Origin of the sequence: Pseudomonas sp. PKS (assembly GCF_051913525.1) — a bacterium.
Taxonomy (GTDB): Bacteria; Pseudomonadota; Gammaproteobacteria; order Pseudomonadales; family Pseudomonadaceae; genus Aquipseudomonas; species Aquipseudomonas guariconensis_D.
Map to the genome: position 1 here is coordinate 1 of NZ_JBEGDO010000023.1, position 55,690 is coordinate 55,690.

Sequence of the window (55,690 nt, forward strand, 5' to 3'; positions counted from 1 at the left end):
CCGCGACCCCCGGCGTGACAGGCCGGTATTCTAACCGACTGAACTACCGCTGCGCTAAACATCGAGAAGTGGTGGGTGATGACGGGATCGAACCGCCGACCCTCTGCTTGTAAGGCAGATGCTCTCCCGGCTGAGCTAATCACCCAACGTCTCGGTGTGGCGCGCATTCTACGGAGGACCTGCCACCCTGGCAAGCACTTTTTAAAAAAAAATTTTCAGATCTTTCAAAGACCTAGCACAACCACGCTTTTCCTTATGAATAAGTGTCTGGTGGCCCTCTGACAGGGTTGGCCTGTGGCCGCCCCTCGGAGAATAATGCCCGCCTTATGCATTAAGGAGAGACTCCCCCTCATGTGGTTCAAGAACCTGCTGAGCTACCGCCTGACCCAGGACATCCCGTTCGAGCCCGAGGCACTGGAAGCCGCCTTGGCCAGCAAGCCGGCCCGCCCCTGCGCCAGCCAGGAGCTGACCACCTACGGCTTCGTCGCCCCATTCGGTAAGGGCGAGGATGCTCCTCTGGTGCACGTCAGCGGTGACTTCCTGCTGATCGCCGCGCGTAAGGAAGAGCGCATCCTGCCAAGCAGCGTGGTCAACGATGCGGTCAAGGAAAAGATCGAGGAGATCGAGACCGAGCAGATGCGCAAGGTCTACAAGAAGGAGCGCGACCAGATCAAGGACGACATCATCCAGTCGTTCCTGCCCCGCGCCTTCATCCGCCGCTCGATGATCTTCGCCGCCATCGCCCCGCGCCTGGGCCTGATCCTGGTCAATTCAGCCAGCGCCAAGCGCGCCGAAGACTTGCTGTCGACCCTGCGTGAAGTCATGGGTTCGCTGCCGGTGCGTCCGGTCACCGTGAAGATCGCCCCGAGCGCGACCATGACCGACTGGGTCAAGTCTCAGGCACCTGCACCAGACTTCTTCGTCCTGGACGAGTGCGAGCTGCGCGATACCCACGAGGACGGCGGCATCGTTCGTTGCAAGCGTCAGGATCTGGCCAGCGAAGAGATCCAGCTGCACCTGGGCACCGGCAAGGTAGTCACCCAATTGGCCTTGGCCTGGCAGGACAAGCTCTCGTTTGTGCTGGACGACAAGACCGTGATCAAGCGCCTGAAGTTCGAGGAGTTGCTGCAGGAACAAGCCGAGCAGGATGGCGGTGAAGAAGCCCAGCAGCAGTTCGATGCCAGCTTCACCCTGATGATGATGACCTTCACCGAGTTCCTGCCGGCGCTGTTCGAAGCCCTGGGTGGCGAGGAGATCCCGCAGGGGGTCTAAGAGCGGTCAGAAGCTGCAAGAAGAAAGTCAGAAGCGACGGTGCGGTGCGGCCAGCACCGTGCTGCTTCACTTAAGGCTTGAAGCTTGGAGCTTGAAGCTGCGACACCGTGAATCCGTCGGACTTGCCCTGTTTTCTAGAAATGGGCAGTATAGTGCGCACTGTGAGGACGACCTCACGACGCTCTGCGTGATCATTCAGGGGGACGGCCCCATCCTTAACAACGATGGAGACCCACCATGTCCTGGATCATCCTGTTCTTCGCTGGCCTGTTCGAAGTTGGCTGGGCCGTAGGCCTGAAGTACACCGACGGTTTCACCCGTCCGCTCCCTACCGCACTGACCGTCGCCGCCATGGCCGTGAGCTTGGGCCTGCTGGGCCTGGCCATGAAGGAACTGCCGCTGGGCACGGCGTATGCCGTATGGACCGGCGTCGGCGCCGTCGGCACGGTGATCGCCGGCATCATCCTGTTCGGCGAATCCATGGCGATCATGCGCCTGATCAGCGTTGCACTGATCATCGCCGGCCTGATCGGCCTGAAGGTCAGCACCAGCTGACCTTCCGCCCCTCATCACTCAACGCACGTCGCCGCGCAGGGCACTGACCTTCTCGCGTAGCGCATTCGGCTGCGCCGCCTCCACCGGGATGGCGGCGCCAGCCACCAGCGTCACCCTCGACCACAGACGCTTGAAAAAGCCCTTGTTCGGATCGCGGCTGAAGAAACTGCCCCAGAGGCCTTGCAAGGCCAGCGGTATCACCGGCACGGGTGTTTCCTGCAGAATGCGGCTTACCCCTCCCTTGAAAACATCGATCTCGCCATCGGCGCTCAGCTTTCCTTCGGGGAAGATGCAGACCAGCTCGCCATCCGCCAGGTACTCGGCAATTCGCGCAAAAGCGCGCTCGTAAGTGGCCTCGTCTTCGCTGCGTCCGGCGATGGGGATGGCCCCGGCGGTGCGGAACACGAAATTGAGCACCGGCAGGTTGTAGATCTTGTAGTACATGACGAAGCGTATCGGCCTGCGAATCGCGCCGCCGATGAGCAACGCATCGACGAAAGACACATGGTTGCACACCAGCAACGCCGGGCCCTCATCGGGGATGCACTGCAGGTCCCGGTGTTCGACGCGGTACATGGAGTGGCTGAGCAGCCAGATCAGGAAGCGCATGGTGAATTCGGGCACGATGCGGAAGATATAGGCGTTGACCGCAACGTTGAGCAGCGACACCACCAGGAACAGCTGCGGGATGCTCAGTTTTGCCACGCTCAACAGCACGATGGTGATGATCGCCGAGACCACCATGAACAGTGCATTGAGGATGTTGTTGGCAGCGATCACCCGGGCCCGCTGGTCTTCGGGCGTACGCGCCTGGATCAAGGCGTACAGCGGCACGATATAGAAGCCACCGAATACCCCCAGGCCCACGATCGAAAGCAGGATCCACCAAGCTTGGCCCATGCCCAACAGCGCCAGCCAGTCATGGGGCACCTCCCCCACCGGCACATCGCCCGAATGCCACCACCACAGCAGGCCGAACAGGGTCAGGCCGAATGAGCCGAACGGCACCAGGCCGATCTCCACCTTGCGCCCACTCAGACGCTCGCAGAGCAGCGACCCCAGGGCGATACCCACCGAGAACAACGTCAGCACCAGCGTCACCACGGTCTCGTCGCCGTGCAGCCAGTCCTTGGCATAGGCCGGGATCTGGGTCAGGTAGATGGCGCCGACGAACCAGAACCAGGAGTTGCCGACGATCGAACGCGATACCGCCGGCGTTTGCCCCAGCCCCAGGCGCAAGGTGGCCCAGGATTGCTTGAAGATGTTCCAGTCCAGCTTCATCTGCGGGGCAGCGGCGGCCGCCCGCGGGATCCAGCGGCTGGCCAGGTAGCCGAGCACCGCGGTGCCGACCACGCCCCCTGCGACGACCGTGGCATAGCTGCCAGAGGACATCATCACCCCAGCACCGATGGTTCCGGCCAGGATCGCCAGGAAAGTGCCCATTTCCACCAGGCCATTGCCGCCGACCAGCTCCTCCTCACGCAAGGCCTGGGGCAGGATCGAGTATTTCACCGGGCCGAACAGCGCCGAATGGGTGCCCATCGCGAACAACGCCAGCAGCATCAGGTGCAAGTGGCCAGTGACAAATCCGGTCGCACCAATGGCCATGATGACGATCTCTGCCAACTTGATCGCACGGATCAACGCATCCTTGGCGAACTTCTCGCCGAACTGCCCGGCCAGTGCCGAGAACAGGAAGAATGGCAGGATGAACAGCAGCGCGCAGAGGTTTACCCAGATCGAACGATCGCCTTCCAGGCTGAGCTTGTACAGGATCGCCAGGATCAGCGACTGCTTGAACAGGTTGTCGTTGAAGGCACCCAGCGACTGGGTAATGAAGAACGGCAGAAAACGCCGCTTGCCGAGCAGGGTGAATTGCGAGGGGTGACTCATCGTCCGTGTACCTGGTTGGGCTTTTTCATTGGAGGCACGCACAGCGCGAGAAGCCACAAATCTGCATGGGAATGGGGCTTGCTGGCAACCGGAAGAATGCGTGCAGTTTTTGCCACCGTCACATCCCCCGCCACCAGACCCACGACAAACCTTGTGTCTGTCCTTATGCTTGGCCACTGGCACCACTCGACAACAAGGATGTCCGATGCTCGCCGCCCTCCATCGCTACCCTACCGCCGTGCGGCTGCTGCTGGCGATCACCTTCGCACTGACCTTGGCCCGGGCGATCACCCTGCCCTACCTGGTGGTTTACCTGGCGGACAACTTCCAGTTGCCGGTCAGCCACATCGGCCTGCTGATCGGCGGCGCGCTGATCCTGGCGTCATTACTGAGCCTGTATGGCGGCCATCTGGTCGACACCCTGAGCAACTATGCCCTGCTGATCGGCGCCATGCTGACGTTCGCCCTGGCCTTCGTCGGCGCCATCGCCAGCCGCTGGGCCACATTGTTCTTCCTGTGCCTGGTGCTGATCAACCTGGCCCTGGCGGTGGTCGACATCGCCGCCAAGGCAGGCTTCTGTACCTTACTGCCAGTGTCCGAGCGCGCCGAGGTATTCGCCATCAAGTACACCTTGAGCAACATTGCCTATGCAGCAGGCCCTCTGCTCGGGGTGGCCCTGCTCGAGTTGAACGACCACCTGCCTTTTGTGGTGTCTGCGGGGATCGGCCTAGGCATGGCCCTTCTGTACCAGCGCCTGGGCGAGCGACAACTGAAGACCAGTGAGCCACGCCAAACCGGCGCCGGCTTTATCCAGGTCGGTCTGCAACTGGCCCGGGACCGCCGGCTGGTGTGTTTCACCCTGGGCGGCGTGCTCAGTGCCGTGGTGTTCGGCCAGTTCACCGCTTACCTGTCCCAGTACCTGGTGGTCACCGCCAGCGCCAGCGAGGCGGCGCGATTGGTGGGCTACCTGGTGACCACCAACGCCACCACGGTGATCGCCCTGCAGTACCTGGTGGGCCGACGCATCGACCGCCAGCGCCTGATGCCTTGGCTCATGGCGGGCATGGCACTGTTCGTTCTCGGCCTGCTGGGCTTTTCACTGGCAGGCTCGGTCATGGCCTGGTGCCTGGCGATGCTGGTATTCACCTTGGGCGAGATCATCGTGATCCCAGCCGAATACATGTTCATCGACCTGATCGCGCCGGAGCACCTGCGCGGGGTCTACTACGGCGCGCAGAATCTCTCCAACCTCGGCGCGGCACTGGGACCTGTGCTCGTCGGCTTCGCGCTGGGACTGATGGTGCCGGTGGCGATCTTCTACCTGCTGGTGTTGTCGGTGATACTGGCGGCAGGGTTCTATTACCTGGGGACAAGGGGCACGATGGAGCGGCCATGACCCGTGGGTCCGTCCCGGCAGCGCCAAGCCGGCGCCTACAGGGTCGAAAGCCCAGGCCTGCGGCGTCCTGCCACTGCGACCATCGTCTGCGCTGACGAACCCCAGACTGCGTGCCAGACTGATTGATCGGGACCGCGTTTCCTTTTTTGCTCCGGAGTTTGCATGTCGTTGTCCAGTGGGCTGATCGCCGTGGTCGCCCTGGCCTATATGGCCATCATGTTCGCCATCGCCTTCTACGGCGACCGCCGCAGCACGCCATTGCCGCCACGCCTGCGCGCCTGGGTGTACAGCCTGTCGCTGGCGGTGTACTGCACAAGCTGGACCTTCTTCGGCGCGGTCGGCCAGGCTGCCGAACAGCTCTGGGCGTTCCTGCCGATCTATCTGGGGCCTGTGCTGCTGCTGATCTTCGCGCCCTGGGTGGTGCAGAAGATGGTGCTGATCAGCAAGCAAGAGAACATCACCTCGATTGCCGACTTCATCGCTGCACGTTACGGCAAGTCGCAGTCGCTGGCGGTGGTGGTGGCGCTGATCTGCCTGGTCGGCGTGCTGCCTTACATCGCCTTGCAGCTCAAGGGCATCGTGCTCGGTGTCAACCTGCTGATCGGTGCCAACGCCGATGCCACAGGCCCCCGGGTGCAGGACACGGCACTGGTGATCTCGCTGGTGCTGGCATTGTTCGCCATCGTCTTCGGCACGCGCAGCCTTGATGTCACCGAACACCACCGGGGCATGGTCCTGGCGATTGCCTTCGAATCCCTGGTCAAGCTGCTGGCATTCCTCGCCGTTGGCGCGTTCGTCGTGTTCAATCTGTACGACGGCTTCGACGATCTGTTCACTCAGGCGCGCCAGTCGGTGCACCTGGAAACCTACTGGCAGGAGACCGTCAACTGGCCCTCGATGGTGGTGCAGACTGCCGTGGCGATGATGGCCATCATCTGCCTACCCCGCCAGTTCCATGTCACCGTGGTGGAAAACATCGAGCCTCAAGACATGCGCATGGCCCGCTGGGTGTTCCCCCTGTACCTGGCCTTGGCCGCGCTGTTCGTGGTGCCGATCGCCCTGGCCGGGCAAATGCTGCTACCAGGCACGGTGATCTCCGACTCCTTCGTCATCAGCCTGCCCCTGGCCGAGGCGCACCCGAGCCTGGCATTGCTGGCATTCATCGGTGGTGCCTCAGCCGCCACCGGCATGGTCATCGTCGAGGCGGTGGCCTTGTCGACCATGGTATCCAACGACATGCTGCTACCGTGGCTGCTGCGTCGCAAGAACGCCGAGCGGCCGTTCGAGGCGTTCCGCCACTGGATGCTCTCGGTGCGCCGAGTGACCATCGTCGCCATTCTCCTGCTGGCCTATGTCAGCTACCGACTGCTGGGCTCCACCGCGAGCCTGGCGACCATCGGCCAGATCGCCTTCGCCGCCGTGACGCAATTGACGCCGGCGATGCTGGGGGCGCTGTATTGGAAGCAGGCCAATCGCCGTGGCGTATTCGCAGGCCTCGCGGCCGGGATATTCCTGTGGTTCTACACCCTAGTGCTGCCGATCGCCGCCCACAGCCTGGGATGGTCACTGCAGTTGTTCCCCGGCCTTGCCTGGCTGCACAGCAACCCGCTGGACCTGCCGATCACCCCACTGACCCAGGGCGTGGTGCTGTCCCTGGCGGGTAATTTCATCCTGTTCGCCTGGGTCTCGATCCTGTCGCGCACACGCGTCTCGGAGCACTGGCAGGCAGGCCGCTTCATCGGCCAACAGAGCAGCGCCCGCCCCAGCAACCGATCGCTGCTGGCGGTACAGATCGACGATCTGCTAAAGCTGGCTGCACGCTTTGTGGGCGAAGAGCGGGCGCGGCAGAGCTTCATCCGCTTCGCCTATCGCCAGGGCAAGGGCTTCAACCCCAACCAGAACGCCGACGGCGACTGGATCGAGCACACCGAGCGGCTGTTGGCGGGTGTACTTGGCACCTCTTCGACCCGGGCAGTGGTCAAGGCGGCCATCGAAGGCCGCGAGATGCAGCTTGAAGACGTCGTGCGCATCGCCGATGAAGCCAGCGAGGTGCTGCAGTTCAACCGCGCCCTGCTGCAAGGCGCCATCGAGAACATCAACCAGGGCATCAGCGTGGTGGACCAGAACCTGCACTTAGTGGCCTGGAACCGCCGTTACCTGGAGTTGTTCAACTACCCCGATGGGCTGATCAGCGTGGGCCGACCAATCGCCGACATCATCCGCCACAATGCCGAACGCGGCCTGTGCGGCCCAGGCGAGGCACAGGTGCACGTCGCCCGCCGCCTGCACTGGATGCGCCAGGGCCGTGCGCACACCTCCGAGCGGCTGTTCCCCAATGGTCGGGTCATCGAGCTGATCGGCAACCCCATGCCGGGCGGGGGTTTTGTCATGAGCTTCACCGACATCACGCCCTTCCGCGAAGCCGAGCAGGCACTCAAGGATGCCAACGAAAGCCTGGAACAACGGGTCGCCGAACGGACCCAGGAGCTCTCCCAGCTCAACCAGGCGCTATCGGAGGCCAAGAGCCGTGCCGAAGCGGTCAGCCAGTCCAAGACCCGCTTCCTGGCTGCGGTCAGCCATGACCTGATGCAGCCGCTCAATGCCGCGCGGCTGTTCTCTGCCGCCCTGTCGCAACAGGCTGAAGGCATGAACGAAGAGGCCCGGCAACTGGTGCAGCACATGGACAGCTCTCTGCGCTCGGCGGAGGAGCTGATCAGCGACCTGCTGGACATTTCACGGCTGGAAAACGGCAAGATCACGCCCGATCCCAAGCCGTTCGCCCTCAACGAGCTGTTCGATACCCTGGGTACCGAATTCAAGGTGCTGGCGGCAGAGAAGGGTTTGGAGTTCCGCCTGCGGGGCAGCCGGCTGCGGGTCGAAAGCGACATGAAACTGCTGCGCCGGGTCTTGCAGAACTTCCTGACCAACGCCCTGCGCTACGGCAAGAGCCCCCTGCTGCTCGGCGTGCGTCGTCAGGGCGAGCGCCTGTGGCTGGAGGTCTGGGATCGCGGCCCGGGGATCGCCGACGACAAGTTGCAGGTGATTTTCCAGGAGTTCAAGCGCCTGGACAGCCACCAGACCCGCGCTGAAAAAGGCCTGGGGCTGGGCCTGGCAATCGCCGATGGCCTGTGCCGGGTGCTGGGCCATCCACTGGAAGTGCGCTCCTGGCCGGGCAAGGGCAGTGTCTTTAGGGTCAGCGTGCCGATCGCCCGGGCTCCGGCGCCCGAGACCCGCACGCCCGTGGAACAGGTCAGCCAGCCCCTGGCCGGCTTGCAGGTGCTGTGCGTGGACAACGAAGACAGCATTCTCCTCGGCATGAACAGCCTGCTCAGCCGCTGGGGCTGCCAGGTCTGGACGGCGCGCAACCGGGAAGAATGCGAAGCGTTGCTGGCCCAAGGCATGCGCCCGCACCTGGCGCTGGTGGATTTCCACCTGGACGATGGCGAGACCGGTACCGAGCTGATGGCTTGGCTACGCACCCGCCTGGGCGAACCGGTGCCTGGCGTGGTGATCAGCGCGGACGGGCGCAACGAAACCATCGCCATGGTCCACGCCGCCGGCCTCGACTACCTGGCCAAACCTGTCAAGCCGGCGGCCTTGCGCGCCTTGCTCAATCGCCATCTGAGCCTGGTTCAGTAAGCGCTTCGCCAGCCGGCACACCCTCGGCAAGCGCCCGCTCGAGCAATTCGCCCGGCAGGCTCTTGCTGGCCCGGGCGCCAAGCAGTTTGAGTTGCTCGCTGCGGCTGACCAGGTTGCCGCGACCCTCGCAGAGTTTGTTGCGGGCAGCGGCATAGGCCTTGTCTACCTGCTGCAGGCGGCTGCCCAGTTCGTCCAGGTCCTGGATGAACAAGACGAATTTGTCGTACAGCCACCCGGCTCGCTCGGCGATTTCCCGGGCATTCTGGCTCTGGCGCTCCTGCTTCCACAGGCTGTCTATGACCCGCAAAGTCGCCAGCAAGGTGGTCGGGCTGACAATCACGATCTGCCGGTCGAAGGCTTCTTGGAACAGGTTGGGCTCGGCCTGCAAGGCTGCCGAGAACGCCGCTTCTATGGGCACGAACAGCAGGACGAAATCCAGGCTGTGCAAACCGTCCAGGCGATTGTAATCCTTGCTCGACAGCCCTTTGACATGACTGCGCAGGGATTGTACGTGCTGCTTGAGGGCAGCCTGGGCGCGCTCAGCATCGGTGTCAGCCACAAACTGCTGGTAGGCCGTGAGGCTGACCTTGGCATCGACCACGACCTGCTTGTCGCCCGGCAGCATGATCAGCACATCGGGCTGGTAACGTTCTCCGTCGGCACTTTTGAGGCTGACCTGGGTCTGGTACTCCCGGCCCTTCTCCAGCCCCGCATGCTCCAGCACCCGCTCTAGAATCAGCTCCCCCCAATTGCCCTGGGTCTTCTGACCCTTCAAGGCTTGAGTCAGGTTCGTGGCTTCATCCGACAGCCGCAGGTTGAGCTGCTGTAGGCGCTCGAGCTCCTTGCCCAGGGAAAAGCGCTCGCGCGCCTCTTGCTGGTAGCTTTCCTCCACGCGCTTCTCGAAGGCCTGGATGCGCTCCTTGAGCGGGTCGAGCAACTGGCCTAGGTGTTGCTGGCTGGTCTGGGTGAAGCGTTGCTCACGCTCGTCGAAGATCTTGGTGGCCAACTCGGCGAACTGGGCACGCAAGGTATCACGCGCCTCCTGCAGGTCTTCGAGGCGCTGTTGGTGGCTTTCCTGCTGTTCACGAAGCTCTGCCTCCAGGCGTGCGGACTGGGCCTCCAGGCGACGCTGCTCGGCTTCGCGATTGGCCCGCTCAAGCTGCCAGGCATGGGCGGCATCACGGGCGTTGTCTCGATCTATCTGCAACAACTCGAGCTCCCGGGCCTGAGCCGCCAAGGTGGTCTGCTTGACCACGTTCGCCTCGCTCAGGTCGCTGATCTCGTCACGGCAAGCCTCCAGTTGCGCTTGCAGACCTTCCTGGGCAAGTTGAGCGCTGGACAGGCGCTCTTGCACCAAGGCCAGCTCCGATTGCCTGGCCGACAGCTGTCGCTGCAACTGCAATGCCCAACCCAGGCAAGGGACGGCTGCGGCAACGAGGCCCAGCAAAATACTGGCAAGATCCACTGCCATAGCGACTCCAATCGATGTTCGACAATATGCCGTGCAGCTTATCAGTTGAGGCTTTGGGTGGCTTTATCGGTCCTGTCGCGGGGGTAAGCCACTCCATCATGGGTGTAGCGGGCATCTCCTGCGATAGGCGCTCAAGCCGGAAACAGCTGTCGGAGCAACCGCCGCGCTTCCTGCGACCCCTGCCCTGCCGCCAATTCCAGCCAATAGCGGGCCTGCTCCGGCTCGCTGGCCTGGCACAAACGACCATATTCAAGCTGCGCACGGCGATCGCCCGCGCGCGCAGCCTGACGCAACAGGTCGTGACCGATGCGCCGGTCGCGGGCATTGCCGCACTCCCGGCAGAGCATCTGCCCCAGGCGGCTCTGGGCCACGACCACGCCCTGGCGCGCGGGTTGTTTGAGCAGGCGGCCAGCCAGGTGCTTGACGTGCGTCTTGTGCCCCAGGCGCGGGTTGTCGAGCAGCCATAGGGCCACTTTCAGGGAAAAGCGCTTGGCAGAAGGCTCTGACGAAGGGAGAGGGGTACTTGCGAGGTGTTTACCGCGAAACTTCATGACCAACAGCGAAGGCAACTCGAGAGGCGCGCCACTGTACTCTTTTTTTATCCTCATGACCCGGCGCTTTGGGGTAGATGTAAAAAAAATTTCTATGATCTTTTCTTGACGTTTTTCGAAGCCATGGTAGTGCGTGTTGGCTGCTTCACGATTGTCGGACAGTTCGAAAAACAGCTGGCACGCCCGTCCTAGAGCAAGCGCTCGGGACAATCCACAGAAGCTGTGGATAACTCGGTGGACAACCACCCCGACGGGGCCGCAAAGCCCTATGGAATGGGGCTTTCGGTCAAACTGTCGATTTTTTCACCAGCAAAAATTAGTGTTTTTTTTCATTGACTTAAGCGCACAGTCAAGTCATTGGCGAGGCACCCGTAGGTTGTTGCCAGGTTGTTACAAGTCGTTGTCACTGTGTGTACAAGTGAGCGAGTTACAGCCATTTGGATGCCATCGTGCATGCATTGTCCCGCCCTGCCGATCTGCGCCCCACTTCACAGCCAGTGAATTAATCGCCATACTGCTCGGCTGGCCTGGCAAAACACGAAACCACTTGCTAGGCACAGATATTTAGGGTAGGGTGCTCTGCGTTAGTACCCAGCTGAAAGTCAATTCTGGCCAACAGTGTCCTTGCAGTGCCTCGCTCGACCCAACGAGCAACCACTGCTGAAACCAGGACCGGCCCTTTCGATGATTCCCAGGCAGCTCCGCTGCGCCATCACGAATCACGTAACAGATTGATCGGGATTTTTCACCCAGAGGCCTCGAACCTTGGCCCTGGCGTGCCTTGCCCGCCTTCTGATGTACCTACCAGTCAGCCCAGCGCCCACATTTGCTTGCGCCTCCTCTGGCTGCCCTGTTCCAGTCAGGTTCTTCGTCCCTTAATAAAGGCGTCACTGGAACGTTTCTAAGATGCACGGATCGAACCCCGTGTTAAATGCAGGAACATCCAAACAATATGAATACCCATCATCAGATCCAATCTGCCATCGGCACCCTGTCCCAGGCCTTCGCACCCTTGAAGTGCCTCATCGTTGCACCTCGCAAGGGCAGCTTCAGCTTCACCCTGGTCGACGAACATGGCGTCGCGTGCCATACCGAACGTCTGTACCCCGAACAGTACAACCGCAGCGCGCCGCTGCAGGCCGTCATCGAGCGCACCCGCCAGTCGTTGGCCGCGTGAACGGCCAATACCGAGGTATTCACACGCTCGATAAACCCTTCGCTTGCCAGCCGGATCGTTCTTGGCGTAATTGCTACAAGGCATATACGCCGAGGCGTCCGGCAGCAATCGATTTAAAAACAGCCCTTTACACCACGATTATCACACTACACTTCAACTCGAGCGGTGCGAGCCGCTTCCGGCGGGCCTGATCAATTCACCAGCTGCCAAGCTCCAGCGCCCGTCGGCCCTTAACTGATCGAGGGCATCATGGGCATCGCAGCGAAAGAGTTGTGTCAGTTTGTGATCCGACCGACCCTGATCTACCTGGACCGTCATTGCGAAAGCGCCGAAGCCTTGCTGCTGGGCGTGGCCGCCAGCCAGTCGGCACTCGGCTCGGCATTGCACGACAGGCGTGGTCACGGCCTCTACCGAATCGGCGAAACCCGACATCAGGCGCTTTGGGACGACTTCCTGGCGCGTGATCCGGATCTGGCGAGCCTGGTCCGCGGCCTGGCCAGCCAGCACGCCTTCCTTCGCGGCCCCCACCTGGAACTTGCAGTCAACCTGCGCTATTCCACCGCGATTGCCTGGATGCTCATCGAAGAGCAGGCCCCTCGATTGCCAGCAGCCGACGACGTGTTGGGACTGGCGCGCATCTGGCGCCAAATCTTCCACCCCCAGGGGCGTCTACGCGATTTCACCCACGCTTGGCAGCTTTGTGTGAACCCCATTCTTTCCGAAGCCTCTTAAGAGGCGTCTTACAACTTAACCGGAAAAAAGGGAATTTTGGTCGGATTGCCCTACAAAACTACACGAACTGCTGCGATTGAGCCTATAGCGCAGCACGTAAATTGTTGGTAGCTTTTCGCCCCGGAGAACCCAAGGAGTTTCACAATAATGAAAAAAGCAATGCTCAAAACCTCCCTCGGTGTAGCTGTCGCCCTCGCATCCAGCCAACTGTTCGCAGCAGGTTTTGCCCTCAACGAACAAAGCGTCAGCGGCATGGGGACAGGTTTCGCAGGTCGTTCGTCTTCTGCCGAAGATGCCAGCACTGTCTATGGCAACCCTGCCGGCATGTCGCGCCTGAAGCGCGAACAAGTTACCGTCGGCGGTGCAGCAGTCATCGCCAAGACCGACATTTCGGGTCGCGGAAGTAACTATGGGGGTGAGACTGACGGTGACATGGTGCCAACCGTCGGCGTACCAATGGGCTACTACGTCAAGCCGATCGATGATCACTGGAGCGTAGGTTTCGGTGTCTATGTACCCTTCGGCCTGATTACCGACTACGGCGGAGATGACGCTGCACGTTACTGGGGCAAGAAGAGCAAGGTCGAGGTCGTCACCTTCCAGCCGACCGTGAGCTATGCATTCAACGACAAAGTTTCGATTGGCTTTGGCCCAACCATCAACCGCATCAAGGGTGAGCTGGGTTCGAACCTGCATAGCGTCAACCCATTCTCGCCCGGTGATGGCGAAGTCAAGATCAAGGGCGACGATACCGCTGTCGGTTACAACATCGGCGTGCTGGTTCAAGCCACTGACCGTACCCGTCTTGGCCTGACCTACCACTCGATGGTCGACTACAAACTCGAGGGCAACACCCGGGTTTCGTACCCTGTGCCAGGCTTCAGCGGTAAATTCGACGCCAGCCTGAAGATCAAGACCCCTGAGTCGGTAGATTTCTCGATCACCCACGAACTGGATGACAACTGGACGCTGTATGCCGGTAGCACCTGGACTCGTTGGAGCCGTCTGGAAAACATCACTGTCGAGAACGAGGCTCCGGCAGGCTACCCGCTCAAGACCATCACCGAAGAGCAAAACTGGCACGACACCTGGGCCCACGCCATTGGCGCAGCCTATAAGGTGAACAAGGAGTGGACCCTGCGCGCAGGCTTCTCCGTCGACCAGTCGCCAACCAATAACCACGACCGTTCGCCACGCATTCCGACTGGCGATCGCAAGGCGGTCAGCTTCGGGGCTGGCTGGAGCCCGAACGACGACATGACCATCGATGTTGCCTACTCCTACCTGTGGGAAGAAGACACCAAAGTCAACAATCGCACGGACTCCCCTTTGAAGGGCAGCTACCAGGCCAAGTACGAAAACAGCGCTCACGGCATCGGTGCATCCCTCACCTACCGCTTCTGAGTCGCACCCGCTACATGGAGAAACCGCCCTCGTGGCGGTTTTTTCATGCCTGTACCAACCAATCCTCGCCCAATGCTTCCTGCAGATAAGCCATGAACGCCCTTACCTTGGGGGTCATGGCGAAGCGGTCGGCCAGGCACAGGTAGATGTCCATTGGCTCAGTTTGGGCGTAGGCCTGGCCGGCAGCGCCAGGCTCGAACAAAGGCACCAGCCGGCCAGCGGCCAGGTGCGGCTTGACGATGAACTCCGCCAGACGCGTGATTCCACCATCGCTGAGCGCCATTTGAGTGAGGGCATCGATGTCGTCGCTGATCAGCACATTGCCGAACGCTGCTTCGAAACGCAGCCCATCACGCACGAACCCCCAACGCAGCAAACGCCCATCGACTGGGTAGCGAAACACCAGGCAACGGTGATCACGCAGGGCTTCAGGGGTACCCGGCAGCCCGGCGCTGCGCAGGTAACCCGGCGATGCGCAGCAGACGAATGGGATGCGCGCGATATGCCGGGCTAACAGATGGTCTTCCAATTGCGGAGGGATACGCAGGCTGACATCCACGTCCTCGCGCACATGATTGACCTTCCGATCAGTCGTTATCAACTCTATCGAAAGAAACGGATAACGCGCGCTGAACCCCGGGATCAGCGGGGCCAGCACATGCCGCCCGAACGCCGAGGTCGAGGCGATGCACAAGCGCCCTTGAGGCTCGCTTTCAGGGGTGGTGACTGCCAACTCGGCCTGCGCCAGATCACGTTCCACATGCCGCACTTTCTCGTAGTACAGGGCGCCCGCTGAGGTCAGTGCCATGCTTCGCGTGGTACGCGATACCAAAACCACCTGCAGATGCTGCTCAAGACGCGCCAGGTTCTGGCTCACTGCTGCCGGGCTCACGCCAAGGCTACGCGCTCCACCGGCGATGCTGCCTGCCTCGACAATCTTGATGAAACAGCGAATGGCATTGAGCAGATCCATGGGTTGGCCTTCGATTCGTAAGTTTTTCTTTATAAAGAACTCACTTGCCGCGGTCTACAGCCCGCTGGTCGCACTGATTAACCTGAGCGCCTCCATGGATTCGACGAGGAACATTCGATGAACGAACTGTCCACCCTGCGCAGCCGCCGCAAACTGCGCGCCAGCGCCACGCCTTACGTATTTGCCTTTTATATGTCGGCCATCATGGCCCTGCTGATGTGCTTCGTGATCACGGCTGCAACCGCCGGGGTGAGCGATGATTTCTTGGACAAGGTGCTGCAGGCGTACCGCTTGGCAATGCCAGTGGCTTTTGTCTGTGTCCTGCTGGTACGCCCAGTGGTGATGCGCCTGGTGGCCCTGACCGTGCACCCGCACTGATCATCAGGGCTGGGAGGCGATGGCTTTTTCGATCGCAGCCTGGAAGGCGGGGTCGTCAGGCTTGGTCAGGCTGGAGAAGTTGGCGATCACCTTGCCCTGGCGATCTACCACGTATTTGTAGAAATTCCATTTCGGCGCACTGCTCTGGCGCGCCAGCTCAACGAACAAGGGCACCGCATCCTTGCCACGCACTGGCTGCGCCTTGGTCATCGTGAAGGTCACGCCATAGTTGGCGTAGCACACCTTGGCGGTCTTCTCGCTGTCGGCATCCTCCTGCTTGAAGTCGTTCGAAGGCACGCCGAGCATCTCCAGGCCCTGTTCGTGGTAGGCCTTGTAGGTCGACTCCAACCCCTCGAACTGCGGGGCAAAACCGCAATAGCTGGCGGTATTGACCACCACCAGCGGCTTGCCGGCAAAGCGCTCGCACAAATCGATCTGTTCCTTGCCACGCAGCTCGGGCAGGCTGCCTTGCAGCAAGGCGGGGCAATCGGCCGCCCAACTGGACGAGGCGGCGGCCAGAACCAGCAAAGAGAGGGTAAACCTGCGTAGAGACATCGTTCGGCACTCCTGCAAGATGAAAATCCGTTACCTGCAGGGTAGCGCCTAACAAACACCCATGCCCAACTGCATCAACGCCAGGCCACCCTCGTGCCAGCCCCACCAGGCCAGCGCCAGCAGCAGGAGCGCGCCTGCTGCCAGCAACCCGCGCGTCAGGGAGCGGTTCATGCCGGCTGGGCCTGCAGCCGTGCCACAGGACGCTCGCGCACTGGCCAGTTCAGGGCAGCAGCCAACACGCTCAGCAGAATCGAGATCTGCCAGACCAGCTCGTAGCTGCCGGTACGGTCATACACCACCCCGCCCAGCCAACCACCGAGGAAAGCGCCCAACTGATGGAACAGGAAGACGATGCCTCCGAGCATGGACAGGTTGCGCACACCGAACACCGTGGCCACGGTGCCATTGGTCAGCGGGACCGTGGACAACCACAAAAGCCCCATGGCAATGCCAAACAGATAGGCACTGATCTGAGTCACCGGCGCCCACAGGAACAACAGGATCACCACTGCCCGCAACAAGTACAAGCCCGTGAGCAATCGCGGCTTGGACATGCGCCCGCCCAGCCAACCGGCGGTGTAGGTACCGACGATATTGAACAGCCCGACCAACGCCAGCACCGTGGTGCCGGTGGTCGCCGGCAGATGCTGGTCCACCAGGTAGGCTGGCAGATGTACGCCGATGAACACCACCTGGAAACCGCAGACGAAAAAGCCCAGCGCCAGCAACCAGAACCCTGAATGCGAACATGCCTCGCGTAGCGCCTGGTTGAGTGTTTGCTCGGTACCGTGGCTGGGAAGCGGTCGATCACGCAACAGGCCCACGAACGGCACGATCAAGGCCACCAGCAAGCCCAGCACCAGCAAGGCCGCCGACCAACCCAGCCACTGGATCAGGCCGAGCGTCCCCGGCAGCATGGCGAATTGGCCGAATGAGCCGGCGGCACTGGCGATCCCCATGGCCAGGCTGCGTTTTTCCGCCGGGACCGCACGTCCCACAACCCCGAGAATGACCGAGAAGGATGTACCGGACAGCCCAATGCCGATCAGCAGACCTGCACTTAGCGAGAGCGACCAGGCCGAGTCGGCCATGCCCATCAATACCAGCCCAACGGTGTAGAGAATCCCGCCGATGATCACGACCCGCGCGGCGCCCAGGCGGTCAGCCAAGGCCCCGGCAAAGGGCTGGGCCAGGCCCCAGATCAGGTTCTGCAGGGCAATGGCGAAGGCGAACACTTCCCGCCCCCAGCCGAACTCGGCACTCATCGGCGCCAGGAACAGGCCAAAGCCGTGCCGCACCCCCAGGGACAACGCCAGAATCAGCGCCGCCCCCAACAATATCCACCCGCTGGTCCGCCATACCGAGCTCATCGTCGTTCTCTCCAGCACATCGCAAGGTTTATGCGGGTATACACCCACTTCTAGTTATAAAACATCAGGCCAAGCGTTCCAGCAGCCCAATCAGCACGTCCCGCCGCCCTTCGCCCAATCGCTCGACCAATTGCCGCTGAGCCTGTTCCCACGCTGGGTGCGCAGCGCGCAACAACGCTTCGCCCGCCGTGCTCAGGAGCACCAGGCGATTGCGCTGGTCGTCGCCATCGGCCAGCTTCACCAACCCTTCAGCCTCCAGCACGCGCAAATTGCGCCCGAGGGTACTGCGGTCCAGGCCCATGGCTTCGGCCAGGGTGGTGATGCTTGGCCGATCGAGCCGCTGCAGGTGACGTAACAGGGAAAACTGCGCGACATTGACGCCGAAGCCGGCAAGGGCTTCGTCGTAGTGCCGGCTCACCCCGCGGGCGGCGCGACGCAGATGGGTACAGATGCATTCACTGGTCAGCATGAATGCGTGTATATACCCGCACTCGGAATGTTGCAAGAGATTTCAAAGTTGCTTCATGGTGCCAATCGCCGGCGAATCGGCTCGAACTCAGCGGTGGCCTGGCGCGCCACCGGATCAGGTTCACCCTTGTCGATCGCCTGCCAGTAGCGCCAGGGGACCTTGGCCGCGCCCAGTTCGTAGTCCATGCCGTCCCAGTTGTCTTCCCGGAAGCTGTAGAAGGCCCAGTGCAGTTGCTGCTTGTCCAGAACAGTGAGGACATCCTCGAGGTATTGCTTGCACCCGGCCAGTCGGCGCATGCAACCGAACTCCCCCACCACCAGCCGCGAGCGGGGAACCCCCACCGCATCAGCCCAATCCAGCGGCTTTTGCAGATAAGCCGCTACCCGTTCGCCATCCCATTGCTCACGCTTACCGCCGAAGGGCGTCGGTCCCGGATAGGGAATCGGCTGCTTGCGCGCCATGTTCGGCGCGCTGGTGGCCGAGTACGGCTCATACATGTGCACGCTGTAGAGCACTCGCCCATCCGCCAAAGCCGCCGGCCAATAGCCGAAGGCATCGGCTGCTGCGTACCAGCCGGCATCGACCATGATCGGGGTGCTCACATCCACCTCACGAATGGCCGCCACCAGCTCGCGATACAGGGCCGGCAGATCACGCGGCCCACCCTGCTCGCCGGCGTACCACTGCTGCATACGCTGCTGCTCGGCATGCTCGGCCAGGCCGGCATTGCGCTCTGGCGCAGGCTCGTTGATCAAGTTGTAGGCCGCCACGGCAGGGTGATCCTTCAGTGCCTGGGCAAGGTCGCGCCAGAAGTTGACCGCCTGGGCCCAGTAGCGCTTGTCTTGCCAGAGTCGGTCGTCGAACTGGCCTTGGTTGTTTTGTGACCAGCGCATGCCCGGCAACGAAAGCGGGGCGATCACCACCTTCAGACCTGCGGCATTGGCGTTGTCCAGCACGCTCTTCAACCGCGCCAGATCTTGCTGTGAAAGACCGTTGTAGTCGTCAGCATCGCCGAGCAGAAAGTCACGCCCCTCAGGCTTCCACTTGTCGTATGACAACCGCACCCAGGTGGCGCCGTAGCCACTCAGTGCCTGGAAGTAGGATTGATCGGGAGGCAAACGATTGAAGCTGTTGCCGCCATGGCGGGGGGTGTTCCAGAAATCGATGAGGTCTGCAGCGTTGGCCGGCAGGCTTGCCAGTGCCAAGAGGCTGGCGAACATCCAATGGCGCATGCGAGAGCTCCCTGATCTATGGGTCGGCCCGTGAGCATACGCCCGCCTCGTCAGGGAAACCGTTCAGCAACATTGCGGGACGTTGCATGGCGTCGTTGTATCAGCACCGACCCTTTCGCTGGCAAACCCACCCCCATAGAGCAGCGTAGAACCTATGGGAGCGGGTTTACCCGCGAGAAGGCCAGCGTTGAAAGCACAGACCTCAATGCCCCGACAACGCCAGCCCCAATACCACCGTCAGCTCCAAGAGCTCCAACAGAGCCCCGGCGGTGTCCCCTGTGGTCCCGCCCAGGCGTCGGCACATCAGGTGACGAATCCAGAAAAAGACCACGACCGACACCAGCAGCACCCACAGCACCGTCGAACCACCGAACAGCACGCAGACCAGTGCACTGGCAACCAGAATCCAGCCCGCCGCCTGCCTGGGCAGATGGTCGGCCAGCGCCTGGCCAAGTCCTCCCGGTCGCACATAAGGGGTGCCCATGAACAGCCCCAGCAAGGCAGCCCGGCCGACCACTGGGGCCAATACCAGCCAGGCACCTGCGTCGCGCTCCACCAGCACCCAGAGAGCACAGAACTTGAGCAACAGCACCAGTACCACGGTAACGACCGCGATCGGTCCGCTGCGTGGGTCCTTCATGATCTGCAAGGTGCGCTCGCGATCACCAAAGCCCCCCAGCCAGGCGTCGGCAGTGTCGGCCAGGCCGTCCAGGTGCAGCGCACCACTGAGCAGCACCCACAGTGTGAGCAGCAAGGCCGCGTGCAAGGGCGCGGCGACACCTGCGAGCCAATGACTGGCCAACCACAGCAGCAGGCCGAACAGCAGGCCGATCACCGGGTAGAACAACAACGAACGGCCCATCTGCCGAGGCTCCGGCATCCCCGGCAAGCGCACCGGCAAACTGCTGAGAAACTGCAGGGCGATCCAGAACGGCAGCACTTCAGCCCTCCTCACTCAACTGGCCATCGCTCGCCAGGCGCAAGCGCCGCAACGCCCCGTGCCCGACCTCGACTTGAAGCAGCTGTTCACGCGGCAGGCCGCGGGCACGCGCCAGCAGCAGCCGCATCACACCGCCATGGGTGACCATCAACACGCGCTTTCCCAGGTGCTGCCTGCCCAAGTCGTCGACGACCGCAAGCACCCGCTCGGCAAATGCACTCACTGGCTCGCCATTGGGCGGCGTGTAACCGTACGGGTCGGCCCAGAAGCGCCCCAGGTCATCAGCTTGCTCCTGCATGATCTGCGCGGCGCTACGCCCTTCCCAATCCCCGAAATGCAGCTCACGCACGCCAGCCTCGCGTTGCACCGGCAACGCCAGTCGCGCGCCGAGCTCATCGGCAAACTGTGCGCAGCGACGCAGCGGGGAACTGACCAGCACGTCCCAGGGCCCCGCCTCGGCTACCGCCTCGCGCATCTGCGCCCAGCCGCGCTCGGTCAAGGCGTCGTCCAGGCTACCGCGCAGGCCACCGCCCAATTCGGTTTCGCCGTGGCGTAGCAGGTCGAGCCTCATGCCGAGCGGTCCGCCACCGCGGCCTCGGCGAAGGTCGCCATCTGCCCGTGCAGGGCGCAGGCCAGACGCATCAGCGGCACGGCCAATGCCGCACCACTGCCCTCGCCCAGCCGCAGGCCCAGGGCCAGCAACGGGGTGGCTTGCAGCGCTTCTAGCAGGGCACGATGTCCCGGCTCCGCGCCCTGGTGAGCGAACAGCAGCCAAGGTCGGCAATCAGGGTTCAGGCGCACCGCCACCAGGGCAGCGACACTGCAGATGAAGCCGTCCACCAACACCGCCACGCCCTGCTGGGCACAGGCCAGATAAGCACCTGCCAGCGCGGCGATTTCAAAACCACCGACACAGGCCAGGGCCTGCAGCGGGTCGTCGGCACGCAAGCCGTGCAGCGCCAGGGCGCGTTCGATCACCTGCGCCTTGTGCCGCACGCCGACAGCATCCAGACCAGTACCCGGGCCGCTCAGCGACTGCGCCGAGCAGTCCAGCAAGACACTGGCCAACGCAGCTGCGGCGGTGGTGTTGCCGATGCCCATTTCGCCACCAATGAACAACATGGCGCCCTGCTCGGCGGCACGCAACGCACTGTCGCGCCCGGCGGCGAGTGCCGCCTGCCATTGCGCCTCGGTCATCGCCGGTTGGCGGGCGAAGTTGGCGGTGCCGGCGCCCAGGCGCAGGTGGCGCACCCCAGGCAAGGCAAGCTCAAGGTCGATGGTGCCCAGATCGACCACGTCCAAAGTGGCCTGGAGTTGGCGCGCCAGTACGCTGATCGCCGCGCCACCACCGACGAAATTGCGCAGCATCTGGCCGGTCACCGCTTGTGGATACGCGGAGATGCCCTCCTCCACCACACCGTGGTCGCCTGCGAAGATCGTGATGACCACCCGTTCCAGGCTCGGTCGTTCGCGGCCTTGCAGGCCCGCCAGTTGCACAGCCAGGCCTTCGAGTTGGCCGAGCGAACCCGCCGGCTTGGTCAGTTGCTGCTGACGGGCACGGGCCAGGTCCATGGCGGTGCTGTCGAGAGGTTGGCAGGCGTCACGCCACCAGGGTTGAGTCATAGGGAGGGTCCTTTGAGCATGAGAGGAAGGCCAGCCACGGTCAGTACCACGCGCTCGCAGCGCTCGGCCACCGCCTGGTGCAGCCAGCCGGCCTGGTCGACGTAGCGCCGGGTCAGCTCGCCCATGGGCACCACACCCAAGCCGGTTTCGTTGCTGACCAGAATAATGGTGCCTGGCAGTGTCCGCAGGCATTCGAGCAGCGCATCACGCTCCTGGGCCAGGCGTGTGTCGTCGTCCAGCATCAGCAGGTTGGTCAGCCATAAGGTCAGGCAGTCCACCAGCAGGCAGCGTCCTTCGGCGGCTTCGGCACACAGCACGCGGGCCAAGGCCAAGGGCTCTTCGATCAGCGCCCAATCGACGGGGCGACGTTGGCGATGCAGTTGCACGCGTTCGTTCATCTCGCCGTCCAGCGGCTCGCTGGTGGCGATGTAGGTCACCGGCAGGCCGCTGGCCTGGGCCAATTGCTCGGCCAGGCGGCTCTTGCCGGAGCGGGCACCGCCCAGGATCAGGTTGCGCATGTCAGGCGACTCCACACAGTTGGCGCAGGCGCGCGGTGTCCAGGTGTTGTTCAACGAGGTCGGCCAGACGCTCGATGTCCCGCTCGCGCAAGGCCTCATAGTCGATGGTCTGGGCATCCTCCAGCCCGGCCCAACGCAGCAGCGCTGCACACGAGTGACTGCCCTCGAACAGGCCGTGCAGGTAGGTGGCGAGCACCTGTCCGTCGGCGCTGATCGCGCCGTCACAACGGCCATCTTCCAGGAGCACGGCGGGGTGCTCCAGGGCCGGGCCGCGGGTGACGCCTGCGTGGATTTCATACCCCCCGACCTCAGCCTGCTCCAGGCTCAGGGAGCCGCGTACGTTGCGCAGTTGCTTTTCAGCTTCCAGCTCCGTGACGTAATCCAGCAGGCCCAACCCCGGGCTTGAGCCTGCCGGGCCTTCCAGGCCGAGCGGGTCGTGAACTTCACGGCCGAGCATCTGCAGCCCGCCACAGATACCGATGACCTTGCCGCCATAGCGCAGGTGGCGAGCGATGGCAGTGCCCCAGCCGCGTGCGCGCAATTGCGCCAGATCGCCCCGCACGCTCTTGGAGCCGGGCAGGATGATCAGGTCCGCCGGGGGGATCGGCTGGCCAGGGCCGATGAACTGCAGGTCGACCTGCGGGTGCAAGCGCAGCGGGTCGAAGTCGGTGTGATTGCTGATGCGTGGCAGCACCGGGACGATCACCTTGAACAGGCGACCGGCCTGGGTCGCCTGACGTGCATCGATAGCATCCTCGGCTTCCAGGTGCAGGTCGGTCACGTACGGCAACACGCCCAGTACCGGCTTGCCGGTGCGCTGCTCCAGCCAGTCCAGGCCCGGCTGCAGCAAGGCGATGTCACCGCGAAAACGATTGATGACGAAGCCCTTGACCCGCGCCTGCTCGCTCGGCGACAGCAGCTCCAGGGTACCGACCAGGTGGGCGAACACCCCGCCACGATTGATATCCGCCACCAGAATCACCGGGCAGTCCACCGCTTCGGCAAAGCCCATGTTGGCGATATCACCCGCACGCAGGTTGATTTCCGCCGGCGAGCCCGCGCCCTCGACCATCACCACCGGGTAGGCGGTGCTCAGGCGTTGGTGAGATTGCAACACCGCTTGCATGGCGATGGCCTTGTAGTCGTGGTAGGCCACGGCATTCATGCAGGTGACGGCACGGCCATGGACGATCACCTGGGCTCCGGTGTCGCTGTTGGGCTTGAGCAGCACGGGGTTCATGTCGGTGTGTGGCGCCAGCCGGCACGCCTGGGCCTGCACCGCCTGGGCGCGGCCGATCTCGCCGCCGTCGGCGGTCACCGCGCTGTTGAGCGCCATGTTCTGCGGCTTGAACGGCACCACACCAATGCCTTGGCGCAACAGCCAGCGGCACAGGGCGGTGACCAGCGTGCTTTTGCCGGCATCGGAGGTGGTGCCTTGCACCATGAGCGTGGTCATGCCGATTCCTTCTGGTATTGCGCCAGGGCCTGGCGCAGGCGCTGTTCGTCCGCTTCGTTGGCCGGCAGCCCCAGGCGCACGGCCTGGGGCTGTTCGAACAGCCGCACCAGGATGCCCCGACGGGCGAGAAACTCATGCAGGTGCGCCGCCCGCGGCGTACGCACGTACTGGAACAGATCGCAGCCGCCGCTGGGCATCAGCCCCACCTCTTCGAGCAGCGCCGCCAGACGCCGACTGGCGTGGGCACAACGGGTGATCTGGGTGCGATGGGCCGCTGCGTCATTGAAGCAAGACTGCCCCAAGACCCGCGTCGGCCCGCTGATGGTCCAGGGGCCGAGCAGTTCGGCCAAGCGCTGCAACAGGGCCTGCTCGGCCATGACGAAGCCCAGTCGCACCCCCGCCAAGCCAAAGAACTTGCCAAACGAGCGCAACACGATCAGGCCCGCACGATCGGCGCAATCGACGATGCTCTGGGCGGGGGTGTTGTCCATGAAGGCTTCGTCGACCAGCAACCAACCGCCACGACGCGCCAGGCGGGCGTGCCAGTCAAGCAAGCGCTCGCGCGGTACGCACCGCCCCGTAGGGTTGTTGGGGTTGACCAGCACCAGCACATCGAGGCTGTCCAGGGCCTGCTCGACCTGCTCATCGGCCAGTTCGACCACCTGGTGCCCTGCACGCTGCCAGGCGTGGGGGTGCTCGGCATAGCAAGGCGCGAGCACGCCAACCCGCCCGGCCGGTCGCAGGGACGGCAAGGCCTGGATCGCCGCCTGGGAGCCGGCCACCGCCAGCAGGCGGTCGACGCCGTAGTAGGTGCGCGCTGCCTGCTCGAGGCCGTCCTCGACTTCGGGCAGGCGCGCCCAAGCCTCCAGCGCAATCGCCGGGATGGCGTAGGGCCACGGCGCGATGCCGCTGGAAAGGTCCAGCCAGTGTTCACGGGCAATGCCGTACTGACGCACTGCGCGCAGCAGACGACCACCATGTTCAAGCATTCCAATACGCTCCCAGGCAGATCACCAGCAACCACAGCCATACCCCGCGCTGCACCAGACTCCAACCGCGCTCGATGGCCTCGGCGTCGGCCACAGGCCCCTCCCCCAGACGCGCACGCTCGTGCAACTCGCCGTGGTACACCGCAGGGCCGCCCAGCTCGACGCCCAGGGCACCTGCGCCCGCAGCCATCACCGGGCCGGCATTCGGGCTGTCCCACAACGGCGCCTGGTTGCGCCAGCAGGCCAGGGCCAGGCGGGTCTTGCCTAGCAGCGCGTAGGTCAGTGCCACCAGCCGGGCTGGAATGTAGTTCAGGGCATCGTCGATACGCGCCGCAGCCCAGCCGAAGCGTTCGAAGCGTTCGTTGCGATAGCCCCACATGGCATCGAGGGTATTGCTCAGGCGATACAGCACCACCCCGGGCGCACCGGCCACGACAAACCAGAACAACGCCGCAAAGACCGCGTCACTGCCGTTCTCCAGCACCGATTCGGTGGCGGCGCGGGCCACGGCGGGCTCGTCCAGCTCACGGGTTTCACGGCTCACCAGATACCCCACCCGTCGCCGCGCCTCGTCCAGGTCCCCCCGGCGCAGGGCCTCAGCCACAGGCTGAACATGCTCGCCCAGGCTGCGTAGCCCTACGGCGCAATACAGCGCCAGCACATCCACCAGCCAGCCGATAAAGGGCAACCAAGAGAGCACCAGCGCCAGCAGAGTCAAGGGCACCACGGCAAGCAGCCAGGCACTGACGCCATGGCTGCGCCAACCCCGACCGCCCGCGTTCAGACGCTGCTCCAGACGCGCAGCAAAGCTGCCGAACCCCACCAGCGGATGGCGCCGTTTCGGCTCACCCAGCAAGGCATCCAGGGCCACCCCGGCCACAGTCAGCAAAGCCACGCTCATTGCCGCTCTCCCCAATGGTTCTCATAGAGCATGTCACTCAGCGGCCGCTCCTGGACCCACTGCTCCAACACCAACATCGGCGCCGGGTAGAACTCGACCACCGGCCCCAGACACAGCACGGCCACCGGCTTGGCGCCCGCCGGCATGCCCAGCAACTCGCCCAGCGCCTGCGGGTCGAACAACGACACCCAGCCCATGCCCAGGCCCTCGGCACGGGCTGCCAGCCAGAGGTTCTGAATGGCACAGGCCAGCGATGCCAGGTCCATCTCCGGCAAGGTCCTGCGGCCGAAGATGTGCGCTTCGCGGTGGTCCATCAGTGCCGCCACCAATACCTCCGCACAATCCTGGATACCTTCGACCTTGAGCTTCATGAATTCATCGGAGCGCTCGCCCAGGGCCTGGGCAGTGCATGCCCGCTCCTGTTCGACCAGCGCCTGGATCTGGCCACGCAAGGCGCGATCACTGATGCGGATAAAGCGCCAGGGCTGCATCAACCCGACACTGGGCGCCTGATGGGCTGCGGCCAGCAGGCGGGCGAGCAGCTCGGGCGCGACCTCGCCGCCTGCAAAATGGCGCATGTCACGGCGCTCACCGATGGCGCGGTAGACCGCGGCGCGCTCGGCAGCGGAAAAGGCATGTTCGCTCATGGTCGCAGCAGCGCCGCCGTCGCGTCGGGGTTGGAGGGGAAATAGAAGTGTACGTAGGACGCCGTCAGGCGCCCGATCCGATAGACCGCCTCGTTGCCGCGCCCACCGTTGGGGCTCTGGCCTCGGGCGATCGGCTCGAGCGCCGTCTCGGTCAAGGAGTGATGATAGGTGTGGCCGCGCAAGGTGCCCTCCGGCAATTCCACCGCTTGCAGGGCAAGGGCAGCCAGGCGCTTTTGCATCACCGCTTCACCCGGCAGCAGACCCAGCAGCTCGGCGCGCTCGCCAGCCACATCGGTCAGGGCGTCGAGCAAATAGAGCATGCCGCCGCATTCGGCCAGCAACGGCTTGCCCTGGGCGTGATGGGCACGGATCGCCTCGCGCATCGGCGCGTTGCTGGCCAAGGCGTGGTGGTGCAGTTCGGGATAGCCGCCAGGCAGGTAAAGGCTGTCCACGGACGGCAACGCCTGATCGTGTACAGGAGAGAAAAACACCAACTCCGCACCCAGCGCACGCAACAAATCGAGGTTAGCGCCATAGGTAAAGGCAAAAGCTTCATCCCGGGCCACGCCAATGCGCACACCCGCCAGGGACGTTAGCGCCTGTGCAGGTGCGGGTGCTGCGAATGCCACCGGGGGCGGCAAAGCAGCATCACAGCTTTCGCCCAGGGCCTGGGCGGCGGCGTCCAGGCGCAGGTCCAGATCGTTGAGTTCACTGGCCTGGACCAACCCCAGGTGACGGCTGGGCAGCTCGATGCCGCGCTCGCGGGACAGCCCGCCATACCAGCGCAAGCCTTCAGTGAGGCTGCCTTCGAGCAACTGCGCATGACGCAGACTGCCGACCCGGTTGGCCAGCACGCCGGCAAAAGGCAGATCGCGCTGGTAGTGCGCCAGGCCCAGGGCCAGGGCGCCGAAGGTCTGCGCCATGGCTGTGCCGTCGATCACCGCCAGCACCGGCACGCCGAAGTGGCGCGCCAGGTCCGCACTCGATGGCGTGCCATCGAACAACCCCATGACCCCTTCTATCAGGATCAGGTCGGCATCGCCTGCCGCCTTCCAGAGCAGACGCCGACTCTCATCAGCCCCGATCATCCACAGGTCGAGTTGGTACACCGGCGCGCCGCTGGCGCGCTCGAGGATCATCGGGTCGAGAAAATCAGGCCCGCACTTGAACACCCGGACGTTGCGGCCAAGGTTGCGGTGCAGGCGCGCCAGGGCAGCGGTGACCGTGGTCTTGCCCTGGCCAGAAGCGGGTGCCGCGATCAGCACCGCCGGACACTGCCGGGTCTGGCTCATAGCTCCACGCCCTTTTGGGCACGGATGCCGGCCTGGAAGGCGTGCTTGATCACGCCCATCTCGGTGACGGTATCGGCCAGCTCGATCATTTCAGGCTTGGCGGCGCGGCCGGTAACGATCACGTGCTGCATCGGCGGGCGGGCCTGCAGATCCGACAGCACTTGGTCGAGGTCCAGGTAGCCGTGCTTGAGGGCGATGTTCAGCTCGTCCAGCACCACGAACTGCACCGACGGGTCCTGCAACAGCTGGCGCGACACCGCCCAAGCGGCTTCGGCGGCAGCGATGTCACGCTGGCGGTCCTGGGTCTCCCAGGTGAAGCCCTCACCCATGACGTGGTAGCGCACCTGCTCGGGGAAACGGCGGAAGAACAGCTCTTCGCCCGTGCTGTCGCGGCCCTTGATGAACTGCACCACGCCGCACTGCATGCCATGCCCCATGGCGCGGGCAAGCATGCCGAAGGCCGAGCTGCTCTTGCCCTTGCCGTTGCCGGTGAGCACCAGCAGCAGGCCACATTCATTGGGGGCATTGGCGATGCGCTCGTCGATGATCGCCTTCTTGCGCTGCATGCGCGCCAGGTGGCGTTCGTCGCGTTCGGTGGATTCGCTCATCAGGATTCTCCGCAGGCTGTCGGCGCGCATGGACGGCGACGACAGATCGATAGACAGGCAGACGGAGAGCGCGCAGGGGCCGCGGCAGAAGGCCACGGTGCACCGCGCATCACCCTCCGTGATGCCGTTGGCAGTGACAGGCCGGTCTCCGGGCTCGTGAGCAGGGCCTTGGCCCATGGATCGCGCGCCTTCCCGGATACCTGTATCCAGTGGCCCTGCACGACCTTTGACTCACCTACCGTTGCGGGGGCAGCGCCGGATTCGCGCCTTGCTGGCGCCCACCGGCTTCCCAGTTTCACCCTGCCCAGCCGAAGGCTGGCAGAGCACCTGAAACACGCCGCGAAGGTTAGAGGGTTGGGGCGGGAGCGTCAATGAAGCGCGCCTGACGCCATGCTCGACTTCATGGCTTGTGCCGGACGCGCAGCAGTGATATCACATAGCCATCAGTGTGCAGCAATGCGATCAAACAATAAGGAGAGCGCAGCATGCGAGGCCTGATCATCAACAACCAGCACCTGGAGTTCCTGCGACCAGCCTTGGAAGGCTGGATCGAGTGCATAGACCGCTTCAACCAGGTCCATGGCGACAGCGAGGCGCCCTACTGGCACGGCGCGGCCACCAACAGCGGGCTGCTTGCAGCCGCCGCCTGGCAGGCCGAACAGGTCGCCCTGGCGCACTACCCCAGCAAGAAACAACGCGACGAAGGTGAACGCGAAGGGCGTTGCGACCTGTCGATCAGCACCGCCGAGCAATCCGTTCATTTGCATGTCAGCCAACGCTGGCCGCGAATCGCACGCCTGGACCTGGCCGCCGCCCTGCAGGAAACCGCCACCCTTGCCCGCCCGATCGCCTACCCCAGTCAGCTCAAGGCCGGCGCATTGTTCGTCAGCCCCTGGAAGGCTGGCCAACACGCCAGCCCCGAGGAGCTGCAAGACCTGGTCGACGACCTGCAAAAACACACGGCCTGCGCCATCGCCTGGCATTTCCCCTACGCCTACCGTTCGCTGCACAACGAACTGGGGCAGTATTTCCCTGGGGTGGCATTGTTGCTCAAGCAGGCGTAGGCAAGCCGATGAGCCCACGCGGAAGCCATCCGGCAGTCGCTAGGCGCAGTCGCCCGGAGTGAACCTACCCCGACGCATCCGACTCTCAATTCTCACAAGCCAATGAGGATTGCGAGCATGGACAGGATGCGTATCGCGATAGCGCTGGCCCTGAGTGCCAGCCTTGGCGCCTGCGGCGAGTCCGCGCGCCTGGAGGTCAGCGACGGCTTCGGCCCCTTGCCCCGCCTGCCCGAGCCCAACAAGACCCTGATCCCGACCGTCAACATCGCCCCGGCGATCGGCTGGCCGGACGGCGCCACACCGACGCCCGCCGCGGGCACCCAAGTGGTGGCCTTCGCCAGGGACCTCGATCACCCACGCTGGCTCTATGTGCTGCCCAATGGCGATGTGCTGGTGGCCGAAACCAATGCCCCGCCCAAGCCCGAGGATGGCAAGGGCCTGCGCGGCTGGGTAATGGGCAAGGTCATGGAGCGTGCCGGCGCCCGGGTCCCCAGCGCCAATCGCATCACCCTGCTGCGCGATGCCGACCAAGATGGCGTCGCCGAGGTGCGCAGTACGTTCATCGAAGGGCTCAACTCCCCCTTCGGCATGACCCTCGTGGGCAAGGACCTCTATGTGGCCGACACCGACCGACTGTTGCGCTTTCACTACGAGGATGGCGCGATGCAGATCCGCGCCGAAGGTCGCCCGGTCACTGACCTGCCCGGCGGCCCGTTGAATCACCACTGGACCAAGAATGTCATCGCCAGCCCCGATGGCAAGAAGCTGTACGTCACCGTAGGTTCAAACAGCAATGTCGGCGAAAACGGCCTGGAAAAGGAACAAGGCCGCGCCGCGATCTGGGAGGTGGACCCGGCCAGCGGTGAGCACCGCATCTTCGCCTCAGGCCTGCGCAACCCCAACGGGCTGGCCTGGGAGCCCCGTACCGGCGCGCTATGGACGGCGGTCAATGAACGCGACGAGATCGGCAGCGACCTGGTGCCCGACTACATCACCTCGGTGAAGGACGGCGGCTTCTATGGCTGGCCTTTCAGTTACTACGGGCAGCATGTGGATCAACGGGTCGAGCCAAAGGACCCTGGCAAAGTGGCCCAGGCGATCGTGCCGGACTACGCGGTGGGAGCCCATACCGCATCGCTGGGCCTGGCGTTTGCCCAGACCGGCGCGTTGCCGCCGCCCTTCGAGCAAGGAGCCTTCGTGGGCCAGCACGGGTCTTGGAACCGCAAGCCGCACAGTGGCTACAAGGTGATTTTCGTGCCGTTCGACAGCGAGGGTAAGCCCGCGGGCAAACCGATCGACCTGTTGACCGGTTTTCTCGATGGCAAGGGCAAGGCCATGGGACGCCCGGTGGGCGTGGTCAATGACCGAGACGGGCTCTTGGTGGCGGACGATGTGGGCAATGTGGTTTGGCGCGTGAGCCGAAAGTGAGCCCAGCTCAGGGGTTCTGAGCCAGATGCCCGCTTGGCAATACGCGTTTGGCCTGCAGGTAGGCCCGGGACCAGTAGCTGTTGGAGAGGTAATCCAGGCGCACCGTGCCGCCTGTGGACGGTGCATGCACGAAACGCCCTTCCCCCACGTAGATTCCGGCGTGGCTGACCTGCGACCCACCGCTGGTGGCGAAGAACACCAGGTCTCCGGACTGCAGGGCATTGATGTCCACATTGGGCGCACGCATGACGATCATCTCGCGGGTCGAACGCGGCAGGCTGATCCCGGCGGCATCCCGGTAAACGTAGCCGATCAGGCCACTGCAATCGAACCCCGAATCCGGCGTGTTGCCACCCCAGCGATACGGCGTGCCTACCAGGCCGATCGCACGGAATAGCACGTCCTCGGCCATGGGCGAAGACGAGGCTTGCTGATTGAAAATGACGTTCGGCTTGACCACCGGAGCCGGTGCCGGAGCATGGCTGGAGCAGGCCGTGAGCAGTGCTGCCAGGGAAAGGAATGCGAAGCGCGCCAACATCGCCATGGTCAGAACATCCTGTCTGGAACCGTTCGGCCGCAGCCGAAGCCAAAAAGTGGTGAGAAATTAGATTAGACGCTTTCTGTAAATGCGCACGGCGGCGAGCTTTTCAGCATCGCCGCCGCGGCAGGGTACATCATTTTGATATCAGTTGCGCGAGATTGTGGTCGGCGCCATCGCCAAGGCACGCTTGGCTTCAATGAAGGTCTTGCTCCAGTAACGATCGCCAAGGCTGTCGATGCGTACACCGCCGCTGCGGCGGCTGCTGGAGTGGATGAACTGGTTGTCACCCAGGTAGATACCGGCATGGCTGACACGGCCACGCCCGTTGGTGCTGAAGAACAGCAGGTCGCCAGGCTTGAGCTTGTTGCGGGACACCTTCGGCGCATCGACGTTGATCATTTCACGCGTCGAACGCGGCAGGTTCAGGCCGGCTTCTTCGCGGAACAGATAGCCAATGAAACCGCTGCAATCGAAGCCGGACTTCTCCGAAGTACCGCCAAAACGGTAACGGGTGCCGATCAGCGACATGCCACGCTCCAGGATGCTGTCGGCCAGGGCTGGCAGCTCGTAGGGCTTGCTGTTGCTGGAAAAGGCTTCCAGGTCTTCTTCAGTGGCCAGCGACTCTTCTCCGAAGACGGAAGAGGCGGAGGGTTTGATCAGGCTCGCGGAATGCGCGGCGATCGAGTGTTGATCCTGCGGCTGGGAAACGGGGCCTTGGGAGGCGCAGCCAAAAAGCAGGGTCACGAGTGCAAGTGGCACGAGGGGTGCGAAGCGCTTCAGCATGGGCACGACCGTGTCTGTAATCCTTTAGAAGGGTGAGACTATGCCCTCTATCATGGCCATTTGCAAATTTTATCGAAAAAAATGTGACTTTTCTGTTTTCGGGCTCTGGGCCGTGCTTTTCGGGCCTACCAGCCCAGGGTTTCCTTGAGAAACGGAATGGTCAGCTTGCGCTGGGCCTGAAGCGATGCCTGGTCGAGACGCTCGAGCAGGTCGAACAGCGCGCTCATGCTGCGCGCACCGCGGGTCAGGATGAAGTGACCGACCTCATCGGTCAGGTGCAGACCGCGCCGGGAAGCACGCAGTTGCAAAGCGCGCAGTTTGTCCTCGTCGGACAACCCGCGCATCTGGAAGATCAGCGCCAAAGTCAGCCGGGACTTGAGGTCAGGAAGTTTGATCGGCAGCTCGCGCGGTGAGGCGGAGGCCGCGAGCAACAGGCGTCGACCGCTATCGCGCAGTCGGTTGAACAGATGGAACATGGACTCTTCCCAATCCGCCTTGCCCGCGATGACATGGAGATCGTCGATGCACACCAGCTCGTACTGCTCCAGGTAATCGAGCAGTTCCACGCCGCGGTCGAGCAGTTGTGCCAGAGGAAGGTAGACCGCAGGTTCACCCAACTGCTGGAAGCGGTGGGTGGCGGCCTGGAGTAGATGGGTACGACCCACGCCCTGTTTGCCCCACAGGTAGATGAGGCTCTCGGTCCAGCCGGCGTCGGCTTCGCAAAGCCGCTCGACGTAGCCCAATGCCGCGGCATTGGCGCCCGGATAATAGTTGATGAAGGTGGCGTCATCGCGCAGGCGCACACCCAGGGGCAACTGGATCGGTTTCATGCTGGCGGGCGGTCGCGAGGACCACAGGGGGCCTTTGGTGAACAGTGTGCAAAGTCTATACCCGCAGCGCGAGCGGCACAATGCGCGAGGGTAAGAGCATAAGGAAAATCAAGGGGTTGCGAGAGCACTTTACCGTTTGACGCCCATCGCACCCTTTGTACATGAAAAGGGCCGCAAAGCGGCCCCCTCACCTCAAAGCTCCGGATCGATATCCCCCGCATACATATCCGACTCCTTGTAAAGGTCGTGCACATGGCGCAACAGCACCATGATCACCGCCGCCACAGGCAGCGCGAGCAGCACACCGGTAAAGCCGAACAGCTCGCCCCCGGCCAGGATGGCGAAAATCACCGCCACCGGGTGCAGCCCGATTCGATCGCCCACCAGCAGGGGCGTGAGCACCATCCCCTCGAGGGCCTGGCCGACCATGAACACCGCAACGATGCCCAACATCGGGTACAGGTCGCCGCCAAACTGGAATAGACCGGCGACCAAGGCCGCACCAATACCAATGATGAAGCCCATGTAGGGCACGATGGCCGCAAGCCCTGCCAACAGGCCGATCAACAAGCCCAGCTCCAGGCCCACCAGCATCAGACCACCGGCATAGATCAAGCCCAGCGCCAGCATTACCAGCAACTGACCACGCACGAACGCCCCCAGCACTTCATGGCACTCGCCCGCCAGCCCCATCACCTGGTGCTCACGCTGGCGCGGCAGCAGGCTGCGCAGCTTGGCCATCATCAGGTCCCAATCGCGCAGCAGGTAGAAGCCCACCACCGGAATCAACACCAGATTGGCCAGCCAGGCGAGCAATGCCAAGCCCGAGGCAGTGGCCTGGGACAACAGCATGCCGACGATATCGGTGGTCTGGCCCATGTGCGCACCGATGGCGGCCTTGATCTTGTCGAACTTCCAGAACCCATCGGCCAGGCCCAGGCGGCTCTGCACCCAGGGCAAGGCGACATGCTGCAACCAGTCGAGCATCTGTGGTGTCAGTTCGTACAGGCGCACCAGCTGCTTGGCCAGCATCGGAACCAGCACCAGCAGCAAGGCCAGGAAAATGAGCGTGAACAGGCTGAACACCACCACCACGCCCCAGGTGCGCGACAGCCCCATGCGCTCCAGCCGATCGACCAGCGGGTCGGCCAGATACGCTAAAAGAATGCCTACCAAAAACGGCGACAAGATGTTGTGCAGGAAATAAAGCAGCGCAGCGACCAGCAGCGCCACACCCAGCCACGCCCAACGGCGAACTTCGATCATGCCTGGCACTCCTTACCAGCGAAAACGCAGGCCGTCGAACGGCTTGGGCGCAGCCGGCTGGGCGGCGGCGGGTTGTCCATCTGCCGCCGGAGCAGGTGCCGGAGCAGAGGTCTGCTCAGGGGGCAACTCCTGCAACTTGGCCAGCCCCAGTTGAGCACGCAACTGTTCGCGGTTACCGGTGACGCTGTAGGTCAGGGTACCGCCGTCGACTTGCCGCAAACGCGGGGCGTAGGGTTCGAGTACCCGACTGAGCTCTGCATAATGCTGCAGGTTCATGCCCTGCACCTGCAGTTGCAGCTCGCTGCTGGCGCCCGGGCGGGTGACGTAGCGCGGTGCCAGACGCGTGCTGATCGCCAGCATCACCGCATCGGCCAGGGCGGCCTGGTCGGCGCCTTCGGCAGTGCCTTGCTCACGCTGGTCGCCCAGCCACAACTGCCATTTGCCCTGCCACTTGCCATCGGCCTCGTGGGCATGCACAGCCAGCAACGCATCGGCGCCGTAGCGCTCGGATGCCTCGCGCAGCGGCGCAGGGTCGCTGCCTTCGAGCTGCTTGGCGGTGGCGACCAGTTGCTCCTGCAGATCGGCCAAAGGCAGGCGCAGCGGCAAACCTCGGTGCTGGGCGGCGCGGCGCAGTGGCGCAGCCGTCGACTGGCCATCGCCGACCAGGTTGCTGCCCTCGGCACTGTCGTTCAGCCACCAGCCGAGTATCGAGGGACGGTTGCTGCCCCACAGAGCCAAGCCGGCCTGGCGTAGGGCACGCTCGGTGCTGCCTGGGTCGAACTCCACCAACAGGGTTTCAGGCGGACCGGCTTCGGAGCCCACCTGGTTGATGATTTGTTGCGGGTCCTTGCGCAGGGCTGCCAGAGCTGGGCTTTGCGCGGCCTTGGGATCGCCGGTCAGGCGCAGCACCAGTGTATCCAGGGCCTTGCCAGTGGCTTGGGCGCGGGCTTCGCTGCCCTGCCCTTCGATCGGTTCACGGACCTGGTAGAGCCCGGAGACCGGCTCGGCCTGTGCGACGACACTGCCCGCGACCAGGCAGGCGCCAGCCAGGTAATTGAGAAAACGCATGGAGGATTCCTGTCCAGATGACCAAGGGGCACCGAGCCCCGAACCTGCTGCTGTGACCACGACACCGCGCAAAACGCTCCGCCATGCCGGACAGATTCGGCCCGCCGCCATTGCTATTACCTTATACAGGCACTGGCGCGGCAACCAGTCGCGGCCTGTGAAAGGATGTTTTTTGCCAGATTCCCGGCCTGCCCGTCGGCCTGAGGATGGCCGCTGCCCGGCAACCCTGATAAAATCGCGCGCCTTCGCAGACCAGTGACGTTCAGGCAGCCGCCGCCCTTCGAGCCGGCCTTGGCCGTCGCGGTCGTTTTCCCGAATCCCTCCCTCTTAAAGGCCTGGATCAATGAGCAAGCAACCCTCCCTGAGCTACAAGGACGCCGGTGTAGACATCGACGCCGGCGAAGCACTGGTCGAACGCATCAAGGGCGTGGCCAAGCGCACCGCACGCCCTGAAGTCATGGGTGGCCTGGGCGGCTTCGGCGCCCTTTGCGAGATCCCGGCCGGCTACAAGCAGCCGGTTCTGGTCTCCGGCACCGACGGCGTCGGCACCAAGCTGCGCCTGGCACTGAACCTGAACAAGCACGACAGCATCGGCCAGGACCTGGTCGCCATGTGCGTCAACGACCTGGTGGTCTGCGGTGCCGAACCGCTGTTCTTCCTCGACTACTACGCCACTGGCAAGCTCAACGTCGACGTGGCCGCCACCGTGGTCACCGGCATTGGCGCCGGCTGCGAACTGGCCGGCTGCTCCCTGGTCGGTGGTGAAACCGCCGAGATGCCTGGCATGTATGAAGGCGAGGACTACGACCTGGCCGGCTTCTGCGTCGGTGTGGTGGAAAAATCCGAAATCATCGACGGCTCCAAGGTCGTCACCGGCGACGCCCTGATCGCCCTGCCATCCTCCGGCCCGCATTCCAACGGCTACTCGCTGATCCGCAAGATCCTCGAAGTCTCCGGCACCGACATCGAAAACACCCAGCTCGACGGCAAGCCTCTGGCCGACCTGCTGATGGCCCCGACCCGCATCTACGTCAAGCCGCTGCTCAAGCTGATCAAGGACACTGGCGCGGTCAAGGCGATGGCCCACATCACCGGCGGCGGTCTGCTGGACAACATCCCACGCGTCCTGCCCGACAACGCCCAGGCCATCATCGACGTAGCCAGCTGGCAGCGCCCGGCGGTATTCGACTTCCTGCAGGAAAAAGGCAACGTCGACGAGCACGAGATGCACCGCGTGCTGAACTGCGGCGTGGGCATGGTCATCTGCGTGGCCCAGGACAAGGTCGACAGCGCCCTGCAAGTGCTGCGTGACGCCGGTGAACAGCCATGGGTCATCGGCCGCATCGCCGAAGCGCCGGCTGGCGCCGCCCAGGTCGAACTGCAGAACCTCAAGGCGCACTGATGCCAAGCAAGACCTGCAATGTCGTGGTACTGCTGTCGGGCTCCGGCAGCAACCTGCAAGCGCTGATCGACAACAGCCGTGGCGAAGACAGCCCGGTGCGCATCCGTGGCGTGATCTCCAATCGCGCCGATGCCTATGGCCTGCAACGGGCCCAGGCAGCGGGCATCGAGACCGCCGTGCTCGCGCACGGTGGCTTCGATGATCGTGAAGCCTTCGACGCGGCGCTGATGGCACTGATCGACGGCTTCGAGCCTGATCTGGTGGTGCTGGCGGGCTTCATGCGCATCCTCAGTAGCGGCTTTGTACGCCACTACCAGGGCCGCCTGCTCAACATCCACCCGTCGCTGCTACCCAAGTACAAGGGCCTGCACACCCATCAGCGTGCGCTGGAGGCGGGCGACGCGGAGCATGGTTGCAGCGTACACTTCGTCACCGAGGAACTCGATGGCGGCCCTCTGGTCGTACAGGCAGTGGTACCGGTGGAGCCAGGCGACACACCCGACAGCCTGGCACAGCGCGTTCATCGCCAGGAACACCAGATCTACCCGCTGGCGGTGCGCTGGTTCGCCGAAGGACGCTTGCGTCTGGGCGAACAAGGCGCACTACTGGATGGCCAGCCCCTGGCGGCCAGCGGTCACTTGATTCGACCCTAGGAGAATTTATGCGTCGTGCCCTGCTCTTGGCTCTCGCCGTGCTCGCCCTGCCCCTCCAGGCAGCTGATCTGAAGCCTTTCTCGGCCAGCTACACCGCCGACTGGAAGCAGCTGCCCATGAGCGGCACCGCCGAGCGCAGCCTGGAAAAAAACGCCAACGGTACCTGGAGCCTGAACTTCAAGGCGTCCATGATGATCGCCAGCCTGACCGAGCAAAGTACCCTGCGCCTGGACAACGACACCCTGCTGCCGCAGAAGTATCACTTCGAGCGCGGCGGCCTGGGCAAGGCGAAGAAAGTCGATCTGGATTTCGACTGGAACAGCAAGAAGGTCACCGGCACCGACCGTGGCGATGCGATCAACCTGCCGCTCAACCGCGGCGTGCTGGACAAATCGTCCTACCAGCTGGCCCTGCAGCATGACGTGGCCGCAGGCAAGAAGAGCATGACCTACCAGGTCGTCGACGGTGACGAGATCGACACCTATGACTTCCGCGTGCTCGGTACCGAGAAAGTCACCACCAAGACCGGCCAGGTCGATGCCGTGAAGGTCGAGCGCGTCCGCGATCCGAGCCAGAGCAAGCGCATCACCGAGCTGTGGTTCGCCAAGGAGTGGGACTACCTGCTGGTGCAATTGCGCCAGGTCGAGACCGATGGCAAGGAATACGTGATCGTGCTGCAGGATGGCACGGTCGACGGCAAGTCGGTGAAAGGCAACTGATCACCGTTGTGAGCCCCCGAAGCCCCGCCTAGTGCGGGGCTTTTTGTTGCCGGTCCCGCCGGCTTGCGGGCAAACCCGCTTCCAACAAACACTGTTTTACCTTTGGGAGCGGGTTTAGCTGCAAACAGCCCTTCATGAACTTTGTTTCATCGTCGTTTTATTTACTTAGCCTGCTAACTAACTCTATAAAGAAGGCCTGCGACACGTTGCCGCAGCCAACCGAAAGTGGAGTTTAACGATGACTGTCCAAGTAACCGAACGCGACGAATCGAAAATGTCCCACGAAAGCCAGGCCCACGGCCTGCGGATCTGGGATGTGCATCAGCAGGGCGAACTGGTGGGGATGTTCCACTCCGAACACGAAGCCCAACAGTACCGCTGCGAGCTGGAATGCCTGGAGAACCAGCACAGTTCGCAATGACCGCACTGCCCACGAAAAACCCCGCCTGAGCGGGGTTTTCGTCTTTTACCACATCAGATCATCAGGGATCTTGTAGGCGGCGTACGGATCGTCCTCGTCCGCTTCTTCGACATGGGTGTTGAGCAGCAGGATGCGATTGGGGTCACGCTCCTGGATCTTCACCGCCGCTTCGCGCGGGATCACTTCGTAACCGCCGCCGAAAGACACGATGGCCAGGGCGCCGTTGCTCAGCTTGCTGCGCATCAGGGCGTTGACGGCGATGCGCTTGACCTTCTTGTCGTCGACGAAGTTGTAGTAGTCCTCGGTATTGAGCTTGGGCAGGCGGGTCGCCTCGATCAGTTGCTTGATCTGCGCGGCACGGGCCTTCTGCTCGGCCTTTTCCTGAAGCTGGCGGTTCAGCTCCTGGTCTTTCTTGGCCTTTTCGGCCATGGCTTCCTTGGCCAGGCGCTGCTGGGTGTCGTCGACCTCGGCCTGGCCTTTATGCTCCAGGCGCTTTTGTTTCTTCTCAGCTTTGTTGACCTGCTTGACCTGTTTCTGGTTGACCAGACCGGCCTTGAGCAATTGGTCGCGAAGGGAAAGGCTCATGTATTCACTCACTTATGCAACAGCTCAGCCGCAGCTGGGCAGGTTCTTTTCCTGACGCTTGGCTTCGCCCCACAGGGCGTCCAGTTCATCGAGGGTACAATCTTCGATCGGTCGGCCATTGTCGCGCAATGCCTGTTCGATGAAACGAAAACGCCGCTCGAACTTGCGGTTGGCGCGGCGCAGGGCGTTTTCCGGGTCTTGCTTGAGGTGGCGGGCCAGGTTGACCGTGGCGAACAGCAAATCGCCGATTTCATCTTCCAGTGCATCAGCGTCGCCATCGGCCATGGCCTGCAGCACTTCGTCCAGTTCCTCACGGACCTTGTCCAGCACCGGCAGGGCATCTGGCCAGTCGAAACCGACCGTGGCCGCGCGTTTTTGCAGCTTAGCCGCGCGGGACAAGGCCGGCAGGGCCGCCGGCACGTCGTCGAGCAACGACAACTGCTCGGGCTCGCTCTTTTCGGCACGCTCCTGGGCCTTGATCTCTTCCCAGCGCGACTTGACCTGCGCCTCGTCCAGGCGCGGTGTGTCCAGCGGGGCATACAGGTCGCCGGTAGGAAACACATGGGGGTGGCGGCGAATCAGCTTGCGGGTAATGGCGTCGACCACGCCTGCGAACTCGAAACGCGCCTCCTCACGGGCCAGCTGGCTGTAGTAGACCACCTGGAACAACAGGTCGCCCAACTCGCCCTGCAAGTGCTCGAAATCACCACGCTCGATGGTGTCGGCGACCTCGTAGGCCTCTTCAAGGGTATGCGGGACGATGCTCGCATAGTCCTGCTTCAGGTCCCACGGGCAGCCGTATTGCGGGTCGCGCAGACGCGCCATCAGGTGCAGCAGGTCGTCGAGGGTGTAGGTCATTTGGCAGGTCCTTCGGCGGCGGCTTCTCGCGGGTGAACCCGCGCCCACAAGCAGGGTGAGAGCCCTGTGGGAGCGGGTTCACCCGCGAAAAAAGCACCTCGGTCTCAAGGGGTACGGTTACGCCGCGTCTCGATGATGTTCGGCAACTGCGAGATCCTGCCCAGCAAACGCCCGAGGGCGTCCAGGCCTGGGATCTCGATGGTCAAGGACATCAGCGCGGTATTGTCTTCCTTGTTCGAGCGGGTGTTGACCGCCAGCACGTTGATCTTCTCGTTGAGCAGTACCTGCGACACGTCGCGCAGCAACCCCGGGCGGTCGTAGGCGCGAATGATGATGTCGACCGGATACGTCTGCACCGGGATCGGCCCCCAGCTGACCTGGATCATCCGCTCCGGCTCCTTGCCGGCCAATTGCAGCACCGAGGCGCAGTCCTGGCGGTGAATGCTCACCCCGCGGCCCTGGGTGATATAGCCGACGATGGCGTCGCCCGGCAGCGGCTGGCAGCAGCCGGCCATCTGGGTGAGCAGGTTGCCGACGCCCTGGATCTGGATATCGCCACGTTTGCCGGAACGGGTACCGCTGGCCTTGCGCGGGATCAGTTCGATCTGCTCGCTGCGCTCCGGTTCGAGCAACTGCTGGGCCGCGTTGACCATATGCGCCAGACGCAGGTCACCTGCGCCCAGGGCAGCGAACATGTCCTCGGCGGTCTTGACGTTGGCTTTTTCGGCTAGGCGCTCAAAGTCCACCTGGGGCAGGCCCAGGCGGCTGAGCTCACGCTCGAGCAGGGTCTTGCCGGCAGCGACGTTCTGGTCGCGCGCCTGCAGCTTGAACCAGTGAACGATCTTGGCCCGCGCCCGGGACGTGGTGACGTAACCGAGGTTGGAGTTCAGCCAGTCACGGCTCGGGCTGCCGTGCTTGCTGGTGATGATCTCCACCTGCTCGCCGGTCTGCAGGCTGTAGTTGAGCGGGACGATACGCCCGTTGATCTTGGCACCCCGGCAGTTGTGGCCGATCTCGGTGTGCACGCGGTAGGCAAAGTCCAGCGGCGTGGCGCCCTTGGGCAGGTCGATGGCATGACCATCGGGGGTGAATACATAGACCCGGTCCGGCTCGATGTCGACCCGCAGTTGCTCGGCCAGGCCGCCGATATCGCCCAACTCCTCGTGCCACTCGAGCACCTGGCGCAGCCAGGAGATCTTCTCTTCGTAGTGGTTGGAGCTGGACTTGACGTCGGTGCCCTTGTAGCGCCAGTGGGCGCAGACACCGAGTTCAGCCTCCTCGTGCATGGAATGGGTGCGGATCTGCACTTCCAGCACCTTGCCCTCCGGGCCGATCACCGCAGTGTGCAGAGAGCGGTAGCCGTTCTCCTTGGGGTTGGCGATGTAGTCGTCGAACTCCTTGGGAATGTGCCGCCAGAGGGTGTGGACGATGCCCAGCGCGGTGTAGCAGTCGCGGATCTCCGGGACCAGCACACGCACGGCACGCACGTCGTAGATCTGGCTGAACTCCAGGCCCTTGCGCTGCATCTTGCGCCAGATGGAATAGATGTGTTTCGCCCGGCCGCTGATGTCGGCCTTGACGCCCGTGGCCAGCAGCTCGTTCTGCAGTTGGTTCATCACGTCGCTGATGAAGCGCTCGCGGTCGAGCCGGCGCTCATGCAGCAGCTTGGCGATCTGCTTGTACTGGTCGGGCTCGAGGTAGCGGAAGGACAAGTCCTCCAGCTCCCATTTGATGTGGCCGATGCCCAGGCGATGGGCGAGCGGGGCATAGATGTCGAACACCTCGCGCGCCACGCGCAGGCGCTTTTCGTCATCGGCGGCCTTGACCGCTCGAATGGCGCAGGTACGTTCGGCCAGCTTGATCAGGGCAACGCGCACGTCGTCGACCATGGCCACCAGCATCTTGCGCAGGTTCTCGACCTGTGCCTGGGAACCGAGCACCAGCGACTGGCGCGGGCTGAGGCTGGCGCTGATGGCGGCCATGCGCAGCACGCCGTCGATCAACTTGGACACCACCGGGCCAAAGCGCTGGCCGACCTCGGCCAGGGTCACCTTGCCCTCGCGCACAGAGCGATAGATCACCGCAGCCACCAGGGAATCCTGGTCGAGCTTGAGGTCGGCGAGGATTTCGGCGATCTCCAGGCCCGCCTGGAAGCTGGACGTACCGTCGGCCCAGGAATGCTTGGCCGGGTTGCCCTTCTTCTCGACCTCCTGGGCGAAATCGCAGGCCTCCTTGAGCGCCTTGCGGTCCAGCGCCGAGTCGACGCTCACCACATGATCCAGCCATGCTTCGAGATTGATACTACCGTCGGTATTGACCGGCTGGTGCACTCTCACCTGTACCATCTTTCTTTTACCTTTCCATACAGCGCACCACGCGGGTGCGCTGGCAATCACCGTACGCCGCCCAGTCCCTGGACGCCGCACCAAGGGGCCAGCCTGGCTAGCCCGCTTCGAATAACGCCATGGCCTCGACATGTGCCGTCTGAGGAAACATGTCGAGGATCCCGGCCCTTGTTAACCGGTACCCCTGCCCGACCAGAACCTGGGCGTCTCGCGCCAGCGTGGCCGGGTTGCAGGACACATAGACCAGCCGCTTGGCCTTGAGGCGCGCGATGCCTTGCACCACCTCGAAAGCACCGTCGCGCGGTGGATCCAAGAGTACCGCAGAAAAGCCCTCGGCGGCCCATCCGGCGCCCGCCAAAGGCTGCGATAAATCGGCCTGAAAAAACCGTGCATTATGCAAATTGTTGCTGCGGGCATTGGCCTCGGCCCGTTCGACCATGGCCTGTACACCTTCCACGGCCACCACTTCCCTGGCCTGCCGGGCCAGCGGCAGGGCAAAATTGCCCAGGCCGCAGAACAGATCCAGCACCCGCTCCTCGGATTGAGGCGCCAGCCACGCCAGCGCCTGCTCGATCATCAACGTGTTGACCTGGGCATTGACCTGGACGAAATCCCCCGGTCGCCAGGCCAGCTCCAACCCCCAGGGCTCGAGCGCAAAACCAAGCGTCTGGCCGGCCTCGACCGGCGCCGGTTCGCCGTCGCCCTGCAACCACAGCTGGGCGTCAGCCTGCTTGCAGAACGCCTCCAGACGCGCCAGATCCTCCGCCGGCAACGGCGCCACATGCCGCACCAGGACCGCTTGCGCGGTGCCGCTGAACAGCTCGACGTGCCCCAACGCCTGGGGTTTGCTCAGGCTGCGCAGCACGGTCGGCAGATCGCGGAAAATAGCTTGCAAGGGCTGTACCAGCACCAGGCATTCGTCGATGGCAACGATGTCCTGGCTGGCCTCGGCCCGAAAGCCCACGTCCAGCTGACGCGCCTTTGGGTCCCAGCGCACGGCGATCCGGGCCCGGCGCCGATAGCCGAACTCAGGGCCGACCAGTGGCGCGGCCCATTGCTCAGGCTGTACGCCGGCCACCCGCTGCAGTTGCTCGGCGAGCAGCCGCTGCTTGAGTGTCAATTGACCGTCGTGAGGCAAATGCTGCAGGTTGCAGCCACCGCAACGCTCATAATACTGGCACGGCGCCGCGCGCCGTTCGGGGCTGGCCTGCAGCACCCGCTCCAAGCGTGCATCGACCACCTTGCCACGGGCGCCGAGCACGCGGGCCTCGACGGACTCTCCGGCCAAGGCACCGCTGACGAACCAGGTGCGTCCCTCGACGAAGGCGATGCCACGACCGTCACCGGCCAGGCGCTCGATTTGCAGGCGTTGTTTCTTGCCGACTGGCACCTGGGGCGCACGATTGCCGCCGGCCGGCTGGAAGCGCAGGCCGCTGTTGCTTTTCTTTCTGGACATCAGGTTGCGTCGAACAGGCCAGTGGACAGATAGCGGTCACCACGGTCGCAGATGATCGCCACCATGACCGCGTTCTCGACCTCACGGGACAGGCGCAACATGGCCGCGACCGCGCCACCGGAAGAAACGCCGCAGAAAATCCCCTCTTCACGGGCAAGACGACGGGTGGTCTGCTCGGCTTCCTCCTGGGACATATCGACCACGCGGTCGACCCGGGTGGCATCGAAGATCTTCGGCAGGTACTCCTCGGGCCAGCGGCGAATGCCAGGGATGGCCGAGCCTTCCATCGGTTGCAGGCCAACGATCTGCACCGCCGGGTTCTGCTCCTTGAGGTATTGGGAGCAGCCCATGATGGTCCCGGTGGTGCCCATGGAGCTGATGAAATGGGTGATGGTGCCGTGCGTCTGCTGCCAGATCTCAGGGCCGGTGCTGGAATAATGGGCAATCGGGTTGTCGCCGTTGGCGAACTGGTCGAGCACCAGGCCACGACCTTCGGCCTGCAGCTTCTCGGCCAGGTCCCGCGCCCCTTCCATACCCTCTTCCTTGGTGACCAGGATCAGTTCGGCACCGTAGGCGGTCATCGCCGCCTTGCGCTCGGCGGTCGAGTTGTCCGGCATGATCAGGATCATCTTGTAGCCCTTGATCGCTGCCGCCATGGCCAGGGCGATGCCGGTGTTGCCGGACGTGGCTTCGATGAGCGTGTCGCCCGGTTTGATCTGGCCACGCAACTCGGCGCGGGTGATCATCGACAGCGCTGGGCGGTCCTTGACCGAACCCGCAGGATTGTTGCCTTCGAGCTTGAGCAGGAGGGTGTTGGTGGTCTCGCCGGCGATACGCTGCAGGCGAACCAGAGGCGTATTGCCGACGCAATCGGCGATGGTTGGGTACTGCAAGGTCATGGCGTTGTTCGCAATCCGGACGGCAGGGGCGACTATCATACCGGCAAACCTTTGCTCGCCATATCACGCAATCTGTAGTCGCTATAGCTACAAGCTATAAGCTCCTGCCGGTCCACACCTGATGGCGCGGCCCGGCCTCCCGATCCGACGCCACATGTCCTGGCAGACGCATGCACAGGCGCAGCCCTTGCTTGCCGTTTTCGGCCCACAAGGTGCCGCCCTGGCGCTGAATCGCACTGCGGGCAATGCTCAGCCCCAGGCCGAAGCCTCCATCGCCGGGGCGGGAACCATCGAGGCGGGAGAACGGCGCGAAGATCCGATCCAGATCCGCCTCGTCCACGCCTCCCCCCTGATCTTCCAGCCACAGCCGCCAATAGCTGCCTTCGCGGTAGCCGCCCAAGCACACCAGCCCGTGTTCGGGCGAATGGCGGATCGCATTGCGCAGCATGTTCTCCAGCGCCTGGGCCAGGTGGTTGAGGTTGCCTTGCACCCAGCACTGGGCGGGCAATTCACAGCGCAGGCGCTCAAGCGGCCAGCCGCTTTCGTAGCAGGCGTCCTCAGCGAGCATGTCCCACAGGGCCTGGAGCTGGATCGGCTCGAGGTTCATCGGCGCGCGCTCGGCGTCCTGCCAGGCCAGTTGCAGGGCGTTTTCGACCAATTGCTGCATGCAGTCGACTTCCCGCGCCACACGCTCGCGCAGGCACCGGTGATCGGTCTCGCCGTCGCAGGCTACGCGCAAGCGGCTCAAGGGCGTGCGCATCTCATGGGAGAGGTCGCGCAGCATCTGCTGTTGCATGGCCACACTCTCCTGCAGACGCTCTGCCATCTGGTCGAACGCCCTGGCCAGCTCGCCCAACTCGTCATGTCGCCCGACGGTACGCGAATCCAGACGGGCCGACAGCTGGTCGGCACGCCAGGCGTTGGCCTGCTCGCGCAACTGATTCAGCGGCACGATCAACATCCGGTACAGGCCGACACACAGCAACAAGGTGAACAGGCCGGGAATGACGCCGTTGGTCAGGATCTGCCAGAACAGCAGGTACCGCCCGGGGTTCAGCCGCTGCGGCAACTCGATCACCACCATGCCCTGCTCCGGCGCCTCGGGAAACGGCAGGCGCAGCCAAGGCTGGGTGATGCTGCGCCGGCTCATGGGCCAGTCGACCCCGCGCAGACGTGTCAGTTTCTGGATTTCATCGGTGGACAGCGTGGCGCTGCCCAAGGGGCGCAGTTCGGCATCGAGCACATTCACCCAGCCAGACTCGCGCTGGTGCATGCCGGCCAGCCAGTGGTCCACCCCTGCCCTGCCCCCTTGGCGCCAGGCCTGCTCGGCTTCGGCGGCGTAACCGAGTAACTGTGCCTGGGCCGCTGCGTCGAGGAAGGCGTTGCGGGTCTCCATGTGCCGGCCCCAGGTGTAGCTCAGGCCGATCATCAACAGGCAGAAGCCCACCAGCAGAATGGCCAGCTTCCAGAACAACGAATGCCGATCGAGCACTGTCACTCGGCCTCGCCGGCGCACAAGGTATAGCCCTTGCCCCAGACAGTGCGGATCTGCCGCTCGTGATAGCCGAGCGCCTTGAGCTTGCGGCGCATCTGGCTGACATGCATGTCGAGGCTGCGATCATGGCGGGAATAGCCGCGCTGCAGGACCTGTTGGTAAAGGAAGGGCTTGCTGAGCACTTCGTCCTGGCTGCGATGCAGCGTCTCGAGCAGGCGGTACTCGCTGGGTGTGAGCCCTGCCGAACGGCCGTCGAGCCAGACATCGCATGCCGCTTCATCGAAACGCAGCTGCCCGCTGATCATCTCCCGTGGCGCCTGATGCCGACGCTCCAGCGCCACCCGTCGCAGGATCGCTTCGATGCGTACCCGCAACTCGGCCATGCTGAAGGGCTTGGGCAGGTAGTCATCGGCGCCGCGCTTGAAACCGCTGATGCGATCGGACTCGGCGCCCAGCGCGGACATCAGGATCACCGGAGTAGCGCTGTGCATGCGCAGCCGGGCCAAGGCGTCCAGACCATTGAGGCCGGGCAACAGGATATCCATCAACACCACATCGAAGGCCTGCCGGCTGGCGGCCTCCAGGCCCTCGAGGCCATTACGGCACCAGGTCACTAGGAAGCCGTCGCGCTGCAACTCGTCGTGCAGGTAGGCACCCAGCACCGGGTCGTCCTCGATGGCCAGAATGGTAGACGGGTGAATAGCTTCGGGATTCATTGGCTTCTGACATTAATTCTCAATTGCACGATTATTGGCCATGCATCCGGCCAAGGCAACCGGGTCGCGATCGACGATGGCCTGCGACCAACCCGGGCGCCACTGATGATTCAGGCCAACAAGGCCCTCAACCCTATAAAAGAGATACAAAGAAGTGCATCAGACGGCCCCGGAGAGTAACGTTCCGCCTGGGGCCGTCTCTATGCTGACGGCAGGCAAGCACATGACAGGAGACAAATGTGCTCGATCGTTTGGGAATCAGAAGCCGGGTCCTGCTGTTGGCCCTGCTGCCAGCCAGCCTGATGGCCCTGGTGCTGGGAAGCTATTTCACTTGGCTGCAGCAAAACGAGCTGCGCACTCAGTTGCTCCAGCGCGGCAAGATGCTCGCCGAGCAGCTTGCGCCCTTGGCAGCGCCCTCCCTGGCCAACCCGGACCAGGCCCAGGAACTGCTCGAGCGCATCGCCGCCCAGGCCCTGGAGCAGGCCGATGTGCGCGCCGTGGCATTCCTGGCCCCGGACCGCTCGCGCCTGGCCCATGCCGGCCCGAGCATGCTCAACCAGGCGCCGACCGGGGGCACCGGCACCCAATTGCTGCAACGCTCCGGCAACGACGCCACCCGCTACCTGATGCCCGTCTTCGGCCATCATCGTGACCTGGCCACCCAGGCGGTCCCCGCCGAAGCCGAGCGCCTGCTCGGCTGGGTCGAAATCGAACTGTCCCACGACGGCACCTTGCTGCGCGGCTATCGCAACCTGTTCACCAGCCTGTTGTTGATCTTCGGCTGCCTGTCGCTCACCGTGCTGCTCGCCCTGCGCATGAGCCGGACGATCAACGATCCGCTCAGTCGCATCAAGCACGCCGTCACCCAGCTCAAGGAAGGCAACCTGGAACAGCGCCTGCCGGCGATGGGCAGCCATGAGCTGGATGAACTGGCGGCGGGCATCAACCGCATGGCCGAGACCCTGCAAAATGCCCATGAGGAGCTGCAGCACAGCATCGACCAGGCCACCGAAGACGTGCGCCAGAACCTTGAGACCATCGAGATCCAGAACATCGAACTGGACATGGCGCGCAAGGAAGCGCTGGAGGCCAGCCGCATCAAGTCCGAGTTCCTGGCCAACATGAGCCATGAGATCCGCACGCCGCTCAACGGCATCCTCGGCTTCACCCACCTTTTGCAGCGCAGCGAGATGACTCCGCGCCAGCTCGACTACCTCAATACCATCGAGAAGTCCGCCGACAACCTGCTGGGGATCATCAACGAGATCCTCGACTTCTCCAAGATCGAGGCCGGCAAGCTGGTGCTCGACAGCATTCCGTTCAACCTGCGCGACCTGATCCAGGACACGCTGACCATCCTCGCCCCCGCGGCCCACGCCAAGCAGCTGGAGCTGCTTAGCCTGGTCTACCGCGACACCCCGCTGTCGCTGATCGGTGACCCGCTGCGGCTCAAGCAGATCCTCACCAACCTGGTGAGCAACGCCATCAAGTTCACCCGCGAAGGCACCATCGTCGTGCGCGCCATGATCGAGGATGAACAGGAAGACAGCGTGCAACTGCGCATCAGCGTGCAGGACACTGGCATCGGCCTCTCGCCCCAGGATGTGCGCACCTTGTTCCAGGCCTTCAGCCAGGCCGACAACTCGCTGTCACGCCAGCCCGGCGGTACCGGCCTGGGCTTGGTGATCTCCAAGCGCCTGATCGAGCAGATGGGTGGCGAGATCGGCGTGGACAGCACCCCCGGCGAAGGTTCGCAGTTCTGGATCAGCCTCAGCCTGCCGCGCGCTCATGACGATGCGCAGGAGCAACCACTGCAACCGCTGCTCGGGCGCCGCGCCGCCATCGTCGATGGTCACGAACTGGCGCGCCAAGCCCTGGAGCACCAGTTGGAAGATTGCGGCCTGAGCGTCAGCCTGTTCGCCTCCTTCGACCAGTTGCTGCAAGGCGTGCAGGCGGCGAGCCAGGCAGGCCAACCTTTCGAGTTCGCGGTGCTGGGGGCCAACCTGGGCACGCTCTCGCCGGAGCAGCTTGGCCATTATCACCAGCACCTGGAACGCCTGGGCTGCCTGTGCGTGGTGCTTTGCCCGACCACCGAGCAGGCGCTCTATCACCCCTACCTGCCCAATCCCCATGGCCAGTTACTGTCCAAACCGACTTGCACACGCAAGCTGCGCCGCCTGCTGCTCGAACTGGTGCAACCGCGCCGGGCGACCAGCGACGCGCGCGCCAGCGGCAATACCCGGGCGCCGAGGATTCTCTGCGTGGACGACAACCCGGCCAATCTATTGTTGGTGCAGACCCTGCTCGAAGGCCTGGGCGCCGAGGTGTTGGCGCTGGACAACGGCCATGCGGCGGTCAAGGCGGTGCAGGACGAGCCCTTCGACCTGGTGCTGATGGATGTGCAGATGCCAGGCATGGACGGGCGCGCCTGCACCGAGCAGATCCGCCGTTGGGAAGCCAGCCAGAGCGGTAGCCCGCTGCCCATCGTCGCCCTTACCGCACATGCCATGGCCAACGAGAAACGGGCCTTGCTGCACAGCGGCATGGACGATTACCTGACCAAGCCGATCAGCGAGCGCCAGCTGTCCCAAGTGGTGATGAAATGGACCGGTATGAGCCTGGTGCCGTCCATGCCGGAGCGCGGCAGCGAACGGGCCATCGACAGTAGCGAGCTGAAGGTGCTCGACCCCGAGGAAGGCCTGCGCCTGGCCGCTGGCAAGCCGGACCTGGCCGCGGACATGCTGGCCATGCTGCTGGCCTCTCTTGAGACCGACCGTGAATCGATCCGCGCCGCTCGTGAGCTGGGTGATCGTACAGCGATGATCGAACGGGTCCATCGCCTCAACGGCGCCTCACGCTACTGTGGCGTGCCGCAACTGCGCGCGGCTTGCCAGCGCAGCGAGACCTTGCTCAAGCAGGACAGCCCCCAGGCGGCGCAAGCCCTGGACGAGCTGGACCGGGCCATCGTGCGGCTCGCGGCTCAGGCGCGGCTGAGCGCCTGAATTCAGAGCCCTTGGGCCGCATGACGGCCCCCAAAATCGGGGGTGTTGCACTTTTCCGAACCGTGACGCCCACTGAGCAAGATCAACGCCCCTCTTCGCAGGCTGTCTACACTGCCGCGAAGACGAAACCTGGAGGTTCACACCATGCGTGTCCTGTTGTTCAGCAGCCAGCACTACGACCAGGAAAGCTTCACCCAGGCCGCCCGCGACAGTGGCCTGGAGCTGCACTACCAGTCGGCGCGGCTGACCCAGGACACCGTCGCCCTGGCCCAGGGCTTCGAGGTGGTCTGCGCGTTCATCAACGATGAACTCGATGCCACGGTGCTCGAACGCCTGGCGGCCGGCGGTACCCGCCTGATCGCCTTGCGCTCGGCAGGCTACAACCACGTCGATCTGGCCGCCGCCCGGCGCCTGGGGCTGGCGGTGGTGCGGGTACCGGCCTATTCACCCCATGCCGTGGCCGAGCATGCCGTGGCCTTGATCCTGGCGCTCAACCGACGCCTGCACCGGGCCTACAACCGCACCCGCGAAGGCGACTTCACCCTGCATGGCCTGACCGGCTTCGACCTGCACGGCAAGACGGTCGGCGTGGTCGGCACCGGCCAGATCGGCGCGGCCTTCGCCCACATCATGGCCGGTTTCGGCTGCCAGTTGCTGGCCTACGACCCCTACCCCAACCCCGAACTGCTTGCCCTGGGCGCCCGCTATGTGGAGTTACCCGAACTGCTGAGCCAGGCGCGCATCATCAGCCTGCACTGCCCGCTGACCGAGCACACCCGTCATCTGATCAACGCCCAGAGCCTGGCCACCTTGCAACCCGGCGCCATGCTCATCAACACCGGGCGCGGTGCGCTGGTCGACACGCCGGCCCTGATCGACGCGCTCAAGCGTGGCCAGCTCGGCTACCTGGGGCTGGATGTCTATGAAGAAGAGGCGCAGCTGTTCTTCGAGGACCGCTCCGACCTGCCGCTGCAGGACGACGTGCTCGCCCGGCTGCTGACCTTCCCCAACGTGATCGTCACCGCACACCAGGCGTTTCTCACCCATGAAGCGCTGGCGGCCATCGCCTCGACCACCCTGGACAACATCATCCGCTGGACGGCGGGCGATCCGCAGAATCTGGTGAACGGTTGATGCTAGGATACGCGGCAATTTTGGAGGACCCATGGTCGAACACGATTTCCGCTACACCCTTTTCAACCCGCAACACACCCTGATCGAATGCCGCGCCCTGGTGCCAGGCCGCTATCAGGTGACTGGCAACGGTGGCTCGATCCAAAAGGACGATGTCCTGCTGGTGACCCTCAAAGGCAGCAAGGACCTGTCCATGCGCCTGACCGTGGAGAGCGTGCGCCACCTGATCAACCCGCGCGGCCAATGGGTCGCCGTCGCCAGTGGTCCGGTCTTCAATGAGCTGGAGATCCTCAACTGGAAGGTCAAGTGCAACAGCTGCCAGGCTGAGCTGGACTTCGAGTTCGCCGTCGACGGCAAGCTCGGCAACAAGGCCCGCCAGCCTGCGGCCAGCGCCCGCATCGCCGAGCTGGGTTGGGCCAGCCGTGGCGACCAGCACCTGTGCCCGGCCTGCCAGGGGAGCGCGCAGTGAAGCATCTGTTGACCGGTGCACTGATTGCCGTCGGCCTGTTCGGCTGCGCATCGGAGCCTTCGAAGTTGCAACCGGAGCAAAGCTATGTGCTGGAGTGGATCGGCGAACGCCCGCTGATTGACTACAGCCACCTGACCCTGATCCTTGGCGAGGACGGCCGTGCCTATGGCAATGCTGGCTGCAACCACTGGTTCGCGCCCTACACCCTGCAGGGCGACCGCATCAGCTTCGGCAAGATCGGCAAGACCCGCAAGCTGTGCGCCCCTGCCTTGATGGATCAGGAAAAACGCTTCCTTCAGGCGCTGGAGACCGTGCAGCGCTGGGACGTTTCGTCCATCGAGCAGATCCGCTTCTGGCCGGCCGAGGGCAAGCCACTGCGCTTCTGGCCTGAGGAAGGTTAGGAGCAGCTGCAAGCTGCAAGAAAAAGCCTGCCCAACACGGTCCGCTCTTTCTTGCCGCTTGAAGCTCGAAGCGCTTAAGCGCCCTTGAGGGCCTTGATCTTCGCTTGCAGCCCTTCGAGGGTCTGCTCCCCCATCAGTTGCTCACGCACCTTGCCTTTGTCATCGATGATGTAGGTCACCGGCAGCGCCTCGCTGCGCGGCAGTTCGTAGCGCTCGGCCGGGTCCTGGGCAAGGACGGTGAAGGCGATGCCAAGGGTTTCGGCGGCCTGCTTGAGATCCTGGCCCTGCAATCCGTCGAAGTTCACCCCGACCACCTTGATGCCCTGGGCCTCCCACTGCTTGGCCGCAGCGTTGAGCTCGGGGATTTCCGTACGGCACGGACCGCACCACTCGGCCCAGTAGTTGAGCACCAGCCAGTGCCCGTCGATCTGCTCGGCCTTTACCGTGTTGCCGTGCTGGTCCACGCCGTAGTCCGCACCGCAACCACCGAGCAACAGGCTCGCGGTGATGGCCAATACTGCTGCCAAACGCCTTGCCATGAGTCAATCCTTCTAGAAGTTTCAAGCAAACGACACAGTCGCTGCGGTTAGAATAGCCGCCACACCCAGCTGGATGCGACCCGTCATGACTGATCTGACCCTCTATCATAACCCGCGCTGTTCGAAATCCCGCGGCGCCCTGGAACTGCTCGAAGCGCGCGGCCTGGCCCCGACCATCGTACGCTACCTGGACACCCCGCCGGATGCCGCCACCCTGAAGACTCTGCTCGGCAAGCTGGGCATCGCCCCGCGCCAGCTGCTGCGCACCGGTGAAGAAGAATACAAGGCCCTGGATCTGGCCAACCCCGCCCTGAGCGACGCGCAACTGATCGACGCCATGGTCCAGCACCCCAAGCTGATCGAGCGTCCGATCCTGATCGCCGGTGACAAGGCGGTGATCGGCCGTCCGCCGGAGAAAGTGCTGGAGATCCTGCCGTGAGCGATCCCTACGTTCTAGTGCTGTATTACAGCCGCCACGGCTCGACCAGCGAGATGGCCCGGCATATCGCCCGTGGCGTCGAGATGGCCGGCCTGGAGGCGCGCCTGCGCACTGTGCCGGCGATCTCCACCGAATGCGAAGCCGTGGCCCCGGACATCCCTGCCAGCGGCGCGCTCTACGCCACCCTCGACGACCTGCGCCATTGCGCGGGCCTGGCGCTGGGCAGCCCGACCCGATTCGGCAACATGGCCGCGCCGCTCAAGTACTTCCTCGACGGCACCAGCAGCTTGTGGCTGGGTGGCGAACTGGTCGGCAAGCCAGCGGCAGTGTTCACCTCGACCGCCAGCCTGCATGGCGGCCAGGAGACCACGCTGCTGTCGATGATGCTGCCGCTGATGCACCACGGCATGCTGGTGCTGGGCCTGCCGTACAGTGAATCGGCGCTGCTCGAGACCCGTGGTGGCGGCACGCCCTATGGCGCCAGTCACCACGCCGGAGCTGATGGCAAGCGCGAGCTCGACCCGCACGAAATCACCCTGTGCCGCGCCCTGGGCCAACGCCTGGCGAGCACCGCCAAGGCTTTGGGGGGCGAGCGTGGCTAGAAAGCCCAAGGTATTGCCAGCGCTGGAGTGGCTCATGCCACGGGTGCGCATCACCCGGGCGCTGAGTCTGGCTTGCTTTTTCGGCCTGATCGCCCTGCTGGCGGTCAACAACCTGTGGTTCGCGGACCTGCATGGGGCGCGGGTCGAAGTGATCCTGGCCATCGAGCTGATCCCCCTGCTGCTGCTGCTGCCGGGCATGCTGATGGGCAGCGCCCGGGCCCATGCCTGGACGTGCTTCGTGGTGAATATCTATTTCATCAAGGGAGTGCTGGCGGCGTTTGACCCGGCACGGGCGGTGTTCGGCTGGGTAGAGGTGCTGGTGAGCCTGGGGCTGTTCGTCAGTGCCCTGCTGTATGTGCGCTGGAAGTTCCAGCATGAGCGGCGCGTGGCCGGTGAAGGGGAGTAGAAGCGGCGGTGGCCTTTTCGCGGGTAACCCCGCTCCCACACGTACGGCACCGCCCCCGTGGAAGCGGGTTTACCCACGAAGCAGGCGACGCAGATCTCAGTGATTGACAGTATGTGCCAGCATCACCGACAGCTGGCACAGCGGTCGCCCGCTCTGCTCATGCCACTGGTTGAACGCCTGCTGCACCAGTGCCAAATCGCGCTGGCTGGTCGGCTGCTTGTCGATCACGCCTTGGGCGATGAGGGCTGCGCTCATGTCATCGGTGGGAATGAACGTGTCCTTCCCGACCATGCGCAGGAAGCGCGGCGCCGACAAACCACCCAACTGGTTGCCATGCTTGGCCAGGTACTTCCATAGTCCGACGATGTCGGTCACCGGCCAATCGGCGATGAACGCGCCGAAGCTGCCCTTCTCCTTCGCCACATCGAGAATCATCTGCGCATTGCGTGGCACGCTCTTGAGCTTGCCCAGGTGGCGGATGATCCGCTCGTCCTGCATCAACCGCTCAAGGTGCTCGGCGCCCATCAGCACGACCTTTTCCGGGTCGAAGCCGAAGAACACCTGCTCGAAAGCCGGCCACTTGGCGTCCACCAGGCTGTGCTTGAGCCCTGCACGGAACACCCGCAGGGCCAGCGTCGACAGGTAGCGGTCATCGCTGATGTCACGCAATTGCGCTGGCGTGCGCGGCTGCGGCAGGAAGGCCTCCAAGGCCTGTGCCGAGCCGAAGCGGTTCAGGCAGTACTCATGCAGCCACTGGTAGTCGCGCATGGGTCAGATGTTCAGCACATCGAGAAACCGCGGTGTGGCGCTTTCGTCGATCTTGAGGCTGGTGAAATCGAACAGGTTGCGATCGGCCAGCTGCGATGGCGCGACGTTCTGCAGGGCGCGGAAGATGCTCTCGGTGCGGCCCGGATGCTTGCGTTCCCATTCCACCAGCATGTCCTTGACCACCTGGCGCTGCAGGTTTTCCTGGGAGCCGCACAGGTTGCAAGGGATGATCGGGAATTCCTTCATGTCCGAGTAGGCCTGGATATCCTTCTCGCTGCAGTAGGCCAACGGGCGGATCACCACATTGCGACCGTCGTCGGCGCGCAGCTTCGGCGGCATGCCCTTGAGCGAGCCGTTGAAGAACATGTTGAGGAAGAAGGTCTCGACGATGTCGTCGCGATGATGACCAAGGGCCATCTTGGTTGCACCGATCTCGTCAGCGAAGGTGTACAGCGTGCCACGGCGCAGGCGCGAGCACAGCGAGCAGGTGGTCTTGCCTTCCGGGACCAGCTCCTTGACCACCGAGTAGGTGTCCTTCTCGACGATGTGGTACTCGACGCCCAGCTCCTTGAGATAGGCCGGCAGCACGTGCTCTGGGAAGCCTGGCTGCTTCTGGTCCATGTTCACAGCGACGATCTCGAACTTGATCGGCGCCACCTTCTGCAGGTGCAACAGAACGTCGAGCATGGTGTAACTGTCCTTGCCGCCGGACAGGCAGACCATGACCTTGTCGCCATCTTCGATCATGTTGTAGTCGGTGATGGCTTCGCCAGCGAGGCGACGCAGGCGTTTTTGCAGTTTGTTCTGGTTGACCGAGAGGGTGCCCATAGCGCTTGGATCCGCGAGGTGTGACAAAAGCGGGCTATTTTACGCACAAACCGAGCGGGGGCGTAGGCCATTCCGATAAAGAATCAAGCGCGCGTCTGACAGCGCAATTTGCTCTAAAAACCCAGGTTTATGTAGGTAACGGCTTCCTATACTGCGAGATAAGGCCACACGACCGCTTGCATCGGTGTCCAGGCCTCGGGCCGCAAGCGCTCCACTTGGGGGGCGTTTGACAACGACGATAGGAGTGACCGGCATGATCCATCACGTTCTGGGGCTGTTTACCCACCCTGACCAGGAGTGGAAGGAGATTCGTGGCGAGGACGAAAGCATCAGCCACATGTACCTGACCCACACGCTGATACTGGCCGCGATCCCGGCTGTGTCGGCGTTCATCGGCACCACCCAGGTCGGCTGGGTCATCGGTGATCGACCGGCGGTGATGCTGACGATGGAAAGCGCACTATGGATGAGCATCATGTCCTACCTGGCGATGCTCGCCGGGGTCGCGGTCATGGGGGCCTTCATCCACTGG

General features: G+C 63.6%; 56 protein-coding genes, 1 tRNA gene and 1 riboswitch (1 of these 58 cut by a window edge). Of the genes, 22 read left to right on the forward strand and 35 right to left on the reverse strand.

Annotation, left to right across the window (positions count from 1 at the left end; translation table 11 throughout):
- Nucleotides 1-69 precede the first annotated feature (69 nt).
- Nucleotides 70-145: transfer RNA gene (locus ABOA88_RS19590), tRNA-Val, on the reverse strand.
- 206 nt (nt 146-351) lie between these two features.
- On the opposite strand from ABOA88_RS19590, the gene rdgC reads away from it, so the two are divergent.
- Together rdgC and sugE are read left to right on the forward strand one after the other, a co-directional pair.
- A complete protein-coding gene (rdgC, locus tag ABOA88_RS19595; RefSeq protein ID WP_196169561.1) occupies nt 352-1,272 on the forward strand; it encodes a recombination-associated protein RdgC in 921 nt (306 codons plus the stop codon).
- Nucleotides 1,273-1,509: 237 nt separating this feature from the next.
- The gene (gene sugE, locus ABOA88_RS19600; RefSeq protein WP_043215559.1) at nt 1,510-1,827 is read left to right on the forward strand and encodes a quaternary ammonium compound efflux SMR transporter SugE; all 318 of its coding nucleotides are present in this window, start codon (nt 1,510-1,512) and stop codon (nt 1,825-1,827) included.
- An 18-nt stretch (nt 1,828-1,845) separates the two neighbouring features.
- Here the strand turns inward: sugE and ABOA88_RS19605 are convergent, their stop codons facing one another.
- Nucleotides 1,846-3,720: an MFS transporter gene (locus tag ABOA88_RS19605; protein ID WP_367851116.1), complete on the reverse strand. Its 1,875-nt coding sequence runs from the start codon at nt 3,718-3,720 to the stop codon at nt 1,846-1,848.
- Nucleotides 3,721-3,925: 205 nt separating this feature from the next.
- Between ABOA88_RS19605 and ABOA88_RS19610 the strand changes: the two genes are divergently transcribed.
- Both ABOA88_RS19610 and ABOA88_RS19615 read left to right on the forward strand, forming a co-directional pair.
- A complete protein-coding gene (locus tag ABOA88_RS19610) occupies nt 3,926-5,116 on the forward strand; it encodes an MFS transporter (protein ID WP_367851115.1) in 1,191 nt (396 codons plus the stop codon).
- Between the two features lie 162 nt (nt 5,117-5,278).
- Nucleotides 5,279-8,755: a hybrid sensor histidine kinase/response regulator gene (locus tag ABOA88_RS19615; protein ID WP_196169564.1), complete on the forward strand. Its 3,477-nt coding sequence runs from the start codon at nt 5,279-5,281 to the stop codon at nt 8,753-8,755.
- Here the strand turns inward: ABOA88_RS19615 and rmuC are convergent.
- The gene (gene rmuC, locus ABOA88_RS19620) at nt 8,727-10,112 is read right to left on the reverse strand and encodes a DNA recombination protein RmuC (RefSeq protein ID WP_196169622.1); all 1,386 of its coding nucleotides are present in this window, start codon (nt 10,110-10,112) and stop codon (nt 8,727-8,729) included. The two genes, ABOA88_RS19615 and rmuC, sit on opposite strands and share 29 nt — an antisense overlap.
- A 245-nt stretch (nt 10,113-10,357) precedes the next feature.
- Nucleotides 10,358-10,777 (reverse strand): tetratricopeptide repeat protein, encoded by a 420-nt coding sequence (locus ABOA88_RS19625; protein ID WP_196169623.1) that lies wholly within the window; start codon nt 10,775-10,777, stop codon nt 10,358-10,360.
- A 952-nt stretch (nt 10,778-11,729) separates the two neighbouring features.
- On the opposite strand from ABOA88_RS19625, the gene ABOA88_RS19630 reads away from it, so the two are divergent.
- From ABOA88_RS19630 to ABOA88_RS19640, 3 genes are all read left to right on the forward strand, one after another.
- Nucleotides 11,730-11,954, forward strand: a complete 225-nt coding sequence (locus ABOA88_RS19630; protein WP_196169565.1) for a hypothetical protein — start codon at nt 11,730-11,732, stop codon at nt 11,952-11,954.
- Between the two features lie 249 nt (nt 11,955-12,203).
- Complete coding sequence (locus tag ABOA88_RS19635) at nt 12,204-12,686, forward strand: hypothetical protein (RefSeq protein WP_196169566.1); 483 nt, start codon at nt 12,204-12,206, stop codon at nt 12,684-12,686.
- A 147-nt stretch (nt 12,687-12,833) separates the two neighbouring features.
- Nucleotides 12,834-14,090, forward strand: coding sequence for an OmpP1/FadL family transporter (locus ABOA88_RS19640; protein ID WP_196169567.1), 1,257 nt, complete (start codon nt 12,834-12,836; stop codon nt 14,088-14,090).
- Between the two features lie 43 nt (nt 14,091-14,133).
- Here ABOA88_RS19640 and ABOA88_RS19645 read toward each other — a convergent pair whose 3' ends face one another.
- On the reverse strand, nt 14,134-15,063 hold the full coding sequence (locus ABOA88_RS19645) for a LysR family transcriptional regulator (RefSeq protein ID WP_367851114.1): 930 nt from the start codon (nt 15,061-15,063) through the stop codon (nt 14,134-14,136).
- Between the two features lie 117 nt (nt 15,064-15,180).
- Here ABOA88_RS19645 and ABOA88_RS19650 point away from each other — a divergent pair, with 117 nt between their 5' ends.
- Nucleotides 15,181-15,441, forward strand: coding sequence for a DUF2798 domain-containing protein (locus tag ABOA88_RS19650; RefSeq protein WP_196169569.1), 261 nt, complete (start codon nt 15,181-15,183; stop codon nt 15,439-15,441).
- A 3-nt stretch (nt 15,442-15,444) separates the two neighbouring features.
- Here the strand turns inward: ABOA88_RS19650 and ABOA88_RS19655 are convergent, their stop codons facing one another.
- The 15 genes from ABOA88_RS19655 to cobO form a co-directional block, all read right to left on the reverse strand.
- On the reverse strand, nt 15,445-15,996 hold the full coding sequence (locus tag ABOA88_RS19655) for a glutathione peroxidase (protein WP_196169570.1): 552 nt from the start codon (nt 15,994-15,996) through the stop codon (nt 15,445-15,447).
- 48 nt (nt 15,997-16,044) lie between these two features.
- Entirely contained in the window at nt 16,045-16,167 is a 123-nt protein-coding gene (locus tag ABOA88_RS19660; protein WP_268866955.1) for a hypothetical protein, read from the reverse strand.
- Entirely contained in the window at nt 16,164-17,366 is a 1,203-nt protein-coding gene (locus ABOA88_RS19665) for an MFS transporter (protein ID WP_196169571.1), read from the reverse strand. The genes ABOA88_RS19660 and ABOA88_RS19665 overlap by 4 nt, the downstream gene beginning before the upstream one ends.
- 64 nt (nt 17,367-17,430) lie before the next feature.
- Nucleotides 17,431-17,835, reverse strand: coding sequence for a MarR family winged helix-turn-helix transcriptional regulator (locus ABOA88_RS19670; RefSeq protein ID WP_367851113.1), 405 nt, complete (start codon nt 17,833-17,835; stop codon nt 17,431-17,433).
- A gap of 53 nt (nt 17,836-17,888) precedes the next feature.
- Nucleotides 17,889-19,067 carry a glycoside hydrolase family 5 protein gene (locus tag ABOA88_RS19675; protein WP_437437079.1) on the reverse strand — a complete coding sequence of 393 codons (1,179 nt, stop codon included), beginning with the start codon at nt 19,065-19,067 and terminating at the stop codon, nt 17,889-17,891.
- Between the two features lie 202 nt (nt 19,068-19,269).
- A complete protein-coding gene (locus ABOA88_RS19680) occupies nt 19,270-20,007 on the reverse strand; it encodes an adenosylcobinamide-GDP ribazoletransferase (RefSeq protein WP_070572989.1) in 738 nt (245 codons plus the stop codon).
- Between the two features lies 1 nt (nt 20,008).
- Nucleotides 20,009-20,578 (reverse strand): alpha-ribazole phosphatase family protein, encoded by a 570-nt coding sequence (gene cobC, locus ABOA88_RS19685; protein WP_367851112.1) that lies wholly within the window; start codon nt 20,576-20,578, stop codon nt 20,009-20,011.
- Nucleotides 20,575-21,630, reverse strand: a complete 1,056-nt coding sequence (gene cobT, locus ABOA88_RS19690; RefSeq protein WP_196169576.1) for a nicotinate-nucleotide--dimethylbenzimidazole phosphoribosyltransferase — start codon at nt 21,628-21,630, stop codon at nt 20,575-20,577. Before cobT ends, cobC begins: the two co-directional genes overlap by 4 nt.
- Nucleotides 21,627-22,148 (reverse strand): bifunctional adenosylcobinamide kinase/adenosylcobinamide-phosphate guanylyltransferase, encoded by a 522-nt coding sequence (gene cobU / locus ABOA88_RS19695; protein WP_196169577.1) that lies wholly within the window; start codon nt 22,146-22,148, stop codon nt 21,627-21,629. The genes cobT and cobU overlap by 4 nt, the downstream gene beginning before the upstream one ends.
- Before the next feature lies 1 nt (nt 22,149).
- Entirely contained in the window at nt 22,150-23,604 is a 1,455-nt protein-coding gene (locus ABOA88_RS19700) for a cobyric acid synthase (protein WP_367851111.1), read from the reverse strand.
- Nucleotides 23,601-24,593, reverse strand: a complete 993-nt coding sequence (gene cobD, locus ABOA88_RS19705; protein ID WP_367851110.1) for a threonine-phosphate decarboxylase CobD — start codon at nt 24,591-24,593, stop codon at nt 23,601-23,603. The genes ABOA88_RS19700 and cobD overlap by 4 nt, the downstream gene beginning before the upstream one ends.
- Entirely contained in the window at nt 24,586-25,494 is a 909-nt protein-coding gene (gene cbiB, locus ABOA88_RS19710) for an adenosylcobinamide-phosphate synthase CbiB (protein ID WP_196169580.1), read from the reverse strand. The genes cobD and cbiB overlap by 8 nt, the downstream gene beginning before the upstream one ends.
- Complete coding sequence (gene bluB, locus ABOA88_RS19715) at nt 25,491-26,141, reverse strand: 5,6-dimethylbenzimidazole synthase (protein ID WP_367851109.1); 651 nt, start codon at nt 26,139-26,141, stop codon at nt 25,491-25,493. Before bluB ends, cbiB begins: the two co-directional genes overlap by 4 nt.
- Nucleotides 26,138-27,433, reverse strand: coding sequence for a cobyrinate a,c-diamide synthase (locus ABOA88_RS19720; RefSeq protein ID WP_367851108.1), 1,296 nt, complete (start codon nt 27,431-27,433; stop codon nt 26,138-26,140). The genes bluB and ABOA88_RS19720 overlap by 4 nt, the downstream gene beginning before the upstream one ends.
- A complete protein-coding gene (gene cobO / locus ABOA88_RS19725) occupies nt 27,430-28,041 on the reverse strand; it encodes a cob(I)yrinic acid a,c-diamide adenosyltransferase (protein ID WP_043215681.1) in 612 nt (203 codons plus the stop codon). The genes ABOA88_RS19720 and cobO overlap by 4 nt, the downstream gene beginning before the upstream one ends.
- Nucleotides 28,042-28,163: 122 nt before the next feature.
- A riboswitch (cobalamin riboswitch) is annotated at nt 28,164-28,387 on the reverse strand.
- 139 nt (nt 28,388-28,526) lie between these two features.
- On the opposite strand from cobO, the gene ABOA88_RS19730 reads away from it, so the two are divergent.
- Nucleotides 28,527-29,105, forward strand: coding sequence for a hypothetical protein (locus ABOA88_RS19730; protein WP_070572971.1), 579 nt, complete (start codon nt 28,527-28,529; stop codon nt 29,103-29,105).
- A gap of 117 nt (nt 29,106-29,222) precedes the next feature.
- Nucleotides 29,223-30,533, forward strand: coding sequence for a PQQ-dependent sugar dehydrogenase (locus ABOA88_RS19735; protein WP_367851107.1), 1,311 nt, complete (start codon nt 29,223-29,225; stop codon nt 30,531-30,533).
- Between the two features lie 7 nt (nt 30,534-30,540).
- Here ABOA88_RS19735 and ABOA88_RS19740 read toward each other — a convergent pair whose 3' ends face one another.
- The 5 genes from ABOA88_RS19740 to ABOA88_RS19760 all read right to left on the reverse strand — a co-directional run bounded on the left by ABOA88_RS19740 (nt 30,541) and on the right by ABOA88_RS19760 (nt 35,021).
- Nucleotides 30,541-31,077: a C40 family peptidase gene (locus ABOA88_RS19740; protein ID WP_196169585.1), complete on the reverse strand. Its 537-nt coding sequence runs from the start codon at nt 31,075-31,077 to the stop codon at nt 30,541-30,543.
- Nucleotides 31,078-31,218: 141 nt separating this feature from the next.
- Nucleotides 31,219-31,857, reverse strand: a complete 639-nt coding sequence (locus ABOA88_RS19745) for a C40 family peptidase (RefSeq protein ID WP_196169586.1) — start codon at nt 31,855-31,857, stop codon at nt 31,219-31,221.
- A 125-nt stretch (nt 31,858-31,982) separates the two neighbouring features.
- Nucleotides 31,983-32,687 (reverse strand): DnaA regulatory inactivator Hda, encoded by a 705-nt coding sequence (gene hda / locus ABOA88_RS19750; protein WP_070091725.1) that lies wholly within the window; start codon nt 32,685-32,687, stop codon nt 31,983-31,985.
- Between the two features lie 192 nt (nt 32,688-32,879).
- Nucleotides 32,880-33,953, reverse strand: a complete 1,074-nt coding sequence (locus ABOA88_RS19755; RefSeq protein ID WP_367851106.1) for an AI-2E family transporter — start codon at nt 33,951-33,953, stop codon at nt 32,880-32,882.
- A 12-nt stretch (nt 33,954-33,965) separates the two neighbouring features.
- On the reverse strand, nt 33,966-35,021 hold the full coding sequence (locus tag ABOA88_RS19760) for a DUF2066 domain-containing protein (protein WP_367851105.1): 1,056 nt from the start codon (nt 35,019-35,021) through the stop codon (nt 33,966-33,968).
- 343 nt (nt 35,022-35,364) lie between these two features.
- On the opposite strand from ABOA88_RS19760, the gene purM reads away from it, so the two are divergent.
- The 4 genes from purM (at nt 35,365) to ABOA88_RS19780 (ending at nt 38,216) form a co-directional block, all read left to right on the forward strand.
- Entirely contained in the window at nt 35,365-36,423 is a 1,059-nt protein-coding gene (gene purM / locus ABOA88_RS19765) for a phosphoribosylformylglycinamidine cyclo-ligase (RefSeq protein WP_196169589.1), read from the forward strand.
- Nucleotides 36,423-37,076 carry a phosphoribosylglycinamide formyltransferase gene (gene purN / locus ABOA88_RS19770; RefSeq protein ID WP_196169590.1) on the forward strand — a complete coding sequence of 218 codons (654 nt, stop codon included), beginning with the start codon at nt 36,423-36,425 and terminating at the stop codon, nt 37,074-37,076. The genes purM and purN overlap by 1 nt, the downstream gene beginning before the upstream one ends.
- Before the next feature lie 8 nt (nt 37,077-37,084).
- Complete coding sequence (locus ABOA88_RS19775) at nt 37,085-37,795, forward strand: DUF3108 domain-containing protein (protein ID WP_043215178.1); 711 nt, start codon at nt 37,085-37,087, stop codon at nt 37,793-37,795.
- Between the two features lie 238 nt (nt 37,796-38,033).
- Nucleotides 38,034-38,216, forward strand: coding sequence for a hypothetical protein (locus ABOA88_RS19780; protein WP_196169591.1), 183 nt, complete (start codon nt 38,034-38,036; stop codon nt 38,214-38,216).
- Nucleotides 38,217-38,261: 45 nt separating this feature from the next.
- On the opposite strand, the gene ABOA88_RS19785 is transcribed toward ABOA88_RS19780, so the two are convergent.
- The 7 genes from ABOA88_RS19785 to ABOA88_RS19815 all read right to left on the reverse strand — a co-directional run bounded on the left by ABOA88_RS19785 (nt 38,262) and on the right by ABOA88_RS19815 (nt 46,570).
- The gene (locus ABOA88_RS19785; RefSeq protein ID WP_043215184.1) at nt 38,262-38,801 is read right to left on the reverse strand and encodes a DUF2058 domain-containing protein; all 540 of its coding nucleotides are present in this window, start codon (nt 38,799-38,801) and stop codon (nt 38,262-38,264) included.
- A 24-nt stretch (nt 38,802-38,825) separates the two neighbouring features.
- The gene (mazG, locus tag ABOA88_RS19790; RefSeq protein ID WP_196169592.1) at nt 38,826-39,659 is read right to left on the reverse strand and encodes a nucleoside triphosphate pyrophosphohydrolase; all 834 of its coding nucleotides are present in this window, start codon (nt 39,657-39,659) and stop codon (nt 38,826-38,828) included.
- Between the two features lie 104 nt (nt 39,660-39,763).
- Entirely contained in the window at nt 39,764-42,004 is a 2,241-nt protein-coding gene (relA, locus tag ABOA88_RS19795; protein WP_043215189.1) for a GTP diphosphokinase, read from the reverse strand.
- Between the two features lie 97 nt (nt 42,005-42,101).
- On the reverse strand, nt 42,102-43,460 hold the full coding sequence (gene rlmD, locus ABOA88_RS19800) for a 23S rRNA (uracil(1939)-C(5))-methyltransferase RlmD (protein WP_196169593.1): 1,359 nt from the start codon (nt 43,458-43,460) through the stop codon (nt 42,102-42,104).
- A complete protein-coding gene (gene cysM, locus ABOA88_RS19805) occupies nt 43,460-44,359 on the reverse strand; it encodes a cysteine synthase CysM (RefSeq protein WP_196169624.1) in 900 nt (299 codons plus the stop codon). The genes rlmD and cysM overlap by 1 nt, the downstream gene beginning before the upstream one ends.
- Nucleotides 44,360-44,453: 94 nt before the next feature.
- On the reverse strand, nt 44,454-45,851 hold the full coding sequence (locus ABOA88_RS19810; protein WP_367851216.1) for a histidine kinase sensor domain-containing protein: 1,398 nt from the start codon (nt 45,849-45,851) through the stop codon (nt 44,454-44,456).
- 2 nt (nt 45,852-45,853) lie between these two features.
- Entirely contained in the window at nt 45,854-46,570 is a 717-nt protein-coding gene (locus tag ABOA88_RS19815; protein WP_367851104.1) for a response regulator transcription factor, read from the reverse strand.
- A 239-nt stretch (nt 46,571-46,809) separates the two neighbouring features.
- Between ABOA88_RS19815 and ABOA88_RS19820 the strand changes: the two genes are divergently transcribed.
- The 4 genes from ABOA88_RS19820 to ABOA88_RS19835 all read left to right on the forward strand — a co-directional run bounded on the left by ABOA88_RS19820 (nt 46,810) and on the right by ABOA88_RS19835 (nt 51,576).
- Nucleotides 46,810-49,572 carry a response regulator gene (locus tag ABOA88_RS19820; RefSeq protein WP_367851103.1) on the forward strand — a complete coding sequence of 921 codons (2,763 nt, stop codon included), beginning with the start codon at nt 46,810-46,812 and terminating at the stop codon, nt 49,570-49,572.
- 144 nt (nt 49,573-49,716) lie between these two features.
- Nucleotides 49,717-50,706, forward strand: coding sequence for a 2-hydroxyacid dehydrogenase (locus tag ABOA88_RS19825; RefSeq protein WP_367851102.1), 990 nt, complete (start codon nt 49,717-49,719; stop codon nt 50,704-50,706).
- Between the two features lie 31 nt (nt 50,707-50,737).
- Nucleotides 50,738-51,175 (forward strand): hypothetical protein, encoded by a 438-nt coding sequence (locus tag ABOA88_RS19830; RefSeq protein ID WP_196169597.1) that lies wholly within the window; start codon nt 50,738-50,740, stop codon nt 51,173-51,175.
- On the forward strand, nt 51,172-51,576 hold the full coding sequence (locus ABOA88_RS19835) for an META domain-containing protein (RefSeq protein ID WP_196169598.1): 405 nt from the start codon (nt 51,172-51,174) through the stop codon (nt 51,574-51,576). Before ABOA88_RS19830 ends, ABOA88_RS19835 begins: the two co-directional genes overlap by 4 nt.
- 74 nt (nt 51,577-51,650) lie before the next feature.
- On the opposite strand, the gene ABOA88_RS19840 is transcribed toward ABOA88_RS19835, so the two are convergent.
- Nucleotides 51,651-52,115, reverse strand: a complete 465-nt coding sequence (locus ABOA88_RS19840; RefSeq protein ID WP_043215201.1) for a TlpA disulfide reductase family protein — start codon at nt 52,113-52,115, stop codon at nt 51,651-51,653.
- 85 nt (nt 52,116-52,200) lie between these two features.
- Here ABOA88_RS19840 and arsC point away from each other — a divergent pair, with 85 nt between their 5' ends.
- Genes arsC through ABOA88_RS19855 form a run of 3 tightly spaced genes read left to right on the forward strand, consistent with a single transcriptional unit; the run spans nt 52,201 to nt 53,562 of the window.
- The gene (gene arsC, locus ABOA88_RS19845) at nt 52,201-52,554 is read left to right on the forward strand and encodes an arsenate reductase (glutaredoxin) (RefSeq protein ID WP_196169599.1); all 354 of its coding nucleotides are present in this window, start codon (nt 52,201-52,203) and stop codon (nt 52,552-52,554) included.
- Nucleotides 52,551-53,156, forward strand: coding sequence for an NAD(P)H:quinone oxidoreductase (gene wrbA, locus ABOA88_RS19850; RefSeq protein WP_196169600.1), 606 nt, complete (start codon nt 52,551-52,553; stop codon nt 53,154-53,156). Before arsC ends, wrbA begins: the two co-directional genes overlap by 4 nt.
- On the forward strand, nt 53,149-53,562 hold the full coding sequence (locus tag ABOA88_RS19855) for a DUF2069 domain-containing protein (protein ID WP_196169601.1): 414 nt from the start codon (nt 53,149-53,151) through the stop codon (nt 53,560-53,562). Before wrbA ends, ABOA88_RS19855 begins: the two co-directional genes overlap by 8 nt.
- Before the next feature lie 96 nt (nt 53,563-53,658).
- On the opposite strand, the gene ABOA88_RS19860 is transcribed toward ABOA88_RS19855, so the two are convergent.
- Complete coding sequence (locus tag ABOA88_RS19860) at nt 53,659-54,330, reverse strand: DNA-3-methyladenine glycosylase I (RefSeq protein WP_196169602.1); 672 nt, start codon at nt 54,328-54,330, stop codon at nt 53,659-53,661.
- Nucleotides 54,331-54,333: 3 nt separating this feature from the next.
- A complete protein-coding gene (gene ttcA, locus ABOA88_RS19865; protein ID WP_012313118.1) occupies nt 54,334-55,158 on the reverse strand; it encodes a tRNA 2-thiocytidine(32) synthetase TtcA in 825 nt (274 codons plus the stop codon).
- Between the two features lie 253 nt (nt 55,159-55,411).
- On the opposite strand from ttcA, the gene ABOA88_RS19870 reads away from it, so the two are divergent.
- A protein-coding gene (locus ABOA88_RS19870) for a Yip1 family protein (RefSeq protein WP_043214549.1) crosses the window boundary here: on the forward strand, nt 55,412-55,690 show its 5' end (the start). Its footprint extends 321 nt past the window's final position; only the first 279 of its 600 coding nucleotides appear in the window; its start codon is at nt 55,412-55,414; its stop codon lies beyond the right edge, outside the window.

Coding starts and splice junctions, on each gene's coding strand:
- rdgC (WP_196169561.1), top strand. CDS start 352: ATGTGGTTCAAGAACCTGCTGAGCTACCGCCTGACCCAGGACATCCCG.
- sugE (WP_043215559.1), top strand. CDS start 1,510: ATGTCCTGGATCATCCTGTTCTTCGCTGGCCTGTTCGAAGTTGGCTGG.
- ABOA88_RS19605 (WP_367851116.1), bottom strand. CDS start 3,720: ATGAGTCACCCCTCGCAATTCACCCTGCTCGGCAAGCGGCGTTTTCTG.
- ABOA88_RS19610 (WP_367851115.1), top strand. CDS start 3,926: ATGCTCGCCGCCCTCCATCGCTACCCTACCGCCGTGCGGCTGCTGCTG.
- ABOA88_RS19615 (WP_196169564.1), top strand. CDS start 5,279: ATGTCGTTGTCCAGTGGGCTGATCGCCGTGGTCGCCCTGGCCTATATG.
- ABOA88_RS19625 (WP_196169623.1), bottom strand. CDS start 10,777: ATGAAGTTTCGCGGTAAACACCTCGCAAGTACCCCTCTCCCTTCGTCA.
- ABOA88_RS19630 (WP_196169565.1), top strand. CDS start 11,730: ATGAATACCCATCATCAGATCCAATCTGCCATCGGCACCCTGTCCCAG.
- ABOA88_RS19635 (WP_196169566.1), top strand. CDS start 12,204: ATGGGCATCGCAGCGAAAGAGTTGTGTCAGTTTGTGATCCGACCGACC.
- ABOA88_RS19640 (WP_196169567.1), top strand. CDS start 12,834: ATGAAAAAAGCAATGCTCAAAACCTCCCTCGGTGTAGCTGTCGCCCTC.
- ABOA88_RS19645 (WP_367851114.1), bottom strand. CDS start 15,063: ATGGATCTGCTCAATGCCATTCGCTGTTTCATCAAGATTGTCGAGGCA.
- ABOA88_RS19650 (WP_196169569.1), top strand. CDS start 15,181: ATGAACGAACTGTCCACCCTGCGCAGCCGCCGCAAACTGCGCGCCAGC.
- ABOA88_RS19655 (WP_196169570.1), bottom strand. CDS start 15,996: ATGTCTCTACGCAGGTTTACCCTCTCTTTGCTGGTTCTGGCCGCCGCC.
- ABOA88_RS19660 (WP_268866955.1), bottom strand. CDS start 16,167: ATGAACCGCTCCCTGACGCGCGGGTTGCTGGCAGCAGGCGCGCTCCTG.
- ABOA88_RS19665 (WP_196169571.1), bottom strand. CDS start 17,366: ATGAGCTCGGTATGGCGGACCAGCGGGTGGATATTGTTGGGGGCGGCG.
- ABOA88_RS19670 (WP_367851113.1), bottom strand. CDS start 17,835: ATGCTGACCAGTGAATGCATCTGTACCCATCTGCGTCGCGCCGCCCGC.
- ABOA88_RS19675 (WP_437437079.1), bottom strand. CDS start 19,067: ATGCGCCATTGGATGTTCGCCAGCCTCTTGGCACTGGCAAGCCTGCCG.
- cobC (WP_367851112.1), bottom strand. CDS start 20,578: ATGAGGCTCGACCTGCTACGCCACGGCGAAACCGAATTGGGCGGTGGC.
- cobT (WP_196169576.1), bottom strand. CDS start 21,630: ATGACTCAACCCTGGTGGCGTGACGCCTGCCAACCTCTCGACAGCACC.
- cobU (WP_196169577.1), bottom strand. CDS start 22,148: ATGCGCAACCTGATCCTGGGCGGTGCCCGCTCCGGCAAGAGCCGCCTG.
- ABOA88_RS19700 (WP_367851111.1), bottom strand. CDS start 23,604: ATGACCACGCTCATGGTGCAAGGCACCACCTCCGATGCCGGCAAAAGC.
- cobD (WP_367851110.1), bottom strand. CDS start 24,593: ATGCTTGAACATGGTGGTCGTCTGCTGCGCGCAGTGCGTCAGTACGGC.
- cbiB (WP_196169580.1), bottom strand. CDS start 25,494: ATGAGCGTGGCTTTGCTGACTGTGGCCGGGGTGGCCCTGGATGCCTTG.
- bluB (WP_367851109.1), bottom strand. CDS start 26,141: ATGAGCGAACATGCCTTTTCCGCTGCCGAGCGCGCCGCGGTCTACCGC.
- ABOA88_RS19720 (WP_367851108.1), bottom strand. CDS start 27,433: ATGAGCCAGACCCGGCAGTGTCCGGCGGTGCTGATCGCGGCACCCGCT.
- cobO (WP_043215681.1), bottom strand. CDS start 28,041: ATGAGCGAATCCACCGAACGCGACGAACGCCACCTGGCGCGCATGCAG.
- ABOA88_RS19730 (WP_070572971.1), top strand. CDS start 28,527: ATGCGAGGCCTGATCATCAACAACCAGCACCTGGAGTTCCTGCGACCA.
- ABOA88_RS19735 (WP_367851107.1), top strand. CDS start 29,223: ATGGACAGGATGCGTATCGCGATAGCGCTGGCCCTGAGTGCCAGCCTT.
- ABOA88_RS19740 (WP_196169585.1), bottom strand. CDS start 31,077: ATGGCGATGTTGGCGCGCTTCGCATTCCTTTCCCTGGCAGCACTGCTC.
- ABOA88_RS19745 (WP_196169586.1), bottom strand. CDS start 31,857: ATGCTGAAGCGCTTCGCACCCCTCGTGCCACTTGCACTCGTGACCCTG.
- hda (WP_070091725.1), bottom strand. CDS start 32,687: ATGAAACCGATCCAGTTGCCCCTGGGTGTGCGCCTGCGCGATGACGCC.
- ABOA88_RS19755 (WP_367851106.1), bottom strand. CDS start 33,953: ATGATCGAAGTTCGCCGTTGGGCGTGGCTGGGTGTGGCGCTGCTGGTC.
- ABOA88_RS19760 (WP_367851105.1), bottom strand. CDS start 35,021: ATGCGTTTTCTCAATTACCTGGCTGGCGCCTGCCTGGTCGCGGGCAGT.
- purM (WP_196169589.1), top strand. CDS start 35,365: ATGAGCAAGCAACCCTCCCTGAGCTACAAGGACGCCGGTGTAGACATC.
- purN (WP_196169590.1), top strand. CDS start 36,423: ATGCCAAGCAAGACCTGCAATGTCGTGGTACTGCTGTCGGGCTCCGGC.
- ABOA88_RS19775 (WP_043215178.1), top strand. CDS start 37,085: ATGCGTCGTGCCCTGCTCTTGGCTCTCGCCGTGCTCGCCCTGCCCCTC.
- ABOA88_RS19780 (WP_196169591.1), top strand. CDS start 38,034: ATGACTGTCCAAGTAACCGAACGCGACGAATCGAAAATGTCCCACGAA.
- ABOA88_RS19785 (WP_043215184.1), bottom strand. CDS start 38,801: ATGAGCCTTTCCCTTCGCGACCAATTGCTCAAGGCCGGTCTGGTCAAC.
- mazG (WP_196169592.1), bottom strand. CDS start 39,659: ATGACCTACACCCTCGACGACCTGCTGCACCTGATGGCGCGTCTGCGC.
- relA (WP_043215189.1), bottom strand. CDS start 42,004: ATGGTACAGGTGAGAGTGCACCAGCCGGTCAATACCGACGGTAGTATC.
- rlmD (WP_196169593.1), bottom strand. CDS start 43,460: ATGTCCAGAAAGAAAAGCAACAGCGGCCTGCGCTTCCAGCCGGCCGGC.
- cysM (WP_196169624.1), bottom strand. CDS start 44,359: ATGACCTTGCAGTACCCAACCATCGCCGATTGCGTCGGCAATACGCCT.
- ABOA88_RS19815 (WP_367851104.1), bottom strand. CDS start 46,570: ATGAATCCCGAAGCTATTCACCCGTCTACCATTCTGGCCATCGAGGAC.
- ABOA88_RS19825 (WP_367851102.1), top strand. CDS start 49,717: ATGCGTGTCCTGTTGTTCAGCAGCCAGCACTACGACCAGGAAAGCTTC.
- ABOA88_RS19830 (WP_196169597.1), top strand. CDS start 50,738: ATGGTCGAACACGATTTCCGCTACACCCTTTTCAACCCGCAACACACC.
- ABOA88_RS19840 (WP_043215201.1), bottom strand. CDS start 52,115: ATGGCAAGGCGTTTGGCAGCAGTATTGGCCATCACCGCGAGCCTGTTG.
- arsC (WP_196169599.1), top strand. CDS start 52,201: ATGACTGATCTGACCCTCTATCATAACCCGCGCTGTTCGAAATCCCGC.
- ABOA88_RS19860 (WP_196169602.1), bottom strand. CDS start 54,330: ATGCGCGACTACCAGTGGCTGCATGAGTACTGCCTGAACCGCTTCGGC.
- ttcA (WP_012313118.1), bottom strand. CDS start 55,158: ATGGGCACCCTCTCGGTCAACCAGAACAAACTGCAAAAACGCCTGCGT.